37 protein-coding genes and 1 pseudogene are annotated in these 42314 nt (G+C 68.4%); 23 read left to right on the top strand and 15 right to left on the bottom strand.

The features are described from left to right. Positions 1–134: 134 nt before the first annotated feature. From ABE488_RS15230 to yidD, 5 genes are all read right to left on the bottom strand, one after another. Positions 135–3551 (bottom strand): autotransporter domain-containing protein, encoded by a 3417-nt coding sequence (locus ABE488_RS15230; RefSeq protein ID WP_346449229.1) that lies wholly within the window; start codon positions 3549–3551, stop codon positions 135–137. A gap of 156 nt (positions 3552–3707) precedes the next feature. Next, positions 3708–4091 (bottom strand): hypothetical protein, encoded by a 384-nt coding sequence (locus ABE488_RS15225; protein ID WP_346449228.1) that lies wholly within the window; start codon positions 4089–4091, stop codon positions 3708–3710. Between the two features lie 480 nt (positions 4092–4571). Further along, positions 4572–5387 carry a M23 family metallopeptidase gene (locus tag ABE488_RS15220; RefSeq protein WP_346449226.1) on the bottom strand — a complete coding sequence of 272 codons (816 nt, stop codon included), beginning with the start codon at positions 5385–5387 and terminating at the stop codon, positions 4572–4574. 77 nt (positions 5388–5464) lie between these two features. After that, the gene (locus ABE488_RS15215) at positions 5465–6817 is read right to left on the bottom strand and encodes a dihydroorotase (RefSeq protein ID WP_346449225.1); all 1353 of its coding nucleotides are present in this window, start codon (positions 6815–6817) and stop codon (positions 5465–5467) included. After that, on the bottom strand, positions 6814–7050 hold the full coding sequence (gene yidD, locus ABE488_RS15210) for a membrane protein insertion efficiency factor YidD (RefSeq protein ID WP_183427079.1): 237 nt from the start codon (positions 7048–7050) through the stop codon (positions 6814–6816). The genes ABE488_RS15215 and yidD overlap by 4 nt, the downstream gene beginning before the upstream one ends. Positions 7051–7161: 111 nt before the next feature. On the opposite strand from yidD, the gene dksA reads away from it, so the two are divergent. Beyond that, the gene (gene dksA / locus ABE488_RS15205; RefSeq protein WP_346449224.1) at positions 7162–8181 is read left to right on the top strand and encodes an RNA polymerase-binding protein DksA; all 1020 of its coding nucleotides are present in this window, start codon (positions 7162–7164) and stop codon (positions 8179–8181) included. Positions 8182–8246: 65 nt separating this feature from the next. On the opposite strand, the gene ABE488_RS15200 is transcribed toward dksA, so the two are convergent. The 4 genes from ABE488_RS15200 to ABE488_RS15185 form a co-directional block, all read right to left on the bottom strand. Continuing rightward, a complete protein-coding gene (locus ABE488_RS15200; RefSeq protein WP_346449223.1) occupies positions 8247–8441 on the bottom strand; it encodes a hypothetical protein in 195 nt (64 codons plus the stop codon). Further along, positions 8438–9013: a TlpA disulfide reductase family protein gene (locus ABE488_RS15195; RefSeq protein WP_346449221.1), complete on the bottom strand. Its 576-nt coding sequence runs from the start codon at positions 9011–9013 to the stop codon at positions 8438–8440. The genes ABE488_RS15200 and ABE488_RS15195 overlap by 4 nt, the downstream gene beginning before the upstream one ends. A 125-nt stretch (positions 9014–9138) precedes the next feature. Continuing rightward, positions 9139–10389 carry an MFS transporter gene (locus tag ABE488_RS15190; RefSeq protein WP_346449219.1) on the bottom strand — a complete coding sequence of 417 codons (1251 nt, stop codon included), beginning with the start codon at positions 10387–10389 and terminating at the stop codon, positions 9139–9141. After that, complete coding sequence (locus ABE488_RS15185; RefSeq protein ID WP_346444144.1) at positions 10386–10826, bottom strand: SufE family protein; 441 nt, start codon at positions 10824–10826, stop codon at positions 10386–10388. Before ABE488_RS15185 ends, ABE488_RS15190 begins: the two co-directional genes overlap by 4 nt. A gap of 147 nt (positions 10827–10973) precedes the next feature. Between ABE488_RS15185 and ABE488_RS15180 the strand changes: the two genes are divergently transcribed. Together ABE488_RS15180 and ABE488_RS15175 are read left to right on the top strand one after the other, a co-directional pair. After that, complete coding sequence (locus ABE488_RS15180) at positions 10974–12389, top strand: deoxyribodipyrimidine photo-lyase (protein ID WP_346449217.1); 1416 nt, start codon at positions 10974–10976, stop codon at positions 12387–12389. Between the two features lie 167 nt (positions 12390–12556). Then, positions 12557–13234, top strand: coding sequence for an OmpA family protein (locus tag ABE488_RS15175; RefSeq protein ID WP_346444146.1), 678 nt, complete (start codon positions 12557–12559; stop codon positions 13232–13234). A gap of 142 nt (positions 13235–13376) precedes the next feature. Here ABE488_RS15175 and ABE488_RS15170 read toward each other — a convergent pair whose 3' ends face one another. The 3 genes from ABE488_RS15170 to ABE488_RS15160 form a co-directional block, all read right to left on the bottom strand. After that, complete coding sequence (locus tag ABE488_RS15170; protein WP_346449215.1) at positions 13377–14582, bottom strand: acetyl-CoA C-acyltransferase; 1206 nt, start codon at positions 14580–14582, stop codon at positions 13377–13379. A 76-nt stretch (positions 14583–14658) separates the two neighbouring features. Beyond that, complete coding sequence (locus ABE488_RS15165; RefSeq protein WP_346449214.1) at positions 14659–17031, bottom strand: 3-hydroxyacyl-CoA dehydrogenase/enoyl-CoA hydratase family protein; 2373 nt, start codon at positions 17029–17031, stop codon at positions 14659–14661. 49 nt (positions 17032–17080) lie between these two features. After that, on the bottom strand, positions 17081–17701 hold the full coding sequence (locus tag ABE488_RS15160) for a TetR/AcrR family transcriptional regulator (RefSeq protein ID WP_241943384.1): 621 nt from the start codon (positions 17699–17701) through the stop codon (positions 17081–17083). Between the two features lie 217 nt (positions 17702–17918). Here ABE488_RS15160 and ndk point away from each other — a divergent pair, with 217 nt between their 5' ends. From ndk to moeB, 10 genes are all read left to right on the top strand, one after another. Beyond that, a complete protein-coding gene (ndk, locus tag ABE488_RS15155) occupies positions 17919–18344 on the top strand; it encodes a nucleoside-diphosphate kinase (protein ID WP_346444151.1) in 426 nt (141 codons plus the stop codon). Then, positions 18341–19528, top strand: coding sequence for a 23S rRNA (adenine(2503)-C(2))-methyltransferase RlmN (gene rlmN, locus ABE488_RS15150; RefSeq protein ID WP_346444186.1), 1188 nt, complete (start codon positions 18341–18343; stop codon positions 19526–19528). Before ndk ends, rlmN begins: the two co-directional genes overlap by 4 nt. Next, a complete protein-coding gene (gene pilW, locus ABE488_RS15145; protein WP_346449213.1) occupies positions 19515–20309 on the top strand; it encodes a type IV pilus biogenesis/stability protein PilW in 795 nt (264 codons plus the stop codon). The genes rlmN and pilW overlap by 14 nt, the downstream gene beginning before the upstream one ends. A 29-nt stretch (positions 20310–20338) precedes the next feature. Further along, positions 20339–21133, top strand: a complete 795-nt coding sequence (locus ABE488_RS15140; RefSeq protein ID WP_346449211.1) for a RodZ domain-containing protein — start codon at positions 20339–20341, stop codon at positions 21131–21133. A gap of 107 nt (positions 21134–21240) precedes the next feature. Further along, positions 21241–21873 (top strand): tetratricopeptide repeat protein, encoded by a 633-nt coding sequence (locus ABE488_RS15135; RefSeq protein WP_346449209.1) that lies wholly within the window; start codon positions 21241–21243, stop codon positions 21871–21873. Next, a complete protein-coding gene (gene bamB, locus ABE488_RS15130; protein WP_346444157.1) occupies positions 21873–23093 on the top strand; it encodes an outer membrane protein assembly factor BamB in 1221 nt (406 codons plus the stop codon). The genes ABE488_RS15135 and bamB overlap by 1 nt, the downstream gene beginning before the upstream one ends. A gap of 125 nt (positions 23094–23218) precedes the next feature. Next, the gene (der, locus tag ABE488_RS15125; RefSeq protein WP_183427064.1) at positions 23219–24628 is read left to right on the top strand and encodes a ribosome biogenesis GTPase Der; all 1410 of its coding nucleotides are present in this window, start codon (positions 23219–23221) and stop codon (positions 24626–24628) included. Then, positions 24625–25212 carry a molybdenum cofactor guanylyltransferase gene (locus ABE488_RS15120; protein ID WP_346444159.1) on the top strand — a complete coding sequence of 196 codons (588 nt, stop codon included), beginning with the start codon at positions 24625–24627 and terminating at the stop codon, positions 25210–25212. The genes der and ABE488_RS15120 overlap by 4 nt, the downstream gene beginning before the upstream one ends. Next, complete coding sequence (glp, locus tag ABE488_RS15115) at positions 25190–26440, top strand: gephyrin-like molybdotransferase Glp (RefSeq protein WP_346449207.1); 1251 nt, start codon at positions 25190–25192, stop codon at positions 26438–26440. Before ABE488_RS15120 ends, glp begins: the two co-directional genes overlap by 23 nt. 52 nt (positions 26441–26492) lie before the next feature. After that, entirely contained in the window at positions 26493–27623 is a 1131-nt protein-coding gene (gene moeB, locus ABE488_RS15110; protein ID WP_346449206.1) for a molybdopterin-synthase adenylyltransferase MoeB, read from the top strand. A 7-nt stretch (positions 27624–27630) separates the two neighbouring features. Here moeB and ABE488_RS15105 read toward each other — a convergent pair whose 3' ends face one another. Next, positions 27631–28542 (bottom strand): LysR family transcriptional regulator, encoded by a 912-nt coding sequence (locus ABE488_RS15105; protein ID WP_346444163.1) that lies wholly within the window; start codon positions 28540–28542, stop codon positions 27631–27633. Positions 28543–28641: 99 nt separating this feature from the next. On the opposite strand from ABE488_RS15105, the gene ABE488_RS15100 reads away from it, so the two are divergent. Together ABE488_RS15100 and ABE488_RS15095 are read left to right on the top strand one after the other, a co-directional pair. Then, a complete protein-coding gene (locus tag ABE488_RS15100) occupies positions 28642–29421 on the top strand; it encodes an SDR family oxidoreductase (RefSeq protein ID WP_346444165.1) in 780 nt (259 codons plus the stop codon). 81 nt (positions 29422–29502) lie between these two features. Then, positions 29503–30522: a DUF2272 domain-containing protein gene (locus ABE488_RS15095; protein ID WP_346449204.1), complete on the top strand. Its 1020-nt coding sequence runs from the start codon at positions 29503–29505 to the stop codon at positions 30520–30522. 10 nt (positions 30523–30532) lie between these two features. On the opposite strand, the gene ABE488_RS15090 is transcribed toward ABE488_RS15095, so the two are convergent. Then, positions 30533–30871, bottom strand: a complete 339-nt coding sequence (locus ABE488_RS15090; RefSeq protein WP_346449203.1) for a DUF1244 domain-containing protein — start codon at positions 30869–30871, stop codon at positions 30533–30535. 111 nt (positions 30872–30982) lie between these two features. Here ABE488_RS15090 and folD point away from each other — a divergent pair, with 111 nt between their 5' ends. From folD to ABE488_RS15050, 8 genes and pseudogenes are all read left to right on the top strand, one after another. After that, the gene (gene folD / locus ABE488_RS15085; protein ID WP_346444169.1) at positions 30983–31861 is read left to right on the top strand and encodes a bifunctional methylenetetrahydrofolate dehydrogenase/methenyltetrahydrofolate cyclohydrolase FolD; all 879 of its coding nucleotides are present in this window, start codon (positions 30983–30985) and stop codon (positions 31859–31861) included. Between the two features lie 84 nt (positions 31862–31945). Then, positions 31946–33403, top strand: a complete 1458-nt coding sequence (gene guaB, locus ABE488_RS15080; protein ID WP_346444170.1) for an IMP dehydrogenase — start codon at positions 31946–31948, stop codon at positions 33401–33403. Positions 33404–33523: 120 nt separating this feature from the next. After that, positions 33524–35104, top strand: coding sequence for a glutamine-hydrolyzing GMP synthase (guaA, locus tag ABE488_RS15075; RefSeq protein WP_346449202.1), 1581 nt, complete (start codon positions 33524–33526; stop codon positions 35102–35104). 391 nt (positions 35105–35495) lie between these two features. After that, positions 35496–37109, top strand: coding sequence for a Fic family protein (locus tag ABE488_RS15070; protein ID WP_346449201.1), 1614 nt, complete (start codon positions 35496–35498; stop codon positions 37107–37109). 24 nt (positions 37110–37133) lie between these two features. Continuing rightward, a pseudogene (gene guaA, locus ABE488_RS15065) lies at positions 37134–37823 on the top strand (glutamine-hydrolyzing GMP synthase); the annotation flags it as partial. A 227-nt stretch (positions 37824–38050) separates the two neighbouring features. Then, positions 38051–39898, top strand: coding sequence for a class I SAM-dependent DNA methyltransferase (locus tag ABE488_RS15060; protein WP_346449199.1), 1848 nt, complete (start codon positions 38051–38053; stop codon positions 39896–39898). Further along, positions 39895–41268, top strand: coding sequence for a restriction endonuclease subunit S (locus ABE488_RS15055; protein ID WP_346449197.1), 1374 nt, complete (start codon positions 39895–39897; stop codon positions 41266–41268). Before ABE488_RS15060 ends, ABE488_RS15055 begins: the two co-directional genes overlap by 4 nt. Then, complete coding sequence (locus ABE488_RS15050; RefSeq protein WP_346449195.1) at positions 41268–42029, top strand: hypothetical protein; 762 nt, start codon at positions 41268–41270, stop codon at positions 42027–42029. Before ABE488_RS15055 ends, ABE488_RS15050 begins: the two co-directional genes overlap by 1 nt. 162 nt (positions 42030–42191) lie before the next feature. Here the strand turns inward: ABE488_RS15050 and ABE488_RS15045 are convergent. Further along, on the bottom strand, positions 42192–42314 hold a 123-nt coding region (locus ABE488_RS15045; protein ID WP_346449230.1), incomplete at its 5' end, for a transposase.

Below are 42314 nucleotides of genomic sequence, written 5' to 3'. Positions count from 1 at the left end.
TCTTGATCGTCTTCCGGTCGAACATCCCCTCACCCTTGCGCCCTGGAATCAGGCATCAAGCGTAACGGTGGCTGGCAAAGGACTCCCCGCTAATCTGCGAAGAACCTTTTTCAGGTGCCGATTGTCGGGCAGGCTCAGAACTGCAGCGAGAACCGGGCGTTGGCGCCGTGGTCGCGCGCGTCATCCGACAACGCGCCGCTGTAGCCGATCTCCAGCAGGCTGTTGGCCGACGTGCGAGCGGCAATGCTCAGCTCGACCAGCGTGGCCTCGTCGGAGATCGACGGGCTGGTCACCCCGTACCAGCGGCTGCCATCGAACGACAACTGCGCGTCGTGCACCTGGTTGCCACCGGCATAGCGATAGCCGAGGTTGCCGCGCAGGCTCAACCAGCTCTGGTCCTGGGCGGTGCCGCGCAGGTTCACGTTGAAGCGCATGCCCGCCGTGGTCAGGTCGACGCGGGTGTCGCCGCCGCGGCCCCGCAGCGCCGCAGCGCCGCCGTCCTCGGCGAAGCCGTCGTGGTCGAGCTCGACATGGGCGTACTGCAGGTACGGCTCGAGTTCCCAGCGCTCGTTGCCGAAGCGGTAGCCCAGTTCCGCGAAGGCCTGCCATGCGGTCGCATCGTAGCGGCCGTGCACGCCATCGGCGAAGCCGGCGAACGCGACGTCGCGCTCGACGTCCAGCTCATGCCACGCGTACGTGTAGCCCACGCGCAGGCCCAGCCCGTCCCAGGCCTGGCTGCCGTAGACACCCACATGGCGCGTGTCGGCATCGCCCTTCGACGCGCGGCTGCGCACGTCGAAGTCGGTGCTGCCGACGCCGCCGAAGGCGCCGACGCGCCAGCCGCCGTCGAACTGACGGTCGATACCGACCAGGGCCGCCGTCCCGTTGTACTGCGCGCGCGCGGTGTTGCCATCGCCGCCGACGCGGCCGCCCTGGCGATGCACCTCGACCCAGGCGCCGGTGTTGGCGTCGGCGTCGCGCTGCCCGCCGAAGCCGTCGTGTCCGGCCGAGGCGCGAGCGAGGGCGGCATCGCGGACCAGGCGACCGCTGTCGATCAGGATCTGCTGCGCGCTGGCATGGATCTCGCCCGAGAGCTGGTCGAACGCGTTGCGTGCGCCGGCCTCACCAAGCTGCGTCAGCGGGACCAACAGACCCTGATCGTCGGGCAGCGCATCGAGCGCCGCCGCAGTGGCGCGCTGGTTGCCGGTCTGCGCGGCGGTCGCGAGCGCCGCACCGCGGGTCACGCCCACATCGATGGCGTTCGGTCCGTACAGCAGCGACAGCGACAGGAACGGCGACAACGCGCTGGTGTCGATGGTGTCGAAGGTGCCGGTCACGCCACCCTGCGCCGAGACGATGCGGTACTGCTGGCCGAGCAGGTAGGTGCCGGGCAAGCGACTGGCGACGAGCGTGCCACCGTACAGCGTGGCCGAGCCGGTGACCGACAGCAGATCGGCCAAGTCCGGCGGCTGCAGTTCGGCGATCAGCGTGGCGTCGGCGGTTTGCACATAGTCGCCGTCGACGACGAGCGTACCGATCGAGTTGCCGGGCGCGATCGTGCCGGCGACCCAGGTGTCGCCGAGGGTGCCGCTGCCGCCCAGCGTGCCCAGCGCCTCGACGCGCGTCTGACCCCCCGCGACCGTGCCGTTCACGACCGCGACACCGCGTCCGAGGATCGCACCGGTATCGGCGTCGACCACGCCGGTCACCGTCAGCGCGGTGTCCTGCAGGCGCCCGTCTTCGGCGATCAGCAGACGACCGCCCTGGACGAGCACGTCGTCGGCGAGCGCATTGCGGCCGGCCAGTTCCAGCGTACCACCGGTCACCGTGGCGCCGTTGAAGCTGTTGTCGCCCGACAGGCGCAGCCAGCCGCCTGCATTGGAGTGGAACCCGAGCCGGCCGGGGCCGCCGATGTCGTTGGTCCAGTCGTCCCAGGCGTCGCCGTCCCAGACCTTGGTGCCGCCTGCGGCCTGGTCCATGACGATGTCGGTGTCGACGCGCAACTGGCCGTAGCCTTCGATCGCCTTCTGCAGGTTGAGCAGGCCCCAGCCGTAGATCTCGTCGACGCCTTCCTCGCCCAGGTCGGTCGCGGTGGTCAGCATGACGTCGCGGATCTGATGGCCTTCGAGATACGGGAAGCGCTCAAACAGCAGGCCGAGTGCGCCGGTGACGTGCGGTGCCGCCATCGAGGTGCCCGAATAGTCGGCGAAGCCGGGCACGCCTTCGCGGCTGGAGAACTCGTAGCGCAGGTTACCGGCCTCGTCGACGAACCAGCCGCCCTCGAGCAGATCGTTGTCGTAGACGGTGGAGGTGATCAGACTGCCCGGTGCGGCCAAGCACCATTGCGCGGTGATGCCGCATTTCATCGAACGATCGCTCAGCACGCCGCTCTCGTTGAGATTGACCACGCTGACCCAGTACTGCTCGATATCCGGGAAGATGGAAGGCAGCGATGCCGGCGCGGTGGCCTGTGGACTTGCCTCGGGCGATGGATTGGTGCCGCTGTTGCCGGCCGCCACGACCTGCAGCATGCCCGACGTGCGCGAAGCCTCGGCCATCGTTTCCAGTGTCGCTGCGACCGAGGGGATGCTCATCAGCAGGTCGTGGTACTGGCGCGCTTCGTCGGGCGTGCTGGCGACATAGGTGTAGCCCCAGCTGTGGTTCATCGCGCGCACGCCGTGGTCGATCGCCTGCTCGTACATTTGGGCGAACGCATCGCTACCGGCCGATGTCGAGAGCGTGGTGCACTGGTTGAAGAAGATGCACGGGATGTCGACGATCGTCAGGCTGTCGTTGAAAAGCCGTGCGGAGCTCAGGTCGGCACCCCAGGCAACGCCGTGCATGCCGCTGCCGTCGCGGTTGGCTGCGATCGTGCCGGCGACATGCGTGCCGTGGCTGTTGAAGGCCAGCAGCGTATTGCCCCAGAGGTAGTCGTTGGCTGGGTTGGGGAACAGCGGCGCGAGCGACGGATCGTAGTACTCGCCCTCCACCGCGACCTGGTCGCCTTCGGAGTAGAAGCACGCGTCCGGGCCATCGAGCAGCCCGGTCTGGGTGCACAGCGAGCCGTCCTCGAGCACATCGGCCATCGTGATGCCACGATGATCCTTGCCCGCGAACTCGGGATGCTCGAAACCTGCGCCCGAGTCCAGCAGGCCCAGGCGGACGCCCGCGCCGCTGAGACCGCGCGCATAGGCGTGATGCGCGTTGATGACTTCCAGGCCCCAGTCGGCCTGGAACTCCTCGGTGACCCACGACGTCGGATCCGCAGGCTGCGCCGGGGTGTCGGCGGCAATCGATGCGTGTCCGGTGCCAGACGGCGCACGCTGGATCTGTGCGGTATCGCGCAGACGCCAGCGCGCGCTGAACCCCTCGGCGAACAACGCCGGCCGTACCTGGGCCGCAGCGGGTTGTCGATCGAAGAATGCCTGGGAAATCGCGGACTCGACCGTGGAAGGCCTGCTTTCGGACGAAGCCGTCTGTGCTGCAACCGGCAGAGAGGCCAATGCCAGTACACCGCAGGAAATGGCGAGTGCGAGACGCGAGCGCGCCATGCGCGTGTCGCGTGAGGGTGTAACGGTCTTGCTTCGAGTCATTCTGCTTCCCTAAGTTGACTGAACGAACGTCGCTGGCCATGCGATCGATCCAGCTGGCGTTCATCCATGTTAGCCGGGATGCTGAGCAAGGAAATGGGGCAGACCCCATGTCGATCAGTTGTTCGCGTCGACGAGGCGAACACGGACCGTCAGGCTGCGTGATTGTCCAGGCCGGTCGATCCGCAGCATCCAGTCCCCTTTGCGGTCGGGGGCCTGCAGGATGACGCGACCATCGGAACCGACCGTCGTCACGCGATGGCCATCGTGGATCGTGCTGCCTGGTGGCGCCCGACCTTCCATCCTTGCGCCACGGACCACGGACGCAGGAAATCGCACGCGTGACCCCGCCACTTCTTCGCCTGGCTGCGCCAATCGAGGCCCCTGGGGCGTGGTGACGTCGGCCTCGGTCACAGAGCGCGGAAGGGGCGGCTTCGACGCGCACCCGGCGACCGTGGGGGCGGCGAGAAGAGTCAGCAAGAGGATGTGGGATGCGGCCATCGTGCGTAGCAGTCTATCCAAGCGCGCGCCTGCGACCATTTACGCGCCGACCCTGACGAACGCGCCGCCGCGCGTGGGGAGGGTGAACGACGTGGGCAACTACCCTCAGCGTTCGAACACCAATTGAGGATCAATCCGGACGTCGAACCGCGCCCCCATGATCACAACGTGCCGACCCTGACAAACGCGCCGCCGCGCGTGGGGAGGGCGAACGACGTGGGCAACTACCCTCAGCGTTCCAACACCAGTTGGGGATCGATCCGAACATCGAACCGCGCCTCCATGATCACAACGTGCCGACCCTGACGAACGCGCCGCCGCGCGTGGGGAGGGCGAACGACGTGGGCAACTGCCCTCAGCGTTCCAACACCAGCTGGGGATCGATCCGAACATCGAACCGCGCCTCCATGATCACAACGTACCGACCCTGACAAACGCGCCGCCGCGCGGGGGGAGGGCGAACGACGTGGGCAACTACCCTCAGCGTTCCAACACCAGTTGGGGATCGATCCGGACGTCGAGCCAATTCATCCCCCAATGCAAATGCGGCCCCGTCGCACGCCCGGTCGCACCGACCGCGCCGATCACCTGGCCCTGTTCGACGCGGTCGCCGACCTTGGCATCGAGCCGCGAGAGATGCAGGAAATTCGAGCTCACGCCATGGCCGTGGTCGAGCAGCAGCGTACCGCCGGTCAAATACAGATCTGGCGCAGCGAACGTCACGATGCCGGCGGCGGGCGCCTTGACCGGCGTGCCGGTCGGTGCGGCGATGTCCATGCCCGAGTGCGGTGAACCGGGTTGCCCGTTGTACGAACGGGCACGCCCGAAGCGCCCGCTGATCCGCCCCTCGACCGGGCGCAGGAAGCGACCGCCGAAGTCGACGCGCGCGTCGTCGCGCGTTCGCGCCTGCGTGACCTGCGCCTGCTCGCGGCGGATGCGTTCGGCGATCGCCGGCGGCGGGTTGACGGTGGCTGGCGGCACGCCATTGACGCGTTCGATCGGCCAGTCGCGTGGCGCGATCGCAATCGTCGCGACCTGTTCGCGGCCGTCCGGGTCGACGACCTGCACCTGGACGGGGCCGACCTCGTCGCGGCCGATGCCCAGCGCCACCGTTCCGTAGCCGCTGACGCGCAGCGCGCGGTCGCGATAGCGCACCTGGCTGCCCGCCGGTACCTTGCCCACGACCAGGCTGCCTTGCTGGACGCGCTCGGGAAAGCGCAGCGCATCGGTATCCTGGGCGGCGAGCGGCAGCGCGAACAAGGCGCAGGCCAGCAGCAGTACGAAACGTGTCGGCATCAGCGGGCGCAGTGCAGCGAAAGGGGCGGGTAGGATAGGCGGACGTGCATGAAGCTGCGGTGGCCTGGTCCCCGCGCTCAGCGCGCGAAGGCCAGGCGCTGGCCGGCCGGATCGCCCACCAGTTGCGTGCCGTCCCAGGCCAACTGGCCATTGACCCAGGTCGACGCGATCCTCGAGCGGAACGTCGTGCCCTCGAACGGCGACCAGCCGCATTTGGACAGCACCTGCTCGCGCTGCACGGTGAACGGCGTGTCCTCCACCAGCACCAGGTCGGCGAAATAGCCCTCGCGCAGGAAGCCGCGCTCGGCGACGTCGAACAATTGCGCCGGTGCGTGTGCGAACTTCTGCACCACGCGGGTGATGTCGAAATGCCCCTCGTGGACGCATTCGAGCGCGGCGACCAGCGCGAACTGCACCAGCGGCAGCCCGCTCGGTGCACGGGTGTAAGGGTTGTGCTTCTCGGCCAGCGTGTGCGGCGCATGGTCGGTGGCAAGCACATCGATGACGTCGTCGGCCAGTGCCGCCAGCAGTGCGCTGCGATCGGAGGCGTCCTTGATTGCCGGGTTGCATTTGATCAAATGCCCCAGGCGCGCGTAGTCGGCACGGTCGAAACGCAGGAAATGGATGCAGGTCTCGGCGGTGATGCGCTTGCGCAGACGTCCGTCCACATCCACCAGCGGCCCGGCCTCGAACAGCGCCAGTTCCTCGGCGGTGGAGATGTGCAGCACGTGCAGCCGGGTGTCGTGGCGACGTGCCAGCGCCAGCGCCAACCGCGTCGATTTGATGCAGGCCTCGCGCGAACGGATGTCGGGGTGGCACTGCGCCGGGATGTCGTCGCCGTACTTGGCCACATACTCGCGCTGGATCGCATCGATCGTCGGCGTGTCCTCGCAGTGGGTGATGATCGGCACCGGCGTCTCGCGGAAGATGCCGTCGAGGGTGTCGGGATCGTCGACCAGCATGTTGCCGGTCGAGGCCCCCATGAACACCTTGACGCCCGGCGTGGTCAGCGGATCGATCCGTCGTACATGGTCGAGGTTGTCGTTGCTTGCGCCCATATAGAAGCCATAGTTCGCGCGCGCACGACCGGCGGCACGGTCGTACTTGTCCTGCAGCGCGGCCGCATTCAATGTCGGCGGGCTGGTGTTGGGCATGTCCATGAAGCTGGTCAGGCCGCCGGCGACCGCGGCGCCCGACTCGCTGGCGATGTCGGCCTTGTGCTCCAGGCCCGGCTCGCGGAAGTGCACCTGATCATCGATCATGCCCGGCAACAGCCAGCGCCCGGCGGCGTCGACCACGCGCTCGCCCTCGCGGGCGGGCAGGTCGCCGCCGATCGTGGCGATGCGGCCGTCGGCGCCGATGCGTAGATCGCCCTCGACGATGCGGCCTTCGTTGACCAGGCGGGCGTTGCGGATCAGGGTCTGGGTCATGGCTTGGGGTCCATTTCGGGCATCGGCACCGGATCGTGCCCGCCGGGATGAAGGGGATGGCAGCGCGAGAGCCGGCGCAGCGCCAGCCAGCCGCCGCGCCATGCGCCGAACCGGGCGATGGCGATCATGGCGTACTGCGAGCAACTGGGATGGAAGCGGCAACGCTGGCCGAGCAACGGACTGACGAACCGCTTGTAGCCCTGGAGCAGGGCGATGAGAAGACGCTCGATCACGGCAAGTCGGCAGAGGCGATGAATGCGGCGGCCGGTTCGGTTGCCGCTGCAGGGTTTGCAGGGTATAACAGCCCGCTTCCCCGTCCAAGGGAATGACAAGGATCGCAGCTCGTGGCAGCCAAGAAACCCGTAAAAAAGGCCGTCAAGAAGGCCGTCAAGCCCGCAGCCAAGGCGCCCGCCAAGGCCGCGACGAAGAAGTCTGCCCCCGCCAAGAAGGCCGCGGCCGTCAAGAAGGCAGCCAAGTCTGCGCCCGTGACCAAGAAGGCCGTCGCCAAGAAGGCCGCGGTCAACAAGGCAGTGGCCAAGCCGGCGACCAAGAAAACGCCGGCCGCCAAGACGCCTGCCAAGAAGGCGGCGCCGTCGAAGACGCCCGCCAAGAAGATCGCCAAGGCCGCTCCGGTCAAGAAGACCGTAGCGCCGAAGCCGGCGACGAGCTCGAAGGCCGCCGTTCCGATGGCAGCCGCCAAGTCCGTCGCCAAGAAGGCGGCACCGGCGAAGTCGGTCATCGACAAGCCCGTCGCCAAACCGGAGGCCGCGTCCGCGAAGGCGACGCCGGCACCGGCGAAAACCGCCGCACCCAAGCCGGTGCCGGCTTCCACTCCCACAACACGTCCGCGTCCGGCCGGCAAGGTCGCCGTCGCGGTCGTGGCGCGCCAGCCGGAGCCGGCGCCCAGAACGAAGGTGAAGGTCGTGCAGTACAAGACCGATGAAGAGACAGGTCGTCCCATCCTCCCGGCGGGCTACAAGCCCTCCGCCGACGAGGAGTACATGAGTCCGTTGCAACTCGAATATTTCCGTCAGCGCCTGCTGCAGTGGCGCGCGGACCTGGTCGAGGAATCCAAGCAGACGATCGAGAACCTCAAGGACGAAGTCCGCGACGTCGGCGACGAGGCGGAACGTGCAACCCGGGAGACCGAGAACTCGCTCGAGCTTCGCACGCGCGATCGCTACCGCAAGCTGATCGGCAAGATCGACAGCACGCTCAAGCGTGTGGACTCGGGCGAGTACGGCTACAGCGTGGACTCGGGCGAGGAGATCGGTCTGGACCGTCTCGAGGCGCGCCTCACCGCCGAGCGCACGATCGACGAGCAGGAACGTTGGGAACATCTGCAGAAGCAGATGGGGGATTGACGGTTTTTCCTCGATCACTCCTAAAAAAGCCGGTCGATTCGACCGGCTTTTTTGTTGCGTGCCCGTCAGGGAATCAGGCAGCAACCAATGCGGCCGCCACCGTAGCGACAACCGGGCTTGCATGGACAGCCGGTTTCGGGATCTGTGCACCGGCTCCCCGCGGCGCTGGACTGGAACGCCTGGGCGGCCCCGAATCCGAGGGATCCGACGATCGCCAACGCGACCAGCGCACTCTTCATCTTGCCCGTGACCTTCTTCATCTGCCTTCTCCTTGGATGGAACCGACCGAGACGGCATCCAGGCCGCGTATGCCGGTCATAAGGGATGCCACGACGTCCTTGTTCAAAGGCCCGGCATGCGAGAAGACCACGCGTCCATCGTGATCGACCGCGACGAGCAGCGGTACCTGCTGCAGACCAAGCAGCGACACCAGTTTTTCCGATTGCGGAAATACGGGGAAGTCGAACGCGGCGTCTTCCGGGTAGGCCGCCACGTTGCGTCCGCCGCCGATGCCCACGAGCGGAATGGCACGTGGACCGTCGTGCAGCTGACGTGCGATCTCCCGCACCGCCGGTACCGATGCCTTGCAGGCCGGGCAGCCGGTGTCGAAGACATAGATGACCTGGGCCCGCCCCGCGCCGCCCAGCGTCTCGGTGCGCCCGTCGAGGGTCTGCAGGTCGAGGGCCGGCCACCACGCGCCTACCGGCGGTGCCTGTTGTGCGGTCTGGAGGTCGGTCAGCGTCGTCTGCAGCCGCCGGTTCTGGACGCCGAGCACGACGACGAGCGCACAGGCGACGAGCAGGGCGATCGATACCAGAACGGATGCGCGCATGGCCGAGTCCTTGGCGAAGATCCGCGCGATCCCGAGCGCGGACGACGTGCGATGGCAGTCAGGTGTTCGGCGGAGTATTCCGGGGATCGCGCAGGGCGACTCGGAAGCCCGTCACAGTTCTGCGTTCACTGCAGCTCGCGCAGGTCCAGGCGGCGCAGGCGCGGCGCCTTCCAGGCCGTCGTCGCGACCACGCCCATCGTCATGAAGCCGCCGAGCACGACGGCCGGCACCAGGCCGAGCAGGCGCGCCATCGAGCCCATGTAGAACGCGCCGATCTCGTTGGATGAGCCGACGAACAGGCCGTTGATCGACGACACCCGGCCGCGCATGTGGTCGGGCGTCGCCAACTGCATGATCGTCGAGCGCATGACCACCGACACGCCGTCGCACATGCCCGACAGCAGCAGGAAGAACGCCGACAGCCAGAACGCGGTCGACAGGCCGAAGCCGATCATGCACAGGCCGAAGCCGCCGACGGCCAGCAACAGGAAGCGGCCGGCATTGCGTTGGACGGGATGGCGGGCCAGCCAGATGCCCATCGCCACCGAGCCCAGCGCCGGCGCGCCGCGCAGGATGCCCAGGCCCTCCGGGCCCCAATGCAGGATGTCGTGGATGAAGGCCGGCGCCAGCGAGATCGCACCGCCGAACAGCACCGCGAACATGTCCAGGGCCAGCGCGCCGAGCAGAATCTGGTGGCCGAACACGAAGCGCGCACCCTCGGCGATACTGGCGAAGATCGGCGCGCGTTGCAGCATGCGCGGGGGCTCGGTGACGCGCATCCGCGCCAGGAACACGATCACCCCCAGCGCCAGCACCGAGGCCAGGGCATAGGCGCTGGCTTCACCGGCCCAGCCGACGACGAATCCGCCGATGGCCGGCCCCACGACCACCGCACTCTGGAAGGCGATGCTGCCCAGGCTGGCGCCACGCGCGAACTGGTCGCGCGGCAGCACGCGCGCAAACAGCGCGTTGTAGACCGTCCCCAGGAAGGCGCGCACCATGCCGGTCAGCATGATCGGCAGGTAGATCAGCCAGACGTTGCCGCCCAGCCCATCGAGCGACAGCAGCGCGAGCAGCACCGGCGTGATCGCCAGGCCCGCAGCGGCCGCCATGCCCAGCTTGCGCCGGGGCAGGTGGTCGACGAGGTAACCGGCGAACGGCGCCACGCAGAAGTAGGGCAGCACTTCGGCCAGCCCCACCAGCCCGAGCATCCACGGGTTCTGGGTCGCGGCATAGATCTGCCAGCCGACGGTGACCGCGACGATCTGGTAGGACAGGATCGTCAGGATGCGATAGCCCAGCAACGCACGGAAGCCGGGATTGCGCAGCGGTGCGGCCCGGCTGTCGGCGGGCGACTTGTCGTCCGACGCGCTCACGCCAGTGCGGACTGGGCGCGATCGCGGATGAAGGCGAGCAGGGCGGCCAGGCCGTTGCTGCGGGTGGGCGAGAGGTGCTTGGCCAGGCCGATGTCGGCGATGTAACTGGCGTCGGTGTCCACGATGTCGCGTGCGCTGCGGCCCGAATACACACGCAAGGCCAGGTAGATCAGCCCCGAGACGATCGCCGAGTCGCTGGCCGCGGCGAAGTCCAGACGATCCGCATCGCCCGACGCCACGATCCAGACCATCGACTGGCAGCCAAGCAGGCGGTTGGTCTCGGTCTTGTCGCTGTCGGGGAGCGGCGGCAACTTGCGGCCGAGGTCGATCAGGTACTGGTAGCGTTCCGACCAATCGCTGAAGAAGGCGAATTCGTCGGCAATGGCGCGTTGCGCCTGTTCGGGCGAGGCTTCGAGCGGGAAGGGCGAATCGGTCACGAGCGGGGCAGTCGGGAAACGGGCGGCGCGCTGGGCGGGCCAGAACGCAATAGTGTGAAGCAAAAGCGCGCGAAGGGGATGTGGCGGCCTTCTCGCCGCCATCATCGCGGTCGGCTAGGCTTGCCGGCGACGCGCGAGGAGGAGCGCATGGCGAACGCGATCGTCTGGTTCCGCAACGATCTTCGGCTCGACGACAACCCTGCGCTGCATGCCGCACTCCAGGCCGGCCTGGCGCCGGTGTGTGTCTATATCCACGCCCCCGACGAGGAGGGCGATTGGGCGCCGGGTGCGGCCTCCAACGTCTGGCGCCATCGCGCCCTGGCCGCGCTCGATCAGGCGCTGCGCCGCCATGGTGCGCGCTTGCGGCTGTTTCATGGCCCGACATTGCCGACCCTGCGCACGCTGGTGGAGACCTGCGACGCAGAGGCGGTGTTCTGGAACCGCCGCTATGAGCCGGCGATCGAACAACGCGACACTCGGATCAAGCGGACGCTGCGCGACGACGGCGTGCGTGCCGAGAGCCACGACGGCGCGCTGCTGTTCGAACCGTGGGCATTGCAGACCGGACAAGGCGGCCCATACAAGGTGTTCACGCCGTTCTGGCGCAAGGCCCTGTCGAGTTGGCAGGCGCGCGCGACCTGGTCGCCGCCGCCGTTGCTGCCGGCGGTCGAGAGCGGGCCCAACGGGGTCGCGCTCGCCGATCTCAAGCTCGCGCCCGCACCCGACTGGTCGGCCGGCTTCTGGTCGACGTGGACGCCGGGCGAGGACGGCGCACGGGAAGCGTTGGAGGTCTTCGTCGACGGTGCCCTGCGCGACTACGCCAGTGGCCGCGACCGTCCCGACCAGATCGGCACCTCGCGCTTGTCGCCGCATCTGCATGCCGGCGAGATCGCGCCGTGGCGGATCGTCGCCGCGCTCGAGGCGGAGCGGCGCGCCGCCACCGCGCCGCAGATCGACGCCTACATCCGGCAGCTCGGCTGGCGCGAGTTCGCCCATCACCTGATGCACCACTTCCCCGACAGCATCGATCGCGATCTCAACCCGCGCTTCGCGCGCTTCCGCTGGGCGCGGCCCGATGCCGGACGCCTCGAGGCCTGGCAGCAGGGCCGGACCGGCGTGCCGATCGTCGATGCCGGCATGCGCGAGCTCTGGCACACCGGCTGGATGCACAACCGCGTGCGGCTGATCGTGGGCAGTTGGCTGTGCAAGCACATGCGCGTCCATTGGCGCGAAGGCGCACGCTGGTTCTGGGACACGCTGGTGGACGCGGACCTGGCCAACAACACGCTCGGCTGGCAATGGATCGGCGGCACCGGCGCCGATGCCTCGCCGTACTTTCGGATCTTCAATCCGGTCTCGCAGGCACAGCGCTTCGACCCGGACGGCCGCTACATCCGGCGTTGGCTGCCCGAACTGGCCGACGTCCCGGTGCCCTTGCTGTTCGCGCCCTGGACCGAGCCCGACCGCCTGGCGGCCATCGCACCCCGCTATCCGCGCAAGCCGATGGTGGACCTGGACGCAGGGCGGGAAGCGGCGCTTGCTGCCTATCGCGCGTCGCGTTGAGCGTCTGGCCGGGTGGCATTCTTTCTGTGTGGCGTGAAACGCGCGAAACTGAACAGGCCTTGGCCGCAGCGGCAGCCGTCACCCTATTTGCATCAGCCAACGGGTAATTTCGCTCCCGCCCACTTCATCCGCGGACATTCGCGTCCGGACCCAAGGAGATCCAAGACATGCGCAAACTGAGCACCGCAGGCCTGACCACCGCCATCGCCGGCGTCCTGTTGTTGAGCAGCTGCGCCAGCTACACCGGCCAGACCAACGCGCCCGACGATCCGAACCGCACCCGCAACAACGCCCTGATCGGCGCCGGCATCGGCGCAGTCGCTGGCCTGCTCAGCGGCTCGGACGCGACCGAGCGCCGCCAGCGCGCGCTGGTGGGTGCCGGTGTCGGCGGCCTCGCCGGTGGCGCGATCGGTGCCTACCAGGACCGTCAGGAAGCCGAACTGCGTCGCCAGACCCAGGGCACGGGCATCCAGGTCGATCGCGAAGGCGACGTCATCAAGCTCAACCTGCCCGACGGCGTGACCTTCGACTTCGGCAAGGCCGACCTCAAGGCCCAGTTCTACCCCGCGCTCAACAACGTCGCACGCACGCTGGCCGAGTACGACAAGACCATCGTCGAGATCTCCGGCCACACCGACAGCGTCGGCAGCGATGCGGTCAATCAGCGGCTCTCGGAGCAGCGCGCCAACGCGGTCGGCAACTACCTGATCGGCCAGGGCCTGCTGCGCCAGCGCTTCGAGATCGTCGGTTTCGGCAAGACCCGTCCGATCGCCGACAACAGCACCGAGCAGGGCCGGGCGGCCAACCGCCGCGTCGAGGTCCGCGTGGTGCCGCTGCAAGGCTGATCGCACGCGATCTTGCCCAGAGAAAAGCCCCGGCATGCCGGGGCTTTTTTTCGTCGTCGATCCGCATGCTGACCGGGGCGATCGGCATTCACCCTGCAGCCGCGGCCTCGTGATCGGAGGCCGCGCCGCATGCCGTGGCGCGTTACAGCGCCTCGATCACGCCGGCCGCGCCCATGCCGGTGCCGATGCACATCGTCACCAGACCGTAGCGCTTCTTGCGGCGACGCATGCCGTGCACGATCGTCGCGGTGCGGATCGCGCCCGTCGCGCCCAGCGGATGGCCCAGCGCGATCGCGCCGCCCAGCGGATTGACCTTGTCCGGGTCCAGCTTGCTGTCGCGGATCACCGCCAGCGCCTGCGCGGCGAACGCCTCGTTGAGCTCGATCCAGTCGATGTCGTCGAGCGTCAGCCCGGCCTGTGCCAGTGCCTTGGGAATCGCCGCGATCGGCCCGATGCCCATGACCTCGGGCCGCACGCCGGCGACCGCGAAGCTGACGAAGCGGGCCAGCGGCTTGAGGCCGTGCTCGTTCACCGCGCGCTCGGACGCGAGCAGGATGCCGGCCGCACCATCGCTCGTCTGCGAGCTGTTGCCGGCGGTCACCGAACCGCCGAACTGGCCTTTGCGGAACACCGGCTTGAGTTTGGCGAGCCCTTCGATCGACGAATCCGGACGCGGCCCCTCGTCGGTGTCCACCAGCCGCTTCTTCAGCTGCACGGTGTGGCCGGCCAGATCGGGCTGATGGGAGAGGATCTCGTAAGGGCTGATCTCATCCTTGAACTCGCCGGCCTGGATTGCGGCGATCGCCTTCTGGTGCGAGGCCAGCGCGAACGCGTCCTGATCCTCGCGCGAGACCTTCCATTCCTCGGCGACCTTCTCGGCGGTGATGCCCATGCCATAGGCGATCGCGACATGGTCGTCCTTGAACACGCTGGGCGACAGCGCGACCTTGTTGCCCATCATCGGCACCATGCTCATGCTCTCGGTGCCGCCGGCGAGCATCAGGTCGGCGTTGCCCAGCCGGATCTCGTTGGCGGCCAGCGCCACGGCCTGCAGGCCCGAGGAGCAGAAGCGGTTGACGGTCTGTGCGGCGACCGTGTCGGGCAGGCCGGCCAGCAGCACGCCGATGCGCGCCACGTTCATGCCTTGCTCGCCCTCGGGCATCGCGCAGCCGATGATCGCATCGTCGATGCGGCCCGGATCGATGCCCGGCGCCTGCGCGACGACGGCCTTGAGCACGTGGGCGAGCATGTCATCGGGGCGGGTGTTGCGGAACACGCCCTTGGGCGCCTTGCCCACCGGGGTGCGGGTGGCAGCGACGATGTAGGCGTCCTGGATCTGCTTGGTCATTGGAAACTCCGGAATGCGATGTCGAGGTTCGGGACGGGGAGACGGCGCGGCCCGACGTGCGGGCCGCGCGCGAACCTCAGTTCCTGAGCGGCTTGCCCGTCTTGAGCATGTGCGCGATGCGGGCCTGGGTGTTCTCCTGCTGCGCCAGCTCGACGAAGTGCTGGCGCTCCAGGCGGATCAGCCAGTCCTCGTCGACCAGCGCATTGCGATCGACATCGCCGCCGCACAGCACGGTCGCGATGCGCTCGGCGATCTCGTAGTCGTACGGGCTCACGAAGCGACCTTCGAGCATGTTGACCAGCAGCATCTTGAAGGTTGCGATGCCGACATCGCCGGCGACACGGATCGCGCGCGCGGGCAGGGGCGGGCGGTAACCCGACTCGGCCAATGCGGCCGCCTGCTGGCGGGCGATGTGCAGCAACTCGTAGGCATTGAACGTCACCACGTCGTCGGCGCGCAGCAGCCCCAGTTCCTTGGCGTGGACGGCCGAGGTCGAGACCTTGGCCATCGCGACGGTCTCGAAGGTCTTCTTGAGCTCGGCGAACACGTCGCCCCCCGGGCCGGCGGCGTTCGACGCGCGCACCGCCAGCTCCTTGAGGCCACCACCGGCCGGCAGCAGACCGACGCCGGCCTCGACCAGGCCGATGTAGCTCTCCAGGTGCGCGACCGTGCGGGCGCTGTGCATCTGGAACTCGCAGCCGCCGCCCAGCGCCAGGCCGCGTACCGCCGAGACCACCGGCACCAGCGAGTACTTGATGCGCTGGCTGGTTGCCTGGAAATTGGCGACCATCGCCTCGAACGCGTCGACCTTGCCGGCCTGCAGCAGGCCCAGCGCGCCGGCGAGGTCGGCACCGGCGGAGAACGGCTCCTTGGGTTGCCAGATCACCAAGCCCTTGAAGTCCTGCTCGGCGATGCCGATCGCCTCCTGGATGCCGTCGAGCACCTGGTCGGAGACGGTGTGCATCTTGGTCTTGAAGCTGATCACGCCGATGTCGTCGCCATCGCTCCACAGCCGGATGCCGTCGTTCTCGAAGCGGGTCTCGCCCTGGTCGAAGCGCTCGCCGAGCAGCGGGTCGGGGAAGCGCTGGCGACGGTAGACCGGCAGCGAGGAGCGCGGCAGCTTGGCGTTCTGGGACGGGCTGTAGCTGCCCTCGGCCGCGTGCACGCCCTCGCGGCCGTCGAACACCCAGTCGGGCAGCGGCGCGCTGCTCATGGTCTTGCCGGCGACGATGTCCTCGGCGATCCAGTCGGCGACCTGCTTCCAGCCCGCCGCCTGCCACAGCTCGAACGGCCCCTGCTGCCAGCCGTAGCCCCAGCGGATCGCCAGATCCACATCGCGCGCGGTCTGGGCGATGTCTTCCAGGTGCACGGCGCTGTAATGGAACAGGTCGCGCAGGATCGCCCAGACGAATTGCGCTTGCGGGTGCTCACTGCCGCGCAGCTTGGCCATGCGCTCGGCCGGGTCGCGGGTCTTGAGAATCTCCACGACCTCGTCGGCGGCCTTGCGATCGGCCAGGCGGTAGTCCTGCGCCGCAAGGTCGAGCACGGTGATGTCCTTGCCGGCCTTGCGGAAGATGCCGGCCCCGGCCTTCTGGCCGAGCGCGCCCTTGTCGATCAGCGCCGACAGCCACTTGGGCGTGGCGAAGTAGTCGTGCCACGGATCGTCGGGCAGGGTATCGGCCATCGTCTTGATGACGTGGGCCATGGTGTCGAGCCCGACCACGTCGGAGGTGCGGTAGGTCGCCGACTTGGGTCGGCCGAGCAGGGGGCCGGTCAGCGCGTCGACCTCGTCGAAGCCCAGCCCGGATTCCTGGGTGTGGTGGATCGTCGACAGGATCGAGAACACGCCGATCCGGTTGCCGATGAAGTTGGGGGTGTCCTTGGCGTAGACCACGCCCTTGCCGAGCTGCGTGGTCAGGAAGGTTTCCAGCCCCTCGAGCACCGCCTTGTCGGTGGTCTTGGCCGGGATCAGCTCGGCCAGATGCATGTAGCGCGGCGGGTTGAAGAAATGGACGCCGCAGAAGCGATGGCGAAGTTCTTCTGGAAGAACTTCCGCCAACTTATTGATTCCCAGGCCAGATGTATTACTGGCGAGCACGGTGTGTGCCGGCACGTGCGGGGCGATCTTGCGGTACAGGTCCTGCTTCCAGTCCATCCGCTCGGCGATCGCCTCGATGATCAGGTCGCACTGTTCGAGCAGCGCCAAGCCGGTGTCGTAATTGGCCGGCACGATGGCCTCGGCCAGCGCGCGCGAGGCCAGCGGGGCAGGGCTGAGCTTGCCCAGGTTCGCCAGTGCCTTGCGGACGATGCCGTCCGGGTCGCCGTCCTTGGCCGGCAGGTCGAACAGCACCGTGTCGATGCCGGCATTGGTCAAGTGGGCGGCGATCTGCGCCCCCATGACCCCGGCGCCCAGGACCGCGGCGCGACGTACAAGCAATTTCTCGGACATTTGCTCCATCCCTTTGTTCGATAAGGGCCGGGTCGAGCCCGGCGTGGGGTCAGGCGCGGAAACCGGCGGCGGAGAAGCGGATCAGTTCGCCGGCGATCCGGGTGCGGTGTTCGGCCTCGGTGGTGCCATGGGGCCGTTTGATCAAGCCGAAATCGGCCATCGCGTAGGTCAGCGCGCCGGCCAGGAAATCCAGCCGGCCGTAGAGCTCGGCCTTGCCCAATCCCGGCAGGCAGGCGGCCAGGGCCGAGGCGAACTCCCGCGGCACGTGGCCGTACTGCTCGGACAGGAACTTGCGCAGCGCGTCGTTCTTCTCGACATAGGCGCGTGCGATCACCCGCACGAACCCGCCGCTGCCGTTGCGGCCGATCGCCATGTCCAGCGCCGGATCGACGAACGCGGCGATGATCGGCTCGATCTGGCCGGGCTGCTCGGCCAGCGCCCGACGCAACTGGGCCAGGCGCTGCGCGCTCATCTGGTCCATGCGCCGGCGGAACACCTCGTTGACGAGGTTCTCCTTGCTGCCGAAGTGGTAGTTGACCGCGGCGATGTTGACGTCGGCGCGGCTGGTGACCTGCCGCAGCGATGTGCCGGCGAAGCCATTGGCCGCGAACAGCTCCTCGGCTGCGCCCAGGATCTTGTCCTTGGTGGAAAACTGTCGCGTGCCGCTCATCCGTACTCCGCTGAATCAAACGCTTGTTTGATGCTAGAGCGCGCCGGCCTGACGCGTCAATGATCGCAACCGTTGCGACGCGCTGCGGAACTCCCCCGCAATGCGGTAGAATCACTGCAGCCGTATCGGCTAAACCCGCGCCCCGCCGCGGGTTTTTCCATGCTAACTTCGACCAGCCCGCCGGGATGGTCGTCCCCATTGTCCGGAGAATTCGCAGATGGCGCTCGAGCGCACCCTGTCCATCGTCAAGCCCGATGCCGTTGCCAAGAACGTCATCGGTGAGATCTACAGCCGTTTCGAGAAGGCGGGCCTGAAGATCGTGGCCGCCAAGTACAAGCAGCTGACCCGCGAGGAGGCCGAAGGCTTCTACGCGATCCACCGTGAGCGTCCGTTCTTCAACGCGCTGGTCGAGTTCATGACCTCCGGCCCGGTGATGATCCAAGCCCTGGAGGGCGAGAACGCCGTGGCCCTGCACCGCGAGCTGCTGGGCGCCACCAACCCGAAGGACGCCGCGCCGGGCACGATCCGCGCCGACTTCGCCGACTCGATCGACGCCAATGCCGCCCACGGCTCGGATTCGGTGGATAACGCGAAGACCGAGATCGCGTACTTCTTCAAGAACGACGAAGTCGTCTCGCGCTGAGTGATGCCATCGTGACCGGGGTCGCCATCGACGTTGCCGTCGCCAAGCAGAACCTGCTCGACCTCGATCGCGAGGGGCTGGAGCGCTTTTTCGCCGAGATCCTCGGCGAAAAGCGCTTCCGTGCCCATCAGGTGATGAAGTGGATCCACCACCGCTACGTCACCGATTTCAACGAAATGACGGATCTGGGCAAGGGGCTGCGCGCCAAGCTCGAGGCGCACGCCGAAGTCCGCGTGCCGCAGATCCAGTTCGAAAAGCCCTCCACCGACGGCACCCACAAGTGGTTGCTGGCGATGGACGGCCTGAACGCGATCGAGACCGTCTACATCCCCGACAAGGGACGCGGCACGCTGTGCGTGTCGTCGCAGGTGGGCTGCGCGCTCAACTGCCAGTTCTGTTCCACCGCGACCCAGGGCTTCAACCGCAACCTGTCGACCGCCGAGATCATCGGCCAGGTCTGGGTGGCCGCCCGTCACCTGGGCAACGTGCCGCACAAGCAGCGCCGCCTTACCAACGTGGTCATGATGGGCATGGGCGAGCCGCTGATGAATTTCGACAATGTCGTGCGCGCGATGAGCATCATGCGCGACGACCTGGGCTACGGCCTGGCCAACAAGCGCGTCACCCTGTCGACCGCCGGCATGGTGCCGATGATCGACAAGCTCGGCGAGGTCAGCGACGTGTCGCTGGCGGTCTCGCTGCACGCGCCCAACGACGCGCTGCGCAGTGAGCTGGTGCCGCTCAACAAGAAGTACCCGATCGCCGAGCTGATGGAATCGTGCGTGCGCTACGCCCAGCGCAAGCGCGGCGAGTCGGTGACGTTCGAGTACACGCTGATGCGCGACGTCAACGACCAGCCCCAGCATGCGCGCGAGCTGGTGCGGCTGATGCGCGAGTTCGACAATCGCCTGCAGATGAAGGACGCGGCGAAGGTCAACCTGATCCCGTTCAACCCGTTCCCGGGCACTCGCTTCGAGCGCCCGGACGATGCGGCGATCCGGCGGTTCCAGAAGCTGCTCAACGAATCGGGCCGGATCGCGCCGGTCCGCCGTACCCGCGGCGACGACATCGACGCGGCCTGCGGCCAGCTCAAGGGCCAGGTCGCCGACCGCACTCGGCGCCAGGCCGAACACCTCAAGCGGCTGCGCGCCGAGGGTGGCGACGGTGCCGATGCGGTGGCCTGAGGCCGTCGTTCTGGTGATGCTCGGCATGGCGCTTGCCGCCTGCTCGCGCTCGGGGTTCGTCAAGTCGAACGTCGAGCGACCGACCTACAACATCGGCGGCACGCCCGAGTTCCGGCGTGCCGAGGCTGCGCGTGAGCAGCTGGCACTGGGCGTGCGCGCCTACCAGCAGGGCGACGACCGCAGCGCCGAGCGTCAGGCCAAGTCGGCCCTGCGCAACGAGCAGACCGCGGCCGACGCCAATACCCTGCTGGCCCTGGTCAGCGATCGTCAGGGCCGCCAAGCGGAGGCCGGGGCCTACTACCGCGCCGCGGTGGAGCGCGCGCCCGGTCACGGTGCGACCCTCAACAACTACGGCGCCTGGCTGTGCCGCAGCGGCCGGCCCGGCGAATCGCTGGCGCAGTTCGACGCGGCGCTGCAGGATCCGAACTACGGCGACCGCGTCGGCGCCCTGGCCAATGCCGGCGCCTGCGCACTGGATGCCGGCGATGCCGTGCGTGCAGAACGCGACCTGCGCGCCGCGCTCGAGCTCGAGCCTACGAGCGCGGTGGCGCTCGATGCCATGGCCCGGCTGCTCGCCGGGCAGGGGCGATGGTTCGATGCGCGCGCTTTTTCGCAACGACGGCTTGCCGTGGCCCCCGCAACTGCGGCAGCATTGCAACTGGCGGCCCGCATCGAACAGGGGCTCGGCGACGGAGCCGCCGCCGATCGACTCATGCGGCGTCTTGAGACCGAATTTCCGGACGCGCCGCAACTCCAGCCAAGGGAAACCAGTCCACCATGAGTTCTTCGCACCAGGCCACGCCAGAGACCATGTCTGGGGTCGGAGAGCGCCTGCGCGTTGCACGTGAACAGGCGGGGCTGCGCCTTGCCGATGTCGCCTCGCGGCTCAGGATGCAGCTTCGCGTGGTCGAGGCGCTCGAGGCCGAAGATTGGGGGCGCCTGGGGGCGCAAGTGTTCGTGCGCGGGCAACTGCGCAGCTATCTGCGTCTGCTCGGGCTGCCCGAGTCGTTGGCCGACACCATTCCCGAGGCCACCCAGGTGCGCCCGCCGGAACTGACCCCGCGCACCTACACCCCGCCGATGCAGCGGATGCTGGACAAGGCCATGGGCCGCGCGGTCTATGTCGTGATCACCGCGCTGATCGTCGTGCCGGTCTGGGTGGCGACGCGCCAGCATGTCGACGACACCGGCGAGATCACCGCCTCGCTCGGTGTGCTCGGCGACGAGGCCGCCCCCGCGCAGCCGGTCGGCCCGCGGCCGGTCACCGCGTCGCTGGGCGCGCTGCCCAAGCGCGCGCTCGCGCCCGTACCGGCGGCCGAGCCGGCCGCGCGCGATCAGGCCGGGCGCCTGACGCTGCGCTTCAGCGGTCCGAGCTGGGTGGAAATCGTCGGCCACGACGGCCGCCGGATCGAGTCGGCTGAAGTGCCGGCAGGCCAGCAGCGCGAGTTCGCGACTGCCGATGTCCACCGCATCGTGCTGGGCAATGCCGGCGCGGTGGAGGTGCTGCGCGATGGGGTCGTTCAGGATCTGTCCGAGTTTCGCCGATCGAACGTCGCGCGCTTTGAGGTATCCTCCGATCGCGGTTTTGCGCCCGTCGCCGAGTAGTCGCGACCCGCGCTGCACACAGGACCGGCACGGCGCGCGAGCGCTGCAGCCGGTCTGTCGTTTTCCAATGGCAAAGACCCGTCGCCGGCGACGGGCGCAGAGAACATATGGCACTTGATGAGCTGCTGGACGAGCGCGAACAGGGGGAGCGGGTCAAGGCCTGGCTTCGCGACAACGGCCTGGGCCTGATCGGTGGCGTCATCGTGGGCGGGGCCCTGATCTTCGGCTGGCAGTACTGGAAGCAGCGGACCCACGACCAGGCGGCTGCCCAGCACGCCGACTACCAGGCCGCGGTGCTCGACATCCGGTCCGGGGCGCTCGACAAGGCCGGCGAGCGCATCGCCGCGCTGCCCGATTCCACCTATGGCGAACTGGCCGCATTGCAGCTGGCCAAGGCTCAGCTCGATGCCGGCGAGCGCGATGCCGCGATCGCGACGCTGCAGGGCGTCGAGGGCGCCGAACCCGGCGTGGCGGCGGTCGTGCGCCAGCGCCTGGCGCGGCTGCTGATCGACGCCGGCCGCGACCAGGAGGCGGTCGCGCTGCTCGACGGCGTCGACGATGCGGTCTCGCTGGAAGTGCGCGGCGACGCGCATTTCGCGCTCGACCACGCCGACCAGGCCCGCGCCGACTACGCCAGCGCGCTGCGCGGCCTCGACAGCGCAGCGCCCCAGCGCGGCCTGGTCGAACTCAAGCTTTCCCAAGTCGGCGGTGCGCCGGACGAACCCGAGGTTGAATCCTGATGACCGAGCACACGGCCCCCGCCGCGGCTTCCCCCGTTCCGTCCCGCGCGTTGCGGTTCGCGGCGATTGCGTTGTGCGCGGTCGCGGTGACCGGCTGCAGCACCGTCCGCGGCTGGTTCGGCAACAGCGAGAAGGCCGATGCCAAGGCCCTGTCGGAGCCCGCCAAGCTGACCGATATCACCCCGTCGGTGACGGTGTCGCGCCTGTGGACCGCCAATGCCGGCAAGGGCGAAGGCCGGCTGGGCGTGCGCCAGGGGCCGGTGGTCGCCGATGGCCGCGTCTATGTCGCCGCGATCAAGGGCGGCGTGCGGGCCCTGGACCTGCAGAGCGGCGCGTCGGTCTGGCGCCATGAATCGGACCTGCGGCTGAGCGGCGGCCCCGGCGTCGGCGACGGCCTGGTCGTGGTCGGCAGCCTGGACGGCGACGTGCTGGCGCTCGATGCGGCCACCGGCGAACAGCGCTGGACCGCCAAGGTCACCAACGAAGTCATCGCCGCGCCGACGATCGGGCAGGGCCTGGTGCTGGTGCGCTCCAACGACGGCCGCGTCACCGCGTTCGACATCGCCAGTGGCGAGCGTCGCTGGTTCTGGGTCCGCGAACTGCCGTCGCTGACCGTCCGTGGCAACGACGCGCCGGTGCTGGGGCCGGGCTTCGTGTTCGTCGGCAACGACGACGGCACGCTCGCCGCACTCGCGCTGGCCGACGGCCGCACGCTGTGGGAGCAGGCGGTCGCCCAGCCCGACGGCCGCACCGAACTCGAGCGCATGGCCGATGTCGACGGCACGCCCGTCCTCGACGAGGCCGTGCTGTTTGCCAGCAGCTACCGGCATCGCACGATGGCGCTCGAAGGCCCGAGCGGCCGTCCGCTGTGGGTCAGCGAGCATGGCGGGTCCAACCGTCCGGCGCTGTCGACCCATCGCGTGGTCGTTACCGACGCCAACGGCACCGTCTGGGCGCTGGACAAGTTCAGCGGCACCGCGGCCTGGCAGCAGCCGGCACTGGCGCGGCGCAACCTCAGCGCGGCAGTGATCCAGGGCGACTACGCCGTGGTCGGCGACCTCGACGGCTATCTGCACTGGCTGCGTCTGGACGACGGCGAGTTCGCCGCGCGCCAGCGCGCCGGCCGCGACCCCATCAAGGGCGCACCGGTCGTCGCCGACGGCGTGCTGGTGGTGCAGACGGTCGACGGCGACGTCAGCGCCTGGCGCCTGAGCCAGTAGGGTTTCGACGCTGCCAATGCGACACTAGGGCCCCGGGCGGTGTCGCCGCCCGGGGCCTCTTCGTTTTCGGGTCGCCGCCACGGTGCCGGCCCTTCCTTCCGCTCTTTCGTTCCGGATCCTGCCGCATGCTCCCGCTCGTCGCCCTCGTGGGCCGCCCCAACGTCGGCAAGTCGACGCTGTTCAACGCGATGACCCGCACCCGCGACGCGCTCGTCCATGACGAGCCGGGCGTCACCCGCGACCGTCACTACGGCGTGTGCCGCCTCGGCGCGCGTCCGTTCGCGCTGGTCGATACCGGCGGCATCGCCGGCGAGAGCGTGCATCTGGAGGAAGCCGGACTGGCCGGCCCGACCGCCAAGCAGTCGCGCGCGGCGGCGGCGGAGGCCGACCTCGTGCTGTTCGTCGTCGACGGCCGTGAGGGCGCCTCGGCGCTCGACGACGAACTGCTGCGCTGGCTGCGCAAGCTCGGCAAGCCGACGTTCCTGATCATCAACAAGACCGACGGGCTCGATGCGCGTGCGGCGATCGCGGACTTCTCGCGCTACGGCTTCACCGACGCGCACGCGGTGTCCTCGGCGCACCGCCACGGCATCGACGAACTCGTCGACGACGTGCTCGAAAAGCTCCCCGAAACCGGGCAGGCCGAGCAGCTCGACACCGACCCCACGCGCATCCGCGTGACCTTCGTCGGCCGCCCGAACGTCGGCAAGTCGACCCTGGTCAACCGCATCCTCGGCGAGGAGCGGATGATCGCCTCGGAGGTCGCCGGCACCACCCGCGACTCGATCGAGGTCGATCTCGAACGCGACGGCCGGCGCTACCGCTTGGTCGACACCGCCGGCATCCGCCGCAAGTCGAAGGTCGACGAGGCGGTGGAGACGTTCTCGATCATCAAGACCCTGCAGGCGATCGAGGCCACTCAGGTCTCGGTGGTGATGATCGATGCCAGCGAGGGCGTCACCGACCAGGACGCGAGCGTGCTCGGCGCAGTGCTCGACTCCGGGCGCGCCCTGGTGGTCGCGGTCAACAAGTGGGACGGGCTGAGCGAGTACCAGCGCGAGCAGACCGAAGCGCTGCTGTCGCGCAAGCTCGCATTCGTGCCCTGGGCCGAGGCGGTGCGCATCAGCGCCAAGCACGGCTCGGGCCTGCGTGAACTGTTCGCCGCGATCCATCGCGCGCACGCCTCGGCCAACTACAAGTTCGGCACGTCGGATGTGACCCGCGCGCTCGAGATCGCCGCCGAGACCAACCCGCCGCCGGTCGTGCGGGGGCATGCGCCCAAGCTGCGCTTCGCGCACCCGGGCGGCGAGAACCCGCCGACGATCGTCGTCCACGGCAACCGCCTGCGCACGCTGCCCGACAGCTATCGCCGGTATCTGGAGAACTTCTTCCGCAAGCGCTTCAAGCTGGTCGGCACGCCGGTGCGCTTCGTGTTCCGCGAGGGCGACAACCCCTATAAGGACAAGAAGAACGTGCTCAGCGAACGCCAGGTCGCCAAGAAGAAGCGGCTGATCCGGCACGTCAAGCGCAAGTGAGCGTGCCGCCCACCGCGGCGGCACTGACCGTCGGCGTGATCGCCGGCGGCCGCGGCTCGCGCCTGGGCGGCCTCGACAAGGCCTGGCTCGAGCAGGGCGGCACAGCGCAGGTGCTGCGCTGGCGCGCGCGCTTCGCCCCGCAGGCAGCGCGGTTCCTGGTCAGCGCCAACCGCGACCTCGCTCGCTACGCAGCCCACGGCATCGAGACCGTGGTCGATCGCACGCCCGATGCCGGGCCGATGTCCGGGCTCGACGCGCTGGCCGCCGCCGTCGACACGCCCTGGCTGCTGACCCTGCCGGTCGATCTGTGCGAGGCCGATGCCCGACTGCTGCCGATGCTGGCCTTGCTGGCCGGCGACACCGGCGCCTGCGCGCAGGACGATGACGGCGTGCAGCCGCTGGTCGCGTTGTGGCCGACCGACGCGCTGCGACGCGGCGCGGCCGAGGCGCTGGCGCGCGGCGACTACGCGGTGCGCGCGTTGCAGAGCCGGCTCGGCATGCGGACCGTCCGATTGGAAGGTGTACGCTTCGGCAACCTCAATACGCCTGACGATCTGATCGATGCCGGAATCGCCGCACCCTGACACCGCCCCGTCCTTTCCCTACCGCGTGCCGTTCGACCAGGCCTGCGCGATCGTCGATGCGGTCGCCGCCGAACGTGCGCTCGAGGTGCAGACGCTGTCGCTGGGCCGTGCCCATGGCCATGTGCTCGCGCGCGATGTCGTCGCCACGTTGCCGCAACCGCCGTTCGACAACTCGGCGATGGACGGTTTCGCGCTGGACCATCACGATCTGGCGGGCGAGGGGACGGCGGTGCTGCAACTGGTCGGCGAGCAGTTCGCCGGCCCGCGTGCGGACGTGCGCATCGCGCGCGGGCAGTGCCTGCGCATCACCACCGGCGCACCGATTCCCGAAGGCGCCAACACCGTGGTGATGAAGGAAAACACGCGCCTGGACGGCGACCGGGTCGAGATCCTGGTGCCACCGCGTCCGGGCCAGCACGTGCGCCGCGCCGGCGAGGATTCCAAGGTCGGCGACCGTCTGCTGCATGCCGGCGAAGTGCTGACCCCGAGCCGGATCGCACTCGCGGCGTCCCAGGGCCTGGCGCAGTTGGAGGTCGTGCGCCGGCCGACGGTGGCGGTGTTCGCGACCGGCGACGAACTCGTCGAGCCAGGCATGCCGTTGCAGCCCGGGCAGATCTACAACTCCAACCGCGAGCAGCTGATGGGCCTGCTGCGCGCCGAGGGCCTGGAGCCGGTCGCGTTCCCGACGCTGCCAGACGACCCGGCGCAGATCGCCTCGGCGCTGCGCCATGCCGGCGAGGCCTTCGACATCGTGCTGACCTGCGGTGGCGTGTCGGCCGGCGAAAAGGACCACCTGCCCGAACTGCTGCAGCGCCGCGGCCGCGTGCGCCTGTGGAAGACGATGATGAAGCCGGGCATGCCGCTGCTGCTTGCAGAGGGCGAGACGCTGGGGCCGGCGCTGTTCCTGTGCCTGCCGGGCAATCCGGTCTCGGTGCTGGCCACGTGGCTGGCGGTCGGCCGGCGCCTGGTCGATGGCCTGCAGCGGCGCGCCCCGCGGCCGATCCGGCGCGCGCGCCTGCGCGATGCGTGGACCAAGAAGCACGAGCGGCTGGAATTCCTGCGCGGGCGCTGGTCGATCGACGAGGACGGCGTGTCGCGCGTCGAACCCAACCCCGCCGACGGCTCGCACCGGATGCAGGCGGCGGCCGATTCGGACGTGCTGATCGTGCTCGAGGCCGGCGCGCGCGAGTACCCGGCCGACAGTGTGGTCGAAGTCGTGCCGTACTGAGCGATCCGGCGGTGGGACGACCCGGTCGCCCACGACGGGCGATAATCGGCGCATGAGCATTCCCGAGATCTCCCCCGACGAGGCCCTGCGCCGTCGCCGGGGCGGCGTGCGCCTGATCGACGTGCGCGACGCCCACGAGCGCGTGACCGGCATGGCCGAAGGCGCCGAAGGCGTCGACCGCGCGACGCTGGAAGCCGCGCCGCAGACGCACGTGCCCGACCGCGCCGCGCCGCTGCTGCTGATCTGCCAGAGCGGCCGGCGTTCGCTGCAGGCCGCGCACGCGCTGGCCGCGGCCGGCTACACCGACATCGCCTCGGTCGCCGGCGGCACCAGCCGCTGGCAGGCCGAGGGGTTGCCGACGACGTTGCCCGATGGCGATATCGACCTGGATTTCCACGACCGCTACTCGCGGCACCTGCGCCTGCCCGAGATCGGCCTGGCGGGGCAGCGCCGGCTGGCCGAGGCCACGGTGCTGGTGATCGGGGCGGGCGGCCTCGGCTCGCCGGCCGCGTACTACCTCGCCGCGGCCGGCGTGGGCACGTTGCGCATCGCCGACGACGATGTCGTCGACCGCAGCAACCTGCAGCGGCAGATCCTGCATGCCGAGGACCGCATCGGCCAGCCCAAGGTCGCCTCGGCCGCGGCCACGCTCGGCGCGCTGAACCCGCGCACGCGGATCGAGGCGGTCGTCGAGCGCGTCACCAGCGCCAACATCGACCGGCTGATCGACGGCGTCGATGTGGTGCTCGACGGCGCCGACAACTTCCCGGTCCGCTACCTGCTCAACGACGCCTGCGTGTTGCACCGCAAGCCGCTGGTCTACGGCGCCGTGCACCGCTTCGAGGGCCAGGTCAGCGTGTTCGACGCCGGACGCGCGCGTGGCCGTTGCCCCTGTTATCGCTGCCTGTTTCCCGAGCCGCCACCGGCGGAAGCCGCCCCGAACTGCTCGGAAGTCGGCGTGCTGGGCGTGCTGCCGGGCGTGATCGGCCTGCTGCAGGCAACCGAAGTGCTCAAACTGCTGATCGGCATCGGCGAGCCGCTGCGCGGGCGCCTGCTGCAGTTCGATGCACTGCGGATGCGCTTTCGCGAGACCCGGCTGGGCGCCGATCCCGACTGCCCACTGTGCGCACCGGGCCGCGACTTCCCCGGCTACATCGACTACGCGGCGTTCTGCGCCGGCTGAGCCCGCCTCAGGGCGCGGATACCGGCTCAACGAGCGGCGCGATGACCCCGTCGAGCCAGCCGATCAGCACCTGCACCAGTCGCGAGCCGCGCTGCGGCCCCGGATAGAGCACGCTGACCGGCACGCTCGGCGGCGGCGTATCGGGCAGCAGCTCGCACAGCCGGCCGGCCGCGAGCAGGTCGGCGACGTCGTAGCGCGGCACCTGGATCGCGCCCAGCCCGGCCAGCGCGCAGGCGATGTAGGTCTCGGCATTGCCGACCCCGACCCGTCCGGTCATCGGGCGGGTGACCAGGCCGTCCGCGGACTGGAATTCCCAGGGCTCCGCCCGCCCGCCGGGCGACTGGCCGAAGTGGATCGCCGGCAGGGCCGCCAGCGCGTCCAGGTCGGCGACCGGCCCGTGCCGGGCGAGCAGGGCGGGCGCGGCGCAGGTCACCTGTTGCAGTTGCCCAAGCGGTCGTGCGACCAGGTCGAGGTCGCCGATCGGCCCGACCCGCAGCACGCAGTCGATGCCGTCGCCCACCAGGTTGCTCAAGCGATCGCTGCCGCCCAGCTCGATCGCGATGCCGGGATAGGCCGCGAGAAACGCGGGCAGGGCGGGCGCGAGCAGCAGGCGCGCCATCCGCGCCGGGGCCTCGACCCGCAGCAGGCCGCTGGGCTGGGCGGCCGGCTGGAACAGCTGCGCGATGCCCTCGGCGTCGGCCAGCAGTTCGACACCGCGCGCGTACAGCCGCTCGCCGTCACTGCTGAGCCGGACCTGGCGGGTCGTGCGCTGGAACAGCCGCGTGCCCAGATGCCGCTCCAACTGGCCGATGGCGGCCGAGACCGACGACGGCGCCAGCCCCTCGAGTTCCGCTGCGCGACTGAAGCTGCCGCAGTCGGCCACGCGGCGGAACAGCGCGAGATGGCGCAACAGATCCATGATTATTCGGTAGCGCCGAAAACAAACTGTCGATTCATCGTGTTTATTCGAGCCGGGGGCTGCGGTCAACTGGGGACTCCCCCATCGCAGGAGCATGGCATGTCCAAGATCGACCATTCGCTGCACGGCAAGACGGTGCTGATCGCCGGTGGCGCGAAGAACCTCGGCGGGCTGATCGCCCGCGATCTGGCCTGGAACGGCGCCAGCGCAGTGCTGATCCACCATCACGATGCCGACTCGCTCCCGGCCGCGCAGGAGACCGCGCGCGCCGTCCAGGCGGCCGGCGCCAAGGCCGAGATCTTCTCCGGCGACCTGACCCGTCCGGACAACGTCGCCGCGCTGTTCGATGCCGGTGTGTCGGCCTTCGGCCATATCGACATCGCCATCAACACCGTCGGCATGGTGCTCAAGAAGCCGCTGACCGAGATCGGCGAGGCCGAGTACGACAAGATGTTCGACATCAACGCCAAGGCGGCGTTCTTCTTCCTGCAGCAGGCCGGCCTGAAAGTGGCCGACCACGGCAAGGTGCTGACCCTGGTGACCTCGCTGCTCGGTGCCTTCACCCCGTACTACGCCGCCTATGCGGGCGCCAAGGCGCCGGTGGAACACTTCACCCGTGCCGCCGCCAAGGAGTTCGGGGCGCGTGGCATCTCGGTAACCGCGATCGGACCGGGGCCGATGGACACGCCGTTCTTCTACGGCCAGGAAGACAAGGACGCCGTGGCCTACCACCGCTCGGCCGCGGCGCTGTCGGGCTGCAGCCGCACCGGCCTGACCGATATCGAGGACGTGGTGCCGTTCGTCCGGCACCTGGTCAGCGAGGGCTGGTGGATCACCGGCCAGACCCTGCTGATCAACGGCGGCTATACGACCAAGTAAGCGGCGACGCGCCCGCCCACCGGCCTTCACACGGGGCGGGGCACGATGAGTCCCATCCTGCCCCCGCTCCCGAGGTTGCGCATGTCGTCACGCTGGCTCTGTCTGTTGGTCCTGGCTTGGCTGCTCGTGTGGCCGCCGGGCGCGTCCGCCGCCGACCCGTGCCCGTTGCTGCGCACGCAGGTGGCGGCGCCGGACCCGGCGACGCGGCTGGCCGCGGTGGCCTGCGAGGAGCACCAGACCTGGCACCGGCCGTTCATCGATGCGGACGGGCGTTACGCGGGGTCCACCGTGCGCGAGGCCGAAACCGCGCTGCTGACCAATGGCGAGCAGGCCTGGCGCCGGGTCGCGGGCTATTGGGTGGGCGCCGGCCTGCTGCCTCGACTGCAGCACCGGCCGGGCGCCGGCGAATGCGCCTACGCGGCCTACGGCGGTGCGCCGTCGCCCGGGTGCCGGGCGTTCCTGGTCGATGTGCCGTGGTCGGCGGCGTTCGTGTCCTGGACCGCGCGGCGCGCCGCGCTGCCCGGCTTCGAGGGCTCGCCCAGCCACGTCGACTACGTGCGCGCGGCCTACCGCAACCCCGAGACCAGCGCCTACCGCGTCGCCAACCCGGTGAGTGCGCGGCCGGCGCGCGGCGACCTGCTGTGCTACGTGCGCGCCGCCAACCGTGTGTTCGGCTTCGCCGGCCTGGCGACGCTGCTCAGCAGCGAGGACAGCGGGCTGGGCATGCACTGCGATGTCGTCGTCGGCGCGGCTGCCGAGGGCGGCAATGTCGCGTACCTGGTCGGCGGCAACGTGCTCGACGGCGTGACCATGCGGATGCTGCCGCTCTCGGCCGGCGGGCAGTTCGCCGCATTGCCGATGCGCACGCTCGACGATGTGCCGTGCACGCCCGACACGCCGGCCGCCTGCAGCGCCAACCGCCAGGACTGGGCTGTGCTGCTGCAATTGCGGCCGGCGCAGGAACTGGCCGCGTTGCAGCCGGCGATGCCGCTGGTCTCGCCGACGGCGCCGACGCCGGTGCTGCCGACGCCGGGCCAGCCGTCGGCCCCGATGTGCTGCGTGGAATGCAGCGTCGGCGACGGCCTGCCGCGCTGCCCGTGACGCGCGCGCTTCAGCCCCCGTGCGTGCGCTGGCTCGCGGCGAATGCGGCCTGTTGCTCCGGCGTCGCCTCGCGCTGGTGCTGGGCCTTCCAGGTCTCGAACGGCATGCCGTAGAACGCCTCGCGCGCCGCGGCCTTGTCGAACGCCACGCCCTCGGCGCGCACCGCATCGCCGTACCAATCGGCCAGGCAGTTGCGGCAGAAGCCGGCCAGGATCATCAGGTCGATGTTCTGCACCTCCGGCCGGGCCTCGAGCAGATGCGCGCGCAAGCGCCGGAACGCGGCCGCCTCGGCGCGGATGCGGGCGTCGTCGGACAGCGGGGCGGGCGTGGGCTTGGGCGCATCGGTCATGGTCGATCCAGGGGGCAGGCGAGGCCGACAGGATCGGCATCGCGGCCGATGTCTGCAAGCCGGGGCCCGAATCAGGGACAATGGGGCGCTCTTTCGCCGCACGACGCCCGCATGACCGCCGCAGACCCCGTTCCGGCCCGAATTCTCGACGGCAAGCGCATTGCCGACACCCTGCTCGACGAACTGCGCGTGCGCGTGGATGCGCGCATCGCCGGCGGCGGGACGCGCCCGGGGCTGGCGGTGGTGCTGGTCGGCAGCGACCCGGCCTCGCAGTCCTACGTGCGCAACAAGCGCCGCGCCGCGCAGAAGGTGGGCATCCAGGCCTTCGACTTCGACCTGCCGGTGGGCACGACCGAGGCCGAGCTGGTCGCGCTGATCGACCGCCTCAACGCCGACCCCGCCGTGCACGGCATCCTGGTCCAGCTACCGCTGCCGGGCATCGACGACGCGAGCCGGCTGATCGAGCGCATCGACCCGCGCAAGGACGTCGACGGTTTCCATCCGGCGAACGTCGGCCACCTGGCGCTGCGCCAGTTCGGCCTGCGCCCGTGCACGCCGCGCGGCATCACCACGCTGCTGGCCTACACCGACCGCCCGGTGCGCGGCGCCAGCGCCACGATCGTCGGCGTCAGCAACCACGTCGGCCGGCCGATGGCGCTGGAACTGATGATCGCCGGCTGCACGGTGACCACCTGTCACCGCTTTACGCCGCCGGACGTACTGCGCCGCCATGTCGGCGAGGCCGACATCCTGGTCGTCGCCGTCGGCCGCCCCGGGCTGATCCCCGGCGACTGGGTCAAGCCCGGCGCGGTGGTGATCGATGTCGGCATCAACCGGCTCGACGACGGCCGCCTGGTCGGCGATGTCGGCTTTGTCGAGGCCGCGCGGCGGGCGAGCTGGATCACGCCGGTGCCCGGCGGTGTCGGCCCGATGACCGTGGCCACGTTGATGCAGAACACGATCGAAGCGGCCGAGCAGGCCGGCACTTAGCGCGACATCCGCGGCGTCCGGTCGCGGCGCGCCGGGGCCGCAAACGCGATAGAATGGCGCGCTTCCTCCTCCCCGGCACCCCGCATGCTGCGCATCCAGGCCGAAGCACTCACCTACGACGACGTCTCGCTCGTTCCCGCCCACTCGATCGTCCTGCCCAAGGACGTCCGCCTCGCCACGCGGCTGACCCGCGACCTGCGCCTGAATCTGCCGATCGTCTCGGCGGCAATGGACACGGTCACCGAAGCGCGCCTGGCCATCGCGATGGCGCAGATGGGCGGCATCGGCATCGTGCACAAGAACCTGAGCGTCGAGCGTCAGGCGGCCGAGGTGGCCCGGGTCAAGAACTTCGAAGCCGGCGTCATCCGCGAACCCTTCACCGTGGGCCCGGATACCAGCATCGGTGAAGTGCTGCGCCTGACCCGCGCGCGCAACATCTCCGGCGTGCCGGTGGTCGACGGCGGCAAACTGGTGGGCATCGTCACCGGGCGCGACATGCGCTTTGAGACCAAGCTCGACGACCCGGTGCGCAACGTCATGACCAAGCACGACCGCCTGGTCACCGTGCGCGAGGGCGCGAGCGAGGACGAGGTGCTGGCGCTGCTGCACAAGCACCGCATCGAAAAGGTACTGGTGGTCAACGACGCCTTCGCGCTGCGCGGCCTGATCACCGTCAAGGACATCCAGAAAGCCCACGACAACCCCAACGCTGCCAAGGACGCCGACGAGCAGTTGCTGGTGGGCGCGGCGGTCGGCGTGGGCGGCGACACCGAAGCGCGCGTCGAAGCGCTGGTCGCAGCCGGCGTGGACGTGATCATCGTCGACACCGCGCACGGCCACTCGCAGGGCGTGCTCGACCGCGTGAACTGGGTCAAGAAGACCTATCCCAAGGTCCAGGTCATCGGCGGCAACATCGTCACCGGCGACGCGGCCAAGGCGCTCGAGGACGCCGGCGCGGACGCGGTGAAGGTGGGCGTGGGCCCCGGTTCGATCTGCACCACGCGCGTCGTTGCCGGCGTCGGCGTGCCGCAGATCACCGCGATCGACTTCGTCGCCGAAGCCCTGCAGGACCGCATCCCGCTGATCGCCGACGGCGGCATCCGCTACTCGGGCGACATCGGCAAGGCCCTGGCGGCCGGCGCCTCGACGGTGATGATCGGCGGCCTGTTCGGCGGCACCGAGGAATCGCCCGGCGAGGTCGAGCTGTTCCAGGGCCGCAGCTACAAGAGCTACCGCGGCATGGGCAGCCTGGGCGCGATGGAGCAGGGCAGCAAGGACCGGTATTTCCAGGATTCGTCCGACGCCGACAAGCTGGTGCCCGAGGGCATCGAAGGCCGCGTGCCGTACCGCGGCCCGCTGGCCGGCATCGTCCACCAGCTCGCCGGCGGCCTGCGCGCGACGATGGGCTACGTGGGCTGCGCGACGATCGAAGACATGCGCACCAAACCGCAGTTCGTGAAGATCACCGGTGCCGGCCAGCGCGAGAGCCACGTCCACGACGTGACGATCACCAAGCAGCCGCCGAACTACCAGGCCGGCTGAGGCCGCGCCGCCACGCACTGATCCGGGATTCGCGCAAGCGGATCCCGTTTCGTATCCGGCCCCCACCTTCCGTTTCCCCAGCGCGCCCGCGCCCTCACCCGACACGACAAGCCCACGCCGATGACCGACCTGCACAGCGACAAGATCCTGATCCTCGACTTCGGCGCGCAGTACACGCAGCTGATCGCCCGCCGCATCCGCGAGCTGGGCGTGTACTGCGAGATCTGGGCCTGGGACCACGACCCGGCGCAGATCGCCGCGTTCGCGCCCAAGGGCATCATCCTCTCCGGCGGCCCCGAATCGACGACCGAGCACGGCTCGCCGCGCGCCCCACAACAGGTGTTCGACAGCGGCCTGCCGCTGCTGGGCATCTGCTACGGCATGCAGACGATGGCCAAGCAGTTGGGCGGGGAGACCGAATCGGCCGACGCCCGCGAGTACGGCCACGCGGAAGTCGCGATCGTCGTCCAGGACCGCCTGTTCGACGGCCTGAGCGACCACGCCGGCAGCCAGCGCCTGGACGTGTGGATGAGCCACGGCGACCACGTCAGCGCGGCGCCGCCGGACTTCACCGTCACCGCCACCACCGACCGCGTGCCCGTGGCCGCGTTCGCCCATGAGGTCAAGCGCTGGTACGGCGTGCAGTTCCACCCCGAAGTCACCCACACCAAGCAGGGCCAGGCGCTGCTGCGCCGCTTCGTCGTCGACATCTGCGGCTGCGCCACGCTGTGGACCGCGGCCAACATCATCGACGACCAGATCGCGCGCGTGCGCGAGACCGTGGGCCAGGACGAGGTGATCCTGGGCCTGTCCGGCGGCGTGGACTCGTCCGTCGTCGCCGCCTTGCTGCACAAGGCCATCGGCGACCAGCTGACCTGCGTCTTCGTCGACACCGGCCTGCTGCGCTTCCAGGAAGGCGACCAGGTGATGGCGACCTTCGCGGACGCCTCCAGCGCCCACGGCCTCGGCATTCGCGTCATCCGCATCGACGCGCGCGAGCGCTACTTCAAGGCGCTGGCCGGCGTCAGCGACCCCGAGGCCAAGCGCAAGATCATCGGCAACCTGTTCGTCGAAATCTTCGACGAAGAGTCCGGCAAGCTCAGCAACGCCAAGTGGCTGGCGCAGGGCACCATCTACCCCGACGTGATCGAATCGGCCGGCAGCAAGACCGGCAAGGCGCACGTCATCAAGAGCCACCACAACGTGGGCGGCCTGCCCGAGCACATGAAGCTGGGCCTGGTCGAACCGCTGCGCGAACTGTTCAAGGACGAAGTGCGGCGCCTGGGCGTGGAACTGGGCCTGCCGCGCGAGATGGTCTACCGCCACCCGTTCCCGGGCCCCGGCCTGGGCGTGCGCATCCTGGGCGAAGTGAAGGCCGAGTACGCCGAGATCCTGGCCCGCGCCGACCACATCTTCATCGAGGAACTGCGCCGCGCCGACCTCTACGACAAGACCAGCCAGGCCTTCGCGGTGTTCCTGCCGGTCAAGTCGGTCGGCGTCGTCGGCGATGCCCGCGCGTATGAGTGGGTGATCTCACTGCGCGCTGTGGAGACCATCGACTTCATGACCGCCCACTGGGCGCACCTGCCGTACGACTTCCTGGGCCGCGTCTCGAATCGGATCATCAATGAGGTGCGTGGGGTCTCGCGGGTGGTGTACGACATCAGTGGGAAGCCGCCGGCGACGATTGAGTGGGAATAGGGAGCGTCTGGAGGGGGCGATCGCTGTTGTCTTCCTGTCGGCCAGCTCGAGCGCGACCGGCCCTGCTTTGCGCTAGCGGCGCAGCAGGTCGATTGCGAGCCGGATAACGGCGAGAGAGGAGGGTGGGACGGCAAACGTCGGGTTCGGCTTTTTCCCTGGGGTCGGACTGCCCTGTCGTACCTGCAGCCATGGTGGTGGTCTGCGCGGTGATCCAGCCGTCTCGGATCGCATCAGGGCTCGTCCGTAGCGCCCCGTAGCGGCCGGCTCGACGGCGCTTGCGGCCCAACGGCCGCCGTACAATAATCGAAATCATGCATTTCAATTGATTTGTAATCGATTCTTTTCGCCCGTAATCGGGAAGGTGCATAAGCGCGTGCCCAGGAGCCATGCCATGAACGATCTGCCAGCCGATCCGATCGGTGCCGGGTGGCTCGCCCGGCGCTTCGAAGTGCTGCCCGCCGGACGGCTGCCGGTGCTCAGCCAGATAGGCGGGCGACGGGCGACGGCGGTCGAGGACGGCTTCCGTCTGGAAACCTACCAGGAGGCGATGCGGCCGTCCTCAGAACCCGCCGCGCACCTGCAGTTCCATCTTCGCCACGAAGTCCCGCACCTGGAGTTCCTCGCCCGGCTGTTCGCGCGCAGCGGGCCGGCCTTCGTCCAGGCTTGGGTGGATGCAGAGCCCACGGGACAGTACGCCCGGCGGGCCGCGTTCCTGTACGAATGGCTGACCGGCGATGCCTTGCAAGTGCCGGCGCGGCTCGGCGGCAACTACGTCGATGCGATCGACGACGCCAAGCTGGTCGCCGCCTCGCCTGCCCAGGTGGACAAAGTCCAGCGCTGGCGGGTCAACGACAACCTGCCGGGCACCCGGTGGTTCTGCCCGACGGTGGTCAAGACCGACACCGTGCTCCGCGCCGCGGACCTGGACGTGCGCGCACTGTTCGGTGCGCTGGCGAGCGAGTTCGGCGAGGACCTCCTGATGCGCGCGGCGGCCTGGATGACGCTGCGAGAGAGCCGCGCCAGTTTCGCCATCGAGGGCGAGGCAGACCAGGACAGCCGCGTCCGGCGCTTCGCCGACGTGATGGCCCGGCGCACCGGCCAGGACGCGCCCCCGCTGACCGACGAGGCACTCGCCGAACTGCAGCGCGAGATCCTGGGCGACAGGACGACGCTCGTGCATTTCGGCATCCGCCAGTCGCCCGTCTTCGTCGGCGAGCGGGTGCGCTACGAGGAAGTCGTGCACTACGTGGCACCGATGCCGGCGGACGTGCCACCGATGCTGGAGGGCCTGCGCGTCTTCCTGCATAGGACGCAGGGGCAGTCGCCGGTGATGCGCAGTGCCGTGGTGGCGTTCGGTTTCGTCTACATCCATCCGCTGGCCGACGGCAACGGCCGCGTGCACCGCTTCCTCGTCAACGACACGCTGCGCCGGGACGGGGTGGTGCCGGACCCCGTGATCCTGCCGGTGTCGGCCGTCATCACCGACGACGCCGGCGAGCGGCGCGGCTACGACCGCGTCCTGGACCGGGTCTCGCGGCCGTTGATGGAGAGGGTACGGGAGCTCGTGGCGTTCGAGCCCACGTTGACCACCTATCCGGACGGCGTGGCGTCGAATTTCGCGTTCACCGGTGCCGAAGTGGCACGGCCGGTCTGGCGCTATCCCGACCTCGGGCCACACGTGGTCTATCTGTCGGATGTCATCGGCCGCACGCTGACCGAGCAGATGCGCGAGGAATCGCGCTACCTGCGAAGCCATGCGCGCGCGCGCGCCGGGCTGAAGGAGATCGTGGAGATGCCCGACCATCAGGCCGACCGCGTGCTGCGCTCCATTGAGCAGAATCGCGGGGTCCTGAGCAACGTCCTGGCCAAGGAGATGCCGGTGTTGAAGACGCCTGGCGTGTGGGACGACATCGTTGCGGCGGTGACGCTGGCGTTCAGCGATGGTGAGCCGGCTGATGCGTTGGCCGTGGAGCGCTACCGGCCGGAGCGGCCAGTAGGACGCTAGATGCGTAAGCTCAGCTCATTCTGCGCGCTGGCCGGCGTGAGCGACCCCGAGGCCAAGCGCAAGATCATCGGCAACCTGTTCGTTGAGATCTTCGACGAGGAATCCGGCAAGCTCAGCAATGCCAAGTGGCTGGCGCAGGGCACCATCTACCCCGACGTGATCGAATCGGCCGGCAGCAAGACCGGCAAGGCGCACGTCATCAAGAGCCACCACAACGTGGGCGGCCTGCCCGAGCACATGAAGCTGGGCCTGGTCGAACCGCTGCGCGAGCTGTTCAAGGACGAAGTGCGGCGCCTGGGCGTGGAGCTCGGCCTGCCGCGCGAGATGGTCTACCGCCACCCGTTCCCAGGCCCCGGCCTGGGCGTGCGCATCCTGGGCGAAGTGAAGGCCGAATACGTCGAGATCCTGGCCCGCGCCGACCACATCTTCATCGAGGAACTGCGCAAGGCGGACCTCTACGACAAGACCAGCCAGGCGTTCGCGGTGTTCCTGCCGGTCAAGTCCGTCGGCGTCGTCGGCGACGCCCGTGCGTATGAGTGGGTGATCTCGCTGCGCGCCGTGGAGACCATCGACTTCATGACCGCCCACTGGGCGCACCTGCCGTACGACTTCCTGGGCCGGGTCTCGAACCGGATCATCAATGAAGTGCGTGGGGTGTCGCGGGTGGTGTACGACATCAGTGGGAAGCCGCCGGCGACGATTGAGTGGGAGTGAGGGAGCGTCCATGGCAGCGACCTCATGAGACTGAAGAAGCCCGCCAAGCGCGGGCTTCTCCATTTTCGGAATGGTCCGCGGCAGCTTGTCTGCATGTTAACAGGCTCCATCTCGCGCCATGAATCAGCGCAGTGCTCGGAGCACCGCTATCATTCTCCGATCACCGTCTTGCGGGACAGATTCGCCTGCGTCGAGTGTCCGCAGGCTCGTACGGAGGGATATACGCGTTGAACCAACAGGCCTTGTCCGCTTTCATCTGGTCGGTTGCCGATCTGCTGCGCGGCGACTACAAACAATCCGAGTACGGGCGGGTCATCCTGCCATTCACCGTGCTGCGTCGCTTGGACTGCGTTCTCGCGCCGACCAAGGCCAAGGTGCTGGTCGAAGCAAAGAAAAAGACTGCGGCCGGTCTCAATCCCGATCCGTTCCTCAGGCGCATCGTCGGCACGTCGGGCTTCTACAACACCTCCGATCTGAACCTGCAGACGCTGCTCGGCGACCAGGACCACATCCGCGAGAATCTATACGCCTACATTCAGGGCTTTTCGCCAGAGGCGCGGGACATCTTCGAACGCTTCGACATCTATAACCAGATCGAACGTCTGGCCAAGGCCGGCCTGCTGTATCTGGTCACCGAGAAGTTCGCCAGTATTGATCTGCACCCCGACCACGTGGACAACGCGCAGATGGGGCATGTGTTCGAGGAGCTGATCCGCAAGTTCGCCGAACTCTCCAATGAGACCGCCGGTGAGCACTTCACCCCGCGCGAAGTCATCCGGCTGATGGTCAACCTGATCTTCATCGAGGACGACGACGTACTAACGGCCGGTAACGCCGTGGTGCGCACCGTCTATGATCCCACGGCCGGCACGGGAGGCATGCTCTCGGTGGCCGCCGAGCACCTGCTGGCGCACAACCCGGCCGCGCGGCTCACGCTGTTCGGCCAAGAACTGAATGACGAATCCTACGCCATCTGCAAGGCCGATATGCTGATCCGCGGCCAGCCGGTCGCCAACATTGCGCCGGGCAACACGCTCAGCGACGATGGGCACGCCGGCCGCAAGTTCGACTACATGCTCTCCAATCCGCCCTTCGGCGTGGAGTGGAAGAAGGTCGAGAAGGTCATCCGCGCCGAGCACGAGCAGAAGGGCTTCGACGGCCGCTTCGGCCCCGGCCTGCCGCGCGTGTCTGACGGCTCGATGCTGTTCCTGCTGCACCTGGTGGCCAAGATGTCGCCGGTGGTAAACGGTCGGGGCGGCAGCCGCTTCGGCATCGTGCTCAATGGCTCGCCGCTGTTCACCGGAGGCGCTGGCAGTGGCGAGAGTGAGATCCGCCGCTATCTGCTGGAGAACGATCTTGTCGAGGCCATCATCGGCCTGCCGACCGACATGTTCTACAACACCGGTATTGCCACCTATGTGTGGATCGTCAGTAACAAGAAGCCTGACGACCGCCGCGGCCAGGTGCAATTGATCGACGCGAGCAGCTTCTGGCGCAAGATGCGCAAGAGCCTTGGCAGCAAGCGCCGCGAGATGGGTGAGGACGACATCGCCCTCGTCACCCGCTTGTTCGGCGACTTCACCGAAGCCGAGCGTATCAGCGTGCTGGATGCCGAAGGCCGCGAACTCGAGCAGCGCATCGTCACCGGTACCGACGATGTACCGGTGGCCCCCGAAGGCGGCCGGCTCAAGCGCGTGCCGATCAGCCGCATCTTCCGCAACCAGGACTTCGGCTACACCACCATCACTGTCGAGCGCCCGCTGCGCGATGACGCCGGCAACATCGTGCTGGGCCAGAAGGGCAAGCAGAAGGGCAAGCCGCAACCGGACAGTGCATTGCGTGATACCGAGAACGTGCCGCTGGGCGAGGACGTCGAGGCGTACTTCGCGCGCGAGGTGCTGCCGCATGCGCCGGATGCATGGATCGACGAGACCAGGACGAAGGTGGGCTACGAAATTCCGTTCAACCGCCACTTCTACGTGTTCGAGCCGCCACGTCCGCTGGAAGCGATCGATGCCGAGCTGAAAGCCGTGACCGCCAACATCATGCGGATGCTGGGGGAGATGGCGGAATGAGTCTGCCGAGGTATCCCGAGTACAAGGACAGTGGGGTGGAATGGTTGGGTGAGGTGCCGGCGCATTGGACGGTTGATGCGCTCAGACGCCGCGCATCTTTGAATCCGAGCAAATCTGAAATTGGCGAATTACCTGACGATGCGTTGGTGTCGTTTCTTCCGATGGAGGCAGTCGGAGAGCGTGGGGAGCTGGACTTGTCCCGAACTCGACAGATCTCAGATGTCCTAAGCGGCTATACCTACTTCCGCGAGGGAGACGTGACCTTCGCGAAGATAACTCCCTGTTTCGAGAATGGTAAAGGCGCAAGGATGGTCGGCCTGCATGGCGGATGCGGATTTGGCACAACAGAACTGACAGTCGCCCGACCTAATTCCGATCTTCTCGACAGCCACTACCTTGACTGGGTATTTCGCAGCATGCCGTTTCGAAACCGCGGTGAAGCGGCGATGTACGGCGCAGGGGGACAGAAGCGCGTTCCTGACGAGTTCGTTCGGGAGTTCGTGTGTGGCTGGCCGGATGTCGACGAGCAGATCTCCATCGCGCGCTTCCTCGACCGCGAAACCGCCAGAATTGACGCGCTGATCGCCGAGCAGGAAACGCTGCTTGCACTGCTGGCCGAGAAGCGCCAGGCCACCATCTCCCACGCTGTTACCCGCGGCCTCGATCCCAATGCCCCGATGAAGGACTCCTGCATCGCGTGGCTGGGCGAGGTGCCGGCGCATTGGTCGATTCTTCCGATCAAGTGGGCGATTAGATCGATCGAGCAGGGCTGGAGCCCGCAATGCGAAGGCCACCCTGCCGAGACGCCCGACGAGTGGGGCGTGATGAAGGTTGGCTGTGTAAATGGAGGGATATTCGATCCGGGGGAGAACAAGAAACTTCCCTCTGAGCTTCAGCCAATGTCGGTCTATGCACTTAGGAGTGGTGATCTCCTCGTATCGCGTGCGAACACGCGAGATCTTGTTGGGAGTGCAGCGGTAGTGCCGCAGGATCATCCGAACCTGTTGCTGTGCGACAAGCTGTATCGCTTGCGGACAGATCCCAACTCCTGTGACCCAGCATTTGCTGCAGCCTTCTTGGGGACTCCCCACGCGCGCGCTCAGATCGAGCTTCAGGCGACCGGCGCAAGTAGCTCCATGTTGAATATTGCCCAATCGACGCTGTTGGAGATGCCGCTTCCATTGCCTTCGGTGTCTGAGCAGGTTGAGATCATCAGTTGGCTGGAGGGTCAGGTAAGAAAGTTGGATCAAGCGCGAGACAGTGTTGAGCGCGCTGTAGATCTTCTCAAGGAACGCCGCAGGGCCCTAATCTCCGCCGCCGTCACCGGTCAGATCGACGTCCGCGGTCTGGTGAGCGAAGAGGCCTCCTGATGCGTGCGGAAGCTTTCATTGGCGATAGCTGTCTTCCGGACATCGAGTACCGCACCGACGCGCCCGAGGAAGTGGTGTGCCCGCGCATCGTTCGGCGCGACGGCGTGCCGATGCTGTATCTGCACAACGAGCGCGACGCCGACCACAAAGGCTTCGTTCCGGTTGCCGAGTTCCTGCGCCGCTTGGCCAGGCAGGAGCCGAACCTGGCCTGCACCGGCTACCGCGCGAACGGTAGACAGACCACGATTTCCTTCAACAAGCGCGATCGGGTCACGCTGTCGCCGCGGCTCCAGGCGTGGCTGTCCACGCTGGCTGCGCCGCACGACGGGAAGAGCGCAGCCGTGGTCGGCTTCCTCGCCAATCTGATGCCGCTCTACACGCACGAAGACCGCGATGGCGTGTGGTGCGCGCGATCCCTGCAGGACGGCACGCTGGTGCTGCCGGTGGACGAGTCCGCATGGGACGACGCGCGCGGCACAGTGCGTGTGCACTGGCAGGGCGACGCCACTCGTGCCACGGAGGTGGACGGCGGCCAGCTCGCCGCGCTTGCGCTCGAGCGTTACGTCCGGCTGCATGGCACGGGCGCTTCGGAGGAAGCCATTGCAGCTGAGCTTTGGTTCATGGCCCGCCACTTCCGCCACAAGACCGGCTGCGAGGTGTACCTGCCGCAGCTGTCCGAGCCTCCCGACACGGTGACGCGCTTGCGGAGGAAAGCTGCCGAGATCGGGCAGGGCATTCTCACGAACCTGCTGACCCCGTGATGCAGGTTCTCGGTCGCTCTGTCAGCCGGTATGCGGCATATCGCCGCAGCCGGGTCACCGGCCGCGGGTTCACGGACAAACACAACATCCATATGCGAGGAAATGGACAGCCATGACGCACACGTTGACGGCCAAGGAACAACCGCTGGCCAAAATTTTGGTTCATCGCTGAATTCCGGGGAAGGCTGCGCGGATCTTCAGGAAGAAGTACTCCTGATCGCGGTACCCGTAGGCACGGCGCTTGATGACCTTGATGGTGTTGTTGATGCCTTCAACGATGCTGGT

Origin of the sequence: Luteimonas sp. TWI662 (assembly GCF_039673825.1) — a bacterium.
Taxonomy (GTDB): domain Bacteria; phylum Pseudomonadota; class Gammaproteobacteria; order Xanthomonadales; family Xanthomonadaceae; genus Luteimonas.
This window is presented reverse-complemented; position numbering and strand designations above follow the sequence as displayed.

What these genes read in the sequence shown, in the direction of transcription:
- ABE488_RS15055 (WP_346449197.1), top strand. Translation starts at nt 39,895, where the DNA reads ATGAGTCTGCCGAGGTATCCCGAGTACAAGGACAGTGGGGTGGAATGG.
- ndk (WP_346444151.1), top strand. Translation starts at nt 17,919, where the DNA reads ATGGCGCTCGAGCGCACCCTGTCCATCGTCAAGCCCGATGCCGTTGCC.
- ABE488_RS15135 (WP_346449209.1), top strand. Translation starts at nt 21,241, where the DNA reads ATGGCACTTGATGAGCTGCTGGACGAGCGCGAACAGGGGGAGCGGGTC.
- ABE488_RS15105 (WP_346444163.1), bottom strand. Translation starts at nt 28,542, where the DNA reads ATGGATCTGTTGCGCCATCTCGCGCTGTTCCGCCGCGTGGCCGACTGC.
- ABE488_RS15230 (WP_346449229.1), bottom strand. Translation starts at nt 3,551, where the DNA reads ATGGCGCGCTCGCGTCTCGCACTCGCCATTTCCTGCGGTGTACTGGCA.
- ABE488_RS15090 (WP_346449203.1), bottom strand. Translation starts at nt 30,871, where the DNA reads ATGACCGATGCGCCCAAGCCCACGCCCGCCCCGCTGTCCGACGACGCC.
- ABE488_RS15095 (WP_346449204.1), top strand. Translation starts at nt 29,503, where the DNA reads ATGTCGTCACGCTGGCTCTGTCTGTTGGTCCTGGCTTGGCTGCTCGTG.
- guaA (WP_346449202.1), top strand. Translation starts at nt 33,524, where the DNA reads ATGACCGACCTGCACAGCGACAAGATCCTGATCCTCGACTTCGGCGCG.
- ABE488_RS15140 (WP_346449211.1), top strand. Translation starts at nt 20,339, where the DNA reads ATGTCTGGGGTCGGAGAGCGCCTGCGCGTTGCACGTGAACAGGCGGGG.
- ABE488_RS15165 (WP_346449214.1), bottom strand. Translation starts at nt 17,031, where the DNA reads ATGTCCGAGAAATTGCTTGTACGTCGCGCCGCGGTCCTGGGCGCCGGG.
- guaB (WP_346444170.1), top strand. Translation starts at nt 31,946, where the DNA reads ATGCTGCGCATCCAGGCCGAAGCACTCACCTACGACGACGTCTCGCTC.
- ABE488_RS15175 (WP_346444146.1), top strand. Translation starts at nt 12,557, where the DNA reads ATGCGCAAACTGAGCACCGCAGGCCTGACCACCGCCATCGCCGGCGTC.
- der (WP_183427064.1), top strand. Translation starts at nt 23,219, where the DNA reads ATGCTCCCGCTCGTCGCCCTCGTGGGCCGCCCCAACGTCGGCAAGTCG.
- bamB (WP_346444157.1), top strand. Translation starts at nt 21,873, where the DNA reads ATGACCGAGCACACGGCCCCCGCCGCGGCTTCCCCCGTTCCGTCCCGC.
- ABE488_RS15180 (WP_346449217.1), top strand. Translation starts at nt 10,974, where the DNA reads ATGGCGAACGCGATCGTCTGGTTCCGCAACGATCTTCGGCTCGACGAC.
- ABE488_RS15170 (WP_346449215.1), bottom strand. Translation starts at nt 14,582, where the DNA reads ATGACCAAGCAGATCCAGGACGCCTACATCGTCGCTGCCACCCGCACC.
- ABE488_RS15160 (WP_241943384.1), bottom strand. Translation starts at nt 17,701, where the DNA reads ATGAGCGGCACGCGACAGTTTTCCACCAAGGACAAGATCCTGGGCGCA.
- ABE488_RS15100 (WP_346444165.1), top strand. Translation starts at nt 28,642, where the DNA reads ATGTCCAAGATCGACCATTCGCTGCACGGCAAGACGGTGCTGATCGCC.
- ABE488_RS15215 (WP_346449225.1), bottom strand. Translation starts at nt 6,817, where the DNA reads ATGACCCAGACCCTGATCCGCAACGCCCGCCTGGTCAACGAAGGCCGC.
- glp (WP_346449207.1), top strand. Translation starts at nt 25,190, where the DNA reads ATGCCGGAATCGCCGCACCCTGACACCGCCCCGTCCTTTCCCTACCGC.
- ABE488_RS15195 (WP_346449221.1), bottom strand. Translation starts at nt 9,013, where the DNA reads ATGCGCGCATCCGTTCTGGTATCGATCGCCCTGCTCGTCGCCTGTGCG.
- ABE488_RS15200 (WP_346449223.1), bottom strand. Translation starts at nt 8,441, where the DNA reads ATGAAGAAGGTCACGGGCAAGATGAAGAGTGCGCTGGTCGCGTTGGCG.
- ABE488_RS15225 (WP_346449228.1), bottom strand. Translation starts at nt 4,091, where the DNA reads ATGGCCGCATCCCACATCCTCTTGCTGACTCTTCTCGCCGCCCCCACG.
- folD (WP_346444169.1), top strand. Translation starts at nt 30,983, where the DNA reads ATGACCGCCGCAGACCCCGTTCCGGCCCGAATTCTCGACGGCAAGCGC.
- ABE488_RS15050 (WP_346449195.1), top strand. Translation starts at nt 41,268, where the DNA reads ATGCGTGCGGAAGCTTTCATTGGCGATAGCTGTCTTCCGGACATCGAG.
- ABE488_RS15070 (WP_346449201.1), top strand. Translation starts at nt 35,496, where the DNA reads ATGAACGATCTGCCAGCCGATCCGATCGGTGCCGGGTGGCTCGCCCGG.
- ABE488_RS15220 (WP_346449226.1), bottom strand. Translation starts at nt 5,387, where the DNA reads ATGCCGACACGTTTCGTACTGCTGCTGGCCTGCGCCTTGTTCGCGCTG.
- moeB (WP_346449206.1), top strand. Translation starts at nt 26,493, where the DNA reads ATGAGCATTCCCGAGATCTCCCCCGACGAGGCCCTGCGCCGTCGCCGG.
- pilW (WP_346449213.1), top strand. Translation starts at nt 19,515, where the DNA reads ATGCGGTGGCCTGAGGCCGTCGTTCTGGTGATGCTCGGCATGGCGCTT.